This is a genomic window from Lentzea sp. JNUCC 0626 (assembly GCF_043632865.1).
Lineage (GTDB): Bacteria > Actinomycetota > Actinomycetes > Mycobacteriales > Pseudonocardiaceae > Lentzea.
The window spans coordinates 7875634-7930367 of sequence record NZ_CP171635.1; the positions used below are offsets into that span (position 1 = coordinate 7875634).

At 67.0% G+C, this 54734-nt stretch carries 58 protein-coding genes and 3 tRNA genes (1 of these 61 running past the window's edge); 40 read left to right on the forward strand and 21 right to left on the reverse strand.

Features of this window, described 5'->3' with window-relative positions; all coding sequences use genetic code 11:
- Nucleotides 1-47: 47 nt before the first annotated feature.
- On the reverse strand, nucleotides 48-356 hold the full coding sequence (locus JNUCC0626_RS36575) for a hypothetical protein (protein WP_394615279.1): 309 nt from the start codon (nucleotides 354-356) through the stop codon (nucleotides 48-50).
- Nucleotides 357-506: 150 nt separating this feature from the next.
- Between JNUCC0626_RS36575 and JNUCC0626_RS36580 the strand changes: the two genes are divergently transcribed.
- Nucleotides 507-857, forward strand: a complete 351-nt coding sequence (locus JNUCC0626_RS36580; RefSeq protein ID WP_394615280.1) for a helix-turn-helix domain-containing protein — start codon at nucleotides 507-509, stop codon at nucleotides 855-857.
- Between the two features lie 17 nt (nucleotides 858-874).
- On the opposite strand, the gene JNUCC0626_RS36585 is transcribed toward JNUCC0626_RS36580, so the two are convergent.
- Nucleotides 875-1075: a hypothetical protein gene (locus JNUCC0626_RS36585; protein WP_394615281.1), complete on the reverse strand. Its 201-nt coding sequence runs from the start codon at nucleotides 1073-1075 to the stop codon at nucleotides 875-877.
- 183 nt (nucleotides 1076-1258) lie between these two features.
- Here JNUCC0626_RS36585 and JNUCC0626_RS36590 point away from each other — a divergent pair, with 183 nt between their 5' ends.
- Nucleotides 1259-2044, forward strand: a complete 786-nt coding sequence (locus JNUCC0626_RS36590; RefSeq protein ID WP_394615282.1) for an aminotransferase class IV family protein — start codon at nucleotides 1259-1261, stop codon at nucleotides 2042-2044.
- Nucleotides 2045-2099: 55 nt separating this feature from the next.
- Nucleotides 2100-3035: an SUMF1/EgtB/PvdO family nonheme iron enzyme gene (locus JNUCC0626_RS36595; RefSeq protein ID WP_394615283.1), complete on the forward strand. Its 936-nt coding sequence runs from the start codon at nucleotides 2100-2102 to the stop codon at nucleotides 3033-3035.
- Here the strand turns inward: JNUCC0626_RS36595 and JNUCC0626_RS36600 are convergent, their stop codons facing one another.
- From JNUCC0626_RS36600 to JNUCC0626_RS36615, 4 genes are all read right to left on the reverse strand, one after another.
- A complete protein-coding gene (locus JNUCC0626_RS36600) occupies nucleotides 3036-3878 on the reverse strand; it encodes a helix-turn-helix domain-containing protein (RefSeq protein WP_394615284.1) in 843 nt (280 codons plus the stop codon). It abuts the gene before it with no gap.
- Nucleotides 3878-4504 carry a hypothetical protein gene (locus tag JNUCC0626_RS36605; protein WP_394615285.1) on the reverse strand — a complete coding sequence of 209 codons (627 nt, stop codon included), beginning with the start codon at nucleotides 4502-4504 and terminating at the stop codon, nucleotides 3878-3880. The genes JNUCC0626_RS36600 and JNUCC0626_RS36605 overlap by 1 nt, the downstream gene beginning before the upstream one ends.
- A gap of 5 nt (nucleotides 4505-4509) precedes the next feature.
- Complete coding sequence (locus JNUCC0626_RS36610; protein ID WP_394615286.1) at nucleotides 4510-4869, reverse strand: hypothetical protein; 360 nt, start codon at nucleotides 4867-4869, stop codon at nucleotides 4510-4512.
- A 107-nt stretch (nucleotides 4870-4976) separates the two neighbouring features.
- Nucleotides 4977-6209 (reverse strand): helix-turn-helix domain-containing protein, encoded by a 1233-nt coding sequence (locus JNUCC0626_RS36615; RefSeq protein ID WP_394615287.1) that lies wholly within the window; start codon nucleotides 6207-6209, stop codon nucleotides 4977-4979.
- Between the two features lie 226 nt (nucleotides 6210-6435).
- On the opposite strand from JNUCC0626_RS36615, the gene JNUCC0626_RS36620 reads away from it, so the two are divergent.
- On the forward strand, nucleotides 6436-8502 hold the full coding sequence (locus JNUCC0626_RS36620; protein WP_394615288.1) for a hypothetical protein: 2067 nt from the start codon (nucleotides 6436-6438) through the stop codon (nucleotides 8500-8502).
- A 333-nt stretch (nucleotides 8503-8835) separates the two neighbouring features.
- Here JNUCC0626_RS36620 and JNUCC0626_RS36625 read toward each other — a convergent pair whose 3' ends face one another.
- On the reverse strand, nucleotides 8836-9630 hold the full coding sequence (locus tag JNUCC0626_RS36625; protein ID WP_394615289.1) for a MerR family transcriptional regulator: 795 nt from the start codon (nucleotides 9628-9630) through the stop codon (nucleotides 8836-8838).
- A gap of 78 nt (nucleotides 9631-9708) precedes the next feature.
- Here JNUCC0626_RS36625 and JNUCC0626_RS36630 point away from each other — a divergent pair, with 78 nt between their 5' ends.
- The 3 genes from JNUCC0626_RS36630 to JNUCC0626_RS36640 all read left to right on the forward strand — a co-directional run bounded on the left by JNUCC0626_RS36630 (nucleotide 9709) and on the right by JNUCC0626_RS36640 (nucleotide 11623).
- Nucleotides 9709-10059 (forward strand): nuclear transport factor 2 family protein, encoded by a 351-nt coding sequence (locus JNUCC0626_RS36630; RefSeq protein ID WP_394615290.1) that lies wholly within the window; start codon nucleotides 9709-9711, stop codon nucleotides 10057-10059.
- A 26-nt stretch (nucleotides 10060-10085) separates the two neighbouring features.
- Complete coding sequence (locus JNUCC0626_RS36635) at nucleotides 10086-10871, forward strand: SDR family oxidoreductase (protein ID WP_394615291.1); 786 nt, start codon at nucleotides 10086-10088, stop codon at nucleotides 10869-10871.
- A 74-nt stretch (nucleotides 10872-10945) separates the two neighbouring features.
- Nucleotides 10946-11623, forward strand: coding sequence for a protein phosphatase 2C domain-containing protein (locus JNUCC0626_RS36640; RefSeq protein ID WP_394615292.1), 678 nt, complete (start codon nucleotides 10946-10948; stop codon nucleotides 11621-11623).
- 25 nt (nucleotides 11624-11648) lie between these two features.
- Here JNUCC0626_RS36640 and JNUCC0626_RS36645 read toward each other — a convergent pair whose 3' ends face one another.
- Nucleotides 11649-12002 carry a winged helix-turn-helix transcriptional regulator gene (locus JNUCC0626_RS36645; RefSeq protein ID WP_394615293.1) on the reverse strand — a complete coding sequence of 118 codons (354 nt, stop codon included), beginning with the start codon at nucleotides 12000-12002 and terminating at the stop codon, nucleotides 11649-11651.
- 82 nt (nucleotides 12003-12084) lie between these two features.
- Here JNUCC0626_RS36645 and JNUCC0626_RS36650 point away from each other — a divergent pair, with 82 nt between their 5' ends.
- The 3 genes from JNUCC0626_RS36650 (at nucleotide 12085) to JNUCC0626_RS36660 (ending at nucleotide 14141) form a co-directional block, all read left to right on the forward strand.
- Nucleotides 12085-12903, forward strand: a complete 819-nt coding sequence (locus tag JNUCC0626_RS36650) for an NAD(P)-dependent oxidoreductase (protein ID WP_394615294.1) — start codon at nucleotides 12085-12087, stop codon at nucleotides 12901-12903.
- Entirely contained in the window at nucleotides 12900-13634 is a 735-nt protein-coding gene (locus tag JNUCC0626_RS36655; protein ID WP_394615295.1) for an SDR family NAD(P)-dependent oxidoreductase, read from the forward strand. The genes JNUCC0626_RS36650 and JNUCC0626_RS36655 overlap by 4 nt, the downstream gene beginning before the upstream one ends.
- Before the next feature lie 81 nt (nucleotides 13635-13715).
- The gene (locus JNUCC0626_RS36660; RefSeq protein WP_394615296.1) at nucleotides 13716-14141 is read left to right on the forward strand and encodes a carboxymuconolactone decarboxylase family protein; all 426 of its coding nucleotides are present in this window, start codon (nucleotides 13716-13718) and stop codon (nucleotides 14139-14141) included.
- A 115-nt stretch (nucleotides 14142-14256) separates the two neighbouring features.
- On the opposite strand, the gene JNUCC0626_RS36665 is transcribed toward JNUCC0626_RS36660, so the two are convergent.
- Entirely contained in the window at nucleotides 14257-14493 is a 237-nt protein-coding gene (locus JNUCC0626_RS36665) for a hypothetical protein (RefSeq protein ID WP_394615297.1), read from the reverse strand.
- 114 nt (nucleotides 14494-14607) lie between these two features.
- A complete protein-coding gene (locus tag JNUCC0626_RS36670; RefSeq protein ID WP_394615298.1) occupies nucleotides 14608-15441 on the reverse strand; it encodes a GNAT family N-acetyltransferase in 834 nt (277 codons plus the stop codon).
- A gap of 15 nt (nucleotides 15442-15456) precedes the next feature.
- Between JNUCC0626_RS36670 and JNUCC0626_RS36675 the strand changes: the two genes are divergently transcribed.
- The 12 genes from JNUCC0626_RS36675 (at nucleotide 15457) to rplA (ending at nucleotide 23441) form a co-directional block, all read left to right on the forward strand.
- Nucleotides 15457-16209, forward strand: coding sequence for a PhzF family phenazine biosynthesis protein (locus tag JNUCC0626_RS36675; RefSeq protein WP_394615299.1), 753 nt, complete (start codon nucleotides 15457-15459; stop codon nucleotides 16207-16209).
- A 158-nt stretch (nucleotides 16210-16367) separates the two neighbouring features.
- Nucleotides 16368-18974: an EAL domain-containing protein gene (locus tag JNUCC0626_RS36680; protein ID WP_394615300.1), complete on the forward strand. Its 2607-nt coding sequence runs from the start codon at nucleotides 16368-16370 to the stop codon at nucleotides 18972-18974.
- Between the two features lie 73 nt (nucleotides 18975-19047).
- Nucleotides 19048-19123, forward strand: a tRNA-Thr gene (locus tag JNUCC0626_RS36685).
- Nucleotides 19124-19167: 44 nt separating this feature from the next.
- Nucleotides 19168-19240, forward strand: a tRNA-Met gene (locus JNUCC0626_RS36690).
- Between the two features lie 167 nt (nucleotides 19241-19407).
- Nucleotides 19408-19572, forward strand: coding sequence for a 50S ribosomal protein L33 (gene rpmG / locus JNUCC0626_RS36695; protein ID WP_015105301.1), 165 nt, complete (start codon nucleotides 19408-19410; stop codon nucleotides 19570-19572).
- 72 nt (nucleotides 19573-19644) lie between these two features.
- Nucleotides 19645-20094 carry a MaoC family dehydratase N-terminal domain-containing protein gene (locus JNUCC0626_RS36700; RefSeq protein ID WP_394615301.1) on the forward strand — a complete coding sequence of 150 codons (450 nt, stop codon included), beginning with the start codon at nucleotides 19645-19647 and terminating at the stop codon, nucleotides 20092-20094.
- Nucleotides 20091-20501 (forward strand): MaoC/PaaZ C-terminal domain-containing protein, encoded by a 411-nt coding sequence (locus tag JNUCC0626_RS36705; RefSeq protein ID WP_394615302.1) that lies wholly within the window; start codon nucleotides 20091-20093, stop codon nucleotides 20499-20501. Before JNUCC0626_RS36700 ends, JNUCC0626_RS36705 begins: the two co-directional genes overlap by 4 nt.
- Before the next feature lie 237 nt (nucleotides 20502-20738).
- Nucleotides 20739-20811 (forward strand) — tRNA-Trp (locus JNUCC0626_RS36710).
- A 36-nt stretch (nucleotides 20812-20847) separates the two neighbouring features.
- The gene (gene secE / locus JNUCC0626_RS36715) at nucleotides 20848-21261 is read left to right on the forward strand and encodes a preprotein translocase subunit SecE (RefSeq protein WP_394615303.1); all 414 of its coding nucleotides are present in this window, start codon (nucleotides 20848-20850) and stop codon (nucleotides 21259-21261) included.
- A gap of 40 nt (nucleotides 21262-21301) precedes the next feature.
- The gene (nusG, locus tag JNUCC0626_RS36720) at nucleotides 21302-22123 is read left to right on the forward strand and encodes a transcription termination/antitermination protein NusG (RefSeq protein WP_394615304.1); all 822 of its coding nucleotides are present in this window, start codon (nucleotides 21302-21304) and stop codon (nucleotides 22121-22123) included.
- An 86-nt stretch (nucleotides 22124-22209) separates the two neighbouring features.
- Nucleotides 22210-22644 carry a 50S ribosomal protein L11 gene (gene rplK / locus JNUCC0626_RS36725; protein ID WP_030478269.1) on the forward strand — a complete coding sequence of 145 codons (435 nt, stop codon included), beginning with the start codon at nucleotides 22210-22212 and terminating at the stop codon, nucleotides 22642-22644.
- A gap of 86 nt (nucleotides 22645-22730) precedes the next feature.
- Nucleotides 22731-23441: a 50S ribosomal protein L1 gene (gene rplA / locus JNUCC0626_RS36730; protein WP_394615305.1), complete on the forward strand. Its 711-nt coding sequence runs from the start codon at nucleotides 22731-22733 to the stop codon at nucleotides 23439-23441.
- A gap of 65 nt (nucleotides 23442-23506) precedes the next feature.
- On the opposite strand, the gene JNUCC0626_RS36735 is transcribed toward rplA, so the two are convergent.
- Entirely contained in the window at nucleotides 23507-24475 is a 969-nt protein-coding gene (locus JNUCC0626_RS36735; protein WP_394615306.1) for a helix-turn-helix domain-containing protein, read from the reverse strand.
- A gap of 84 nt (nucleotides 24476-24559) precedes the next feature.
- On the opposite strand from JNUCC0626_RS36735, the gene JNUCC0626_RS36740 reads away from it, so the two are divergent.
- Nucleotides 24560-25444 carry an NAD(P)-dependent oxidoreductase gene (locus JNUCC0626_RS36740; RefSeq protein WP_394615307.1) on the forward strand — a complete coding sequence of 295 codons (885 nt, stop codon included), beginning with the start codon at nucleotides 24560-24562 and terminating at the stop codon, nucleotides 25442-25444.
- Here the strand turns inward: JNUCC0626_RS36740 and JNUCC0626_RS36745 are convergent.
- Both JNUCC0626_RS36745 and JNUCC0626_RS36750 read right to left on the reverse strand, forming a co-directional pair.
- Nucleotides 25403-26173, reverse strand: a complete 771-nt coding sequence (locus JNUCC0626_RS36745) for a methyltransferase domain-containing protein (protein ID WP_394615308.1) — start codon at nucleotides 26171-26173, stop codon at nucleotides 25403-25405. The two genes, JNUCC0626_RS36740 and JNUCC0626_RS36745, sit on opposite strands and share 42 nt — an antisense overlap.
- Nucleotides 26174-26182: 9 nt before the next feature.
- A complete protein-coding gene (locus JNUCC0626_RS36750; protein ID WP_394615309.1) occupies nucleotides 26183-26905 on the reverse strand; it encodes a hypothetical protein in 723 nt (240 codons plus the stop codon).
- 251 nt (nucleotides 26906-27156) lie between these two features.
- On the opposite strand from JNUCC0626_RS36750, the gene rplJ reads away from it, so the two are divergent.
- The 15 genes from rplJ (at nucleotide 27157) to JNUCC0626_RS36825 (ending at nucleotide 47889) form a co-directional block, all read left to right on the forward strand.
- Nucleotides 27157-27711: a 50S ribosomal protein L10 gene (rplJ, locus tag JNUCC0626_RS36755; protein ID WP_394615310.1), complete on the forward strand. Its 555-nt coding sequence runs from the start codon at nucleotides 27157-27159 to the stop codon at nucleotides 27709-27711.
- 56 nt (nucleotides 27712-27767) lie between these two features.
- Entirely contained in the window at nucleotides 27768-28157 is a 390-nt protein-coding gene (rplL, locus tag JNUCC0626_RS36760; RefSeq protein ID WP_394615311.1) for a 50S ribosomal protein L7/L12, read from the forward strand.
- Between the two features lie 741 nt (nucleotides 28158-28898).
- Complete coding sequence (locus tag JNUCC0626_RS36765) at nucleotides 28899-29954, forward strand: ABC transporter ATP-binding protein (RefSeq protein WP_394622184.1); 1056 nt, start codon at nucleotides 28899-28901, stop codon at nucleotides 29952-29954.
- Entirely contained in the window at nucleotides 29951-30736 is a 786-nt protein-coding gene (locus JNUCC0626_RS36770; protein ID WP_229694202.1) for an MlaE family ABC transporter permease, read from the forward strand. The genes JNUCC0626_RS36765 and JNUCC0626_RS36770 overlap by 4 nt, the downstream gene beginning before the upstream one ends.
- Nucleotides 30736-31545 (forward strand): MlaE family ABC transporter permease, encoded by an 810-nt coding sequence (locus JNUCC0626_RS36775; RefSeq protein ID WP_090065886.1) that lies wholly within the window; start codon nucleotides 30736-30738, stop codon nucleotides 31543-31545. Before JNUCC0626_RS36770 ends, JNUCC0626_RS36775 begins: the two co-directional genes overlap by 1 nt.
- Entirely contained in the window at nucleotides 31542-32858 is a 1317-nt protein-coding gene (locus JNUCC0626_RS36780) for an MCE family protein (protein WP_394615312.1), read from the forward strand. Before JNUCC0626_RS36775 ends, JNUCC0626_RS36780 begins: the two co-directional genes overlap by 4 nt.
- The gene (locus JNUCC0626_RS36785) at nucleotides 32855-33886 is read left to right on the forward strand and encodes an MCE family protein (RefSeq protein ID WP_394615313.1); all 1032 of its coding nucleotides are present in this window, start codon (nucleotides 32855-32857) and stop codon (nucleotides 33884-33886) included. Before JNUCC0626_RS36780 ends, JNUCC0626_RS36785 begins: the two co-directional genes overlap by 4 nt.
- Complete coding sequence (locus JNUCC0626_RS36790; protein ID WP_394615314.1) at nucleotides 33883-34884, forward strand: MCE family protein; 1002 nt, start codon at nucleotides 33883-33885, stop codon at nucleotides 34882-34884. The genes JNUCC0626_RS36785 and JNUCC0626_RS36790 overlap by 4 nt, the downstream gene beginning before the upstream one ends.
- A complete protein-coding gene (locus JNUCC0626_RS36795) occupies nucleotides 34881-36047 on the forward strand; it encodes an MCE family protein (protein ID WP_394615315.1) in 1167 nt (388 codons plus the stop codon). Before JNUCC0626_RS36790 ends, JNUCC0626_RS36795 begins: the two co-directional genes overlap by 4 nt.
- Nucleotides 36044-37183, forward strand: coding sequence for an MCE family protein (locus JNUCC0626_RS36800; RefSeq protein ID WP_394615316.1), 1140 nt, complete (start codon nucleotides 36044-36046; stop codon nucleotides 37181-37183). The genes JNUCC0626_RS36795 and JNUCC0626_RS36800 overlap by 4 nt, the downstream gene beginning before the upstream one ends.
- Entirely contained in the window at nucleotides 37180-38412 is a 1233-nt protein-coding gene (locus tag JNUCC0626_RS36805) for an MCE family protein (protein ID WP_394615317.1), read from the forward strand. Before JNUCC0626_RS36800 ends, JNUCC0626_RS36805 begins: the two co-directional genes overlap by 4 nt.
- Complete coding sequence (locus JNUCC0626_RS36810; RefSeq protein WP_394615318.1) at nucleotides 38412-38912, forward strand: hypothetical protein; 501 nt, start codon at nucleotides 38412-38414, stop codon at nucleotides 38910-38912. Before JNUCC0626_RS36805 ends, JNUCC0626_RS36810 begins: the two co-directional genes overlap by 1 nt.
- A gap of 89 nt (nucleotides 38913-39001) precedes the next feature.
- Nucleotides 39002-39853 carry a hypothetical protein gene (locus tag JNUCC0626_RS36815; protein WP_394615319.1) on the forward strand — a complete coding sequence of 284 codons (852 nt, stop codon included), beginning with the start codon at nucleotides 39002-39004 and terminating at the stop codon, nucleotides 39851-39853.
- Nucleotides 39854-40404: 551 nt separating this feature from the next.
- Entirely contained in the window at nucleotides 40405-43890 is a 3486-nt protein-coding gene (locus JNUCC0626_RS36820; protein ID WP_394615320.1) for a DNA-directed RNA polymerase subunit beta, read from the forward strand.
- A 102-nt stretch (nucleotides 43891-43992) separates the two neighbouring features.
- A complete protein-coding gene (locus tag JNUCC0626_RS36825) occupies nucleotides 43993-47889 on the forward strand; it encodes a DNA-directed RNA polymerase subunit beta' (protein ID WP_394615321.1) in 3897 nt (1298 codons plus the stop codon).
- Between the two features lie 55 nt (nucleotides 47890-47944).
- Here the strand turns inward: JNUCC0626_RS36825 and JNUCC0626_RS36830 are convergent, their stop codons facing one another.
- Nucleotides 47945-49042, reverse strand: coding sequence for a DUF418 domain-containing protein (locus JNUCC0626_RS36830; RefSeq protein WP_394615322.1), 1098 nt, complete (start codon nucleotides 49040-49042; stop codon nucleotides 47945-47947).
- Between the two features lie 82 nt (nucleotides 49043-49124).
- On the opposite strand from JNUCC0626_RS36830, the gene JNUCC0626_RS36835 reads away from it, so the two are divergent.
- Nucleotides 49125-49700, forward strand: coding sequence for a TetR-like C-terminal domain-containing protein (locus tag JNUCC0626_RS36835; protein WP_394615323.1), 576 nt, complete (start codon nucleotides 49125-49127; stop codon nucleotides 49698-49700).
- Here the strand turns inward: JNUCC0626_RS36835 and JNUCC0626_RS36840 are convergent.
- Nucleotides 49697-49978, reverse strand: coding sequence for a DUF4287 domain-containing protein (locus JNUCC0626_RS36840; protein ID WP_394615324.1), 282 nt, complete (start codon nucleotides 49976-49978; stop codon nucleotides 49697-49699). The genes JNUCC0626_RS36835 and JNUCC0626_RS36840 overlap by 4 nt on opposite strands.
- A 105-nt stretch (nucleotides 49979-50083) precedes the next feature.
- Between JNUCC0626_RS36840 and JNUCC0626_RS36845 the strand changes: the two genes are divergently transcribed.
- The gene (locus tag JNUCC0626_RS36845; RefSeq protein ID WP_394615325.1) at nucleotides 50084-50491 is read left to right on the forward strand and encodes a hypothetical protein; all 408 of its coding nucleotides are present in this window, start codon (nucleotides 50084-50086) and stop codon (nucleotides 50489-50491) included.
- On the opposite strand, the gene JNUCC0626_RS36850 is transcribed toward JNUCC0626_RS36845, so the two are convergent.
- The 6 genes from JNUCC0626_RS36850 to JNUCC0626_RS36875 all read right to left on the reverse strand — a co-directional run.
- Nucleotides 50488-50925, reverse strand: coding sequence for a hypothetical protein (locus JNUCC0626_RS36850; RefSeq protein ID WP_394615326.1), 438 nt, complete (start codon nucleotides 50923-50925; stop codon nucleotides 50488-50490). The two genes, JNUCC0626_RS36845 and JNUCC0626_RS36850, sit on opposite strands and share 4 nt — an antisense overlap.
- Nucleotides 50922-51368, reverse strand: coding sequence for a hypothetical protein (locus JNUCC0626_RS36855; RefSeq protein WP_394615327.1), 447 nt, complete (start codon nucleotides 51366-51368; stop codon nucleotides 50922-50924). Before JNUCC0626_RS36855 ends, JNUCC0626_RS36850 begins: the two co-directional genes overlap by 4 nt.
- Nucleotides 51369-51459: 91 nt before the next feature.
- A complete protein-coding gene (locus tag JNUCC0626_RS36860) occupies nucleotides 51460-51768 on the reverse strand; it encodes a zf-TFIIB domain-containing protein (RefSeq protein ID WP_394615328.1) in 309 nt (102 codons plus the stop codon).
- Nucleotides 51769-51808: 40 nt separating this feature from the next.
- Entirely contained in the window at nucleotides 51809-52633 is an 825-nt protein-coding gene (locus JNUCC0626_RS36865) for a phosphotransferase family protein (protein ID WP_394615329.1), read from the reverse strand.
- 12 nt (nucleotides 52634-52645) lie between these two features.
- A complete protein-coding gene (locus tag JNUCC0626_RS36870) occupies nucleotides 52646-54166 on the reverse strand; it encodes a hypothetical protein (RefSeq protein WP_394615330.1) in 1521 nt (506 codons plus the stop codon).
- Nucleotides 54166-54734: the 3' portion of a hypothetical protein gene (locus tag JNUCC0626_RS36875; RefSeq protein ID WP_394615331.1), read on the reverse strand. The gene runs 112 nt beyond the window's last position; the window shows 569 of its 681 coding nt (coding positions 113-681); its start codon lies off the right edge, out of view; it ends in the stop codon at nucleotides 54166-54168. The genes JNUCC0626_RS36870 and JNUCC0626_RS36875 overlap by 1 nt, the downstream gene beginning before the upstream one ends.

Sequence of the window (54734 nt, forward strand, 5' to 3'; positions counted from 1 at the left end):
CCGGACCGGCGGTGACTTCTTGGCGGGAGTCCGCCGGTCCGGGGTAGCTAGGCGGCCTGGTTCCGCAGTTCGTCTCGGTGCGCTTCCCCGCTGTGGCCAGGCGTCGTGGCCACAGCAACGGGTCGAATCGACGTCGTCGCCTCCTGCACGGCCTGCGGCAGGGAGACGCCGTACTTCGGCGACATCCCCGCAGCGGCGCGCGCCAGCATCCGGGCGTTTCGCCTTGCGGCCGCAGAACCGTCCATCAACGCTGCGGTGGGCTCGAAGGGCGAGCCGATCTCGGCGGACAGCTCGTTGACGATGCTGGTGACAGCCTCAGCGGTGATGCCGTCGGGGTAGTTGCTGGTGGCGTTCATGGGGTTCCTCTCGAAGGCGATGCGCCGACGCTAGCGCTAGAACGAGCGCTAGAACAAGCGATCGCGAAGACGTGACGGGCTCGATGAGTGCGGCTTTGGGGTGTGCTGCGCTAGAATTTGCGCTGGTACTGGCGCTAGCTGGGGGTTTGAATGGCGAAGGACTGGCAGGCCGTTGCCGACGCGATGAACACCCGAATGGAGCAACTCGGGCTGTCGCAGAAGGAGCTGTCCGAGCGTTCGAAGGTCAGCCCGGCAACGCTTCGTCTCATGCAGCAGGGGGCCGCCGCGTCGCGGTCCGCGACCACGCTTGCGGCCGTGTCAACGGCGCTGGGATGGAAAGCCGATCACCTGGAGGACGTTGCAGCCGGACGTCCAGGAGGAGGTGGCGAAGCGCCGCGCGACCTGCACGAAGAAGTTCAGGCTCTTCGTGACGAGGTTGCCGAGCTGCGCACCGGCCTCGAAGGCCTGTCGGCGAAGGTGGATCGTCTGACGAAGGGGTGAGTCGCCGGCCTTCGCCATCAGGACAAGGCCTGGAAGAAGGCGACCAGCCCGTCCAGCACCGCTCCACCCCACGTCGCCAGCAGGCGAGCGATGACGGCCGCTCCCGCCGGGTCTCGAATGATCAGGGCGAGCACGGCCAGCGCAACCAGGACGACCACCGCTCGCCGACCGGTTCCTCCACCGGTCGGGAGCGGCATCATCGTTTGTTTCTTGGACATGTAGGTAATTCCGTTCTCGTTGGCGTTTCGTTGTGCTCCAAGCTTGATGCGATCTGCGCCACACGAGAACTGCCCGAGTAGTACCTCAACACTGAACTTCCACTGAACCGACGGCACTGAACTTTCACCGAACTTCGGCGCGCTCGTCTTTTGGTTTCGCCGAAGGGGTGGCAGCCTGGGTGCATGGACCTGAATGGCGCGCCCGCCACCCCCGACCAGCTGAAGGTGCTTGCCCTCACGAACTACGGGCACTTCACCTCAATGCTCGTGGAAAAGGGTGAGGTCCGGGGACTGTCGCTGCACATGGCGCGGCTGGCCCGCGACTGCCGGCAGCTCTTCGACCAGGACCTCGACACCGACCAGGTCCGCGGCTACGTGCGGAACGCGCTCGGTGAACACGCAGGTGACCGGGTGGTCGTGCGCGTCACGGTCTTCGATCCCGCCTTGGACCTGGGGACCATCGGGCACGACGCGAACCCTCACGTGCTCGTCACGCACCGCGCGGCCGGCAGCGGAGCGCCTGCGCCGTGGCGACTTCAGGCAGCGGCCTACCAGCGCGACATGCCGTCGGTGAAGCACGTCGGTCTGTGGGGGACCATGCAACGCCGTCGGGCTGCGCAGCGCGACGGTTATGACGACGTTCTCTTTCTCAATCCCGACGGCACCATTTCTGAGGTCGCCACTTCGAACATCGGGTTTGTTCGTGAAGGCCGCATTATTTGGCCGCGTTCTGCATACCTCGCAGGCATCACGATGACGCTGCTCCACCAGGAACTGGACGAGCAGATTGTGACGGAGCCGCTGACGCTTTCGGATCTTCCGAGCATGGACGCTGCCTTCGCGACCAACGCCGCAACGGGCGTTCGAGCGGTGTCTTCGATCGACTCCACCGAGTGGGCGTCGGAGTCTCATCCCGTTCTGAAGGAGCTGAGGGAGCTGTATGCAGACATTCCGGCAGAACCGGTATAGGCAGCGCTTTCGGCCCGCTAGGCTCCCTTGGAGGGTCTCCAAGGGGGAGTGTTCAATGCCGACCGTGCAGCGCTGGACCGGCGTGGAAGTCCGCGCCCTACGCGATGCAATGCGCATGAGCCTTCGAGAGTTCGCAGCTCACCTAGGTGTGAGCGAGCGAATGGTCTCGAAGTGGGAGGCCGGCCGCGAGAACATCCAGCCGCGCCCGGTGAACCAGGCGGCGCTGGACACATGCCTGAGCCGCAGCGACCCCGACACCCACGCGCGCTTCACGTTCCTGGTCGGCGACTCCGTGCTGAGCGCGACCCAGGACGTGCAGGTGGAGCCGATCGGGAGTGGCCAGGTCCACCACCCGACCGACGGCAGCGCCATGATCATGGTCGAGGGAAGCGTCTTCCTCAGCGGTCCCAGCAACACCCCGGCGTGGATTCCCGGCTACTACATCGACGTGTTCCCGGTGTCGAACCAGGATTACGCGCGGTTCGTTGCCGCGACTGGACATCAGGCACCGGATCACTGGCCGGACGGCCAGTGCCCTCCCGAGGTCCAGGACCACCCGGTGGTCTTCGTGACCTGGAACGACGCGAGCGCCTACGCGACCTGGGCAGGGAAGTCGCTGCCGACGAGCCAGCAGTGGGAGAAGGCTGCCCGAGGAACGCGCGGCACCGTCTACCCGTGGGGCGACCAGCCGACGCCGGCCAAGTGCAACGTGCGGGAGAACGGTGTCGGCCTGACCACGCCCCGCGACTGCTACCAGAGCGGCATCAGCCCGTACGGCGTCTACGACATGTGCGGGAACGTCTGGGAGTGGTGCGCGACCGACACGAAGCCCGGTCGCCACGAGCTCAAGGGCGGAGCCTGGACGAGCCCGTTCAACAGGTCCACCCCGTCGTCCTTCAACGACGCGAACGCCACCATGAAGGACGACGACACGGGCTTCAGGTGTGTCGTCCCCGCGGACGCGATGGACGAGCTGCTTCGCCGACGCTGACTAAAGCTCCGCTGCTGCCTCAGCGATGAGTTCCACCGACTCGCTGGGGCTGAGCGCGAGCTTCGTCAGCTCGGTGAACAGCTGCTTGAACTGCCGGGTGCGGCTCAGGTCTTCGACGTACTCGCCGCTGACGGCCGTTTCGAGATACACAACGTCGTTGTGTTGGCGGTGTGGGAACTCCAGCAACGTGAACGGGCAGCCCATCGCCGGGTACGCGCCAACAGCGGCCGGCACCACCTGAACGCTAACCGCGGGATGCTCGCTGATCTCCATGAGGTGCAGCAGCTGCGCCTTCATCATCCGCTGTCCGCCGATCACCGGCCGCAGCACGCTTTCCGGGAAGACCGCTTCGACCGTGGGCGGGTACTTGTCGTTCAGACGCGTTGCCCATGCTTCTCGAACCATCGCCACCCGTGCGACGCGCACCGGGTCGCCGATCTGTAGGACGGCGTTCGTATAGCCAGGGAGCTGGAAGACCGCGGGGACGAGATCGGTCGTGAACGGGCGCAACACCGTCGCTTCGAACACGAGGTTCGCGAAGTCGGCCGCCGGGTCGAAGTTCAGGCCGTTGCCGCTTTTCTGCGTACGCACCCTCTCCGCGTGCTGGGCCTGCACAACCACGGCCTGCCACTCCGGGGTCGGGACTTTGTAGGTGTAGCCGAGCGCCATGATGTCGACGGGCGCCGAGGACTGCACCGCGTTCTCCATCATGGACAGCTTGGCGCTGCTGAAGCCCACGCTGCGGCCGGCCTCGGAGAGGCTCACATCGCGGGCGTCGCGCCAACCGGCCAGTTGCCGCCCAATGGCCCGTTCGAGCGCTGTGGCGTGGAAGTCCTTCCCCATCACGAGTTGAGCAGTTCGTCGAACGGAACGAAGCTGCACTCTCGCAGCTCACGAACCAGGTTCACGGCAACCATCCAGTGGACCATCGGGTCGCAGTACATGATTTCGGTGCCCAAGACTGCGGTAGGCGCGAACAAACCTGGCCGATAGAGCGTGCCGCGGACGCCCACGATCTCGAACGACCGAACCCGGACGGCGACAGCACTGCGCTGAAGTGCCGGGCACCGCCGCAGCGAGATCGCGACGCATCCGACGCATACAGGTGGCTCAACTGCGGCCATGCCCTCAGGCCAACGCTTCCAGTCTTCGCGGTGATCCTGAAACAGCCACAGAACACCGTCCGCCGTCCGATCGGCCGGCCCCGCACACACCTGACACAACAGCTCGGCCATAGCCCGCCGTTGCCGTGCCGGGTGCACCTTGCCGAACCGAGGCTTGCCCTTCCCCGGACGCTCCACGACTTTCTGCCACAAGACACCGTGGCCGTCCCGGTCGCCAGGAAGCTCCTGGGCATATCCGACACCGCGGTTGCCAGGGAGCATGACCACGCTGCAATTGAGGTCCGGCTCAGCGTCGTTGGAGGTGATGTACGGCGCGATGATTCGACCAACTTGGACGAGACTCATTCCGGTCACAGCGCCCGAAACTTCGGTGCTTTGCCGATGGACAGCTTCGGCGCGAGTCGCGTGCCGGGTTCTGGGAGCTCCAACAGCTTGAAGACGACATCCTGGAGCGCGCCGCTCCGTTCCCACACGATCTCGGAGGGTTCGTTGGGGATGACGAGAATGCGAAGCCCAAGAGCGTCGTCCTCGTCACGAACTCGGATGCAGTCTCTCCAACCGTCCGGCCACACCCTCGCAGCGTCGAGCACCGCAGCGGGATCGCCAGGATCATCGATCGGCAGGAACTTCCAGCCCGCTTCGCGGATGAGGACCAGATATTGGAGGCTGGGAAAGAGCTTCACTGCCTCGGCGTCGGTGAGCGGGCTCATGCCCCACCCACCGATGTGCCGCGAACATTGATGATCGACCACATGCTTGGAACGTAGATCCGCTCCAACATGCCAAGGGGTACAACGTGTACCCCCACCTGATCAGGTCAAGCTGCGATGCCGACTCGTTCGCACAGGTCCAGGACGTCCTGGCGCAGCCCGGTCGGCGGGTTGCTGCGCAGGTTGATCAGCATCTCCCGCGCGAACCCGTTGTACTTGATCGTCTCGGACGCCGTCCGCTCCGAGTGGTGCAGCAGCGCCCACGCCGCGTGCTTCTCGCCGCGCTGGTCGTGCGCACGGGCCACCTCGATCAGGTGCCGGGCACGCCGCGGGATAGAAGCGATGCTCTCCGCGTCGAACTGGTCCGCGGCGCGCAACGCCTCGGCCGGCCGCCGCAGTTCTACACCGAGCGTCGTGGCGTGCGCGGACATGACGGGTCGGCTGAACGACGACTGGGTGTGTCGGTAGCCAACTGGCAGCTCCTGTGCGATGCGGTCCGCGAGTTCCCAGGCCTCCCATGCTTCTCCGTGTCGGCCCCGACGAGCGTGCACGTAGGCGACCTCAGCCTTCAGCGCACCCCACATGCCCTTCCAGTCGTCGCCGCTGTCTAGGTAGGGCTCGATCTCGCGTGCGCCGAACGCCGCGACGTCCAACGCCTCGTCCCAGCGTCCAACGTCACGCAGTGCCTGGACCTTCGCCCACGTGCCTCCGGCGATAGCGAGCGGATCGTCAGCCTCCAGGGCCTCGTTCAACGCTCTGTCGGCGACGAGCCACACGAGTTCCGCGGCTGGTTGGTAGGCGCAGTAGAAGTCGGCGAGTCGGTACACGCCGGCCAGTACCCGACGGGCGTCACGGCGTTCCTCGCCGCGGATCACGCGCACGGCGCGCTGCGCGTCCCGGATGAGATCCGGGAGCAGTAGCCCGAGTTGGGTGCGGTGGTCGGGGCTTGCGTGCCGGACCTGCCAGGCCTGGTCCAGGCGGACCGCGAGGTGCGCGACGTTTGGCGGTCGGGCGTCGCTGGTCAGGTGGTAGTCGGTCAGCGCGGCCTGGACCGCGGCTAGCGCTACATGCTTCTCACCAGCGAATACGGAGACCGGCACGGCGTGGCCGTTGCCGGTGATCTCGGCCAGGTCCTGCACACCGAGGGCGTAGGCGATGCGGAGGAGCATCGGTAGACGTGGTGCTTGTAGCCGGCCGTTCTCGACGGCCTTCACCCACTCTGCGCTCCTGTCGACCAGGCCGCCGAGAACGGGGCGCGACATGCCGGCACGGTCTCGTGCCCACCTGATGCGCTGCCCGATCGTCGTGTGCGCGGGGTCGGGAAAACCCGAGGTCACCATAGGTCCACCTCATCGCCAGATGTGTCCTTGCCGATTCCCCGTCGGCCAACCCGGGGTGCCGATCCGGCAAGGTTGTCAGGTTTCAGCGTAGCTACGAGTGTGGGGCTTCAGTAGGGACAGCGAGCCACTCAAAGAAGGTCAACGTTCATGTGTCCCTCGTGCTGCCGGGTGCGCCGTCATCGATGTCAGGTGTTACATCCTGTCGCTCCCGATCGACAGTGTTTACGTGAGCGACTCGGAGCAACCACCAGTTCTTGACGATCTAGGCGAGCTAGAGCAGAAGATGGTCGACGCAGCCCGCCGAGGAGAATGGGTGGGGCCCGCAGCACGGATAAGTGTGAGCGAACTCGAGGAAACCGACGATCCGAACTTTCAGGTGCGGGCGGAGGTAGTACGCGAACTGCTGTGTGGTTACCGAGGAAAGCTGGATCCCCGTGGTGTTCTAGTGGCGGGAGTGCGAATTGTTGGTCGGCTAGATCTAAATCATATAACAGCCGTCGCGGGTCTTGCTCTTGTTGATAGTGCTTTGCCTGACGGGATGACTGGATATAACGGACGCTTGCGGAGAATTGACCTGAGTGGCAGCTTTATCGCGGGCATCCACGCTGACAGCGTACGGATAGACGGCAACCTGATTATGCGTGGTACGACGGTGCATGGAAAGAGTGCGAGTGGGGCATTGCAGATGCGCGGAGCGCATGTTGCAGGCGATATTGACCTCGACCGTGCCGCCGTTACTAATGATGACGGGCCTGCTCTGGTAGTTGAGCGTGCCAGAATTGATCAAAGTCTTTTTCTGCGCGATGCCTATTTGAGCGGGGCGGGTGATCTAGGCGCCTTTCGGATTCTCTCTGCGCACGTCGCTGGTGACCTCGAACTTGATCGGTCTGAGCTCGTCAATAGTAGTGGACCTTGCTTCGCGGCGGACGGACTGCGGGTAGACAACCGGCTGCTTTTGGAGGATGTTACCGCTGCGGGTCGAAGTAAGCGGGGGGCCGTGCGGCTTCTCGGCGCTAAGATAGGTCGACTAAGCCTTAATGGGGCCAACGTAGACAACAGTGAAGGTCCTGCTCTCGTGGCCGAGCGCATCCAGGTAAACGGTGGACTTTTTCTTCTGGCTGCCAAAATGGCGGGAGTTAGTGAAATTGGTGCTGTCGTGCTGACGGCCGCGAATATTGATGTTCAGCTAGTCGCGGCGCACGTTGCGATCCGCAACAGTGCGGGCCCTGCCCTTAGTGCAGACGCCATGGTTGTGAAGGGAGGCATGTTCCTGCGCGATGCTGTCCTGACCGGAGTGGGCGGTCAGGGGGTATTTCGACTGCTCACTGCGCATATCGCTGGCAGCTTCGAGCTTGATCGCATTTCTTTAACAAATCTCACGGGGCCTGCCTTGAGTGCGGACGGTCTCAGAGCTGATAGGAGCATGTATCTGCGCGGTGGGGAAGTGCGCGGGGAGGGAAGTTCTGGGGCAATCCGACTGCTCGACGCCAAGATTGACGGACAGGTTAATCTAAAAGATTCGGAGTTTAGTAACAAGTCGGGACCGGTGCTCGTGCTGAGTTCAACCACTATCAGTGGGGCTCTGTTTTTCCCGGCCTCATTGCAGTGCGTGCAGTCTTCCTCGGATGTTCGGTCTAAGGGCTGTCCGGCCGACGCATCGAAGATTGTTGTCCATGGTCTCACCTATGCTCGATTGGCGGATGTTTCATGGCGGCAATGGCTTCACTTGCTGGCGCACCATACTCTCTATTACCTCCCCCAGCCTTATCAACAGCTCGCTGCTGTAGAGCGAGCCGCTGGCCATGACACCAATGCCAGGCAGGTGCTCATCACGCAGCAGGAAGATCTGCGGCATCGCAGTCCTGAAGCTCTCGGCGGACGCCTAGCAAAGTGGCGACACGGTCTTTGGGGATGGCTTGGACGTTATGGCTACCGCGCTCACCGCCTTGTCACCGCTCTTGCTATAGTGCTCGCAGTCTCAGGAAGTTTGGGTTACGCCGCAGGGCAAGTTTCGACCCGGTCTGGCCACCATGCCGCTGAGCGTGTGGTGCCTGCATCGGTGCAATCCACGAGTAGTGGAATTCCCTGTTCCACCGCCGAATTAATTGGCCTCGGCATCGATCGCGGCCTGCCCGTGGGAGCCACAGGCCTGCGTGCACGTTGTGATCTCGACACTGCGACCCGTAGGGGGCAGGCCTTCACCTTTGTGTTGTGGCTGCTTCAAGCACTCGTCTGGGCTCTGGCAACTCTCGCTGTAGCTGCGTACACGGGGTTGGTCCGCAAGCCCACGTGATCATCAAGGGCGTGCTGCGGCCGTTGGCTAAGCCAAATGACGCACTGGGTGCCTCTTCCTGATTTGAGCCACCCGAAGCCAGACCGCCAGCATCGTCCGGCGAAGCCTCCATCAGCCACTGCCCTTGCCGAACTGGTGCCGAAGTTGTGCCTGTGGGCTCCGTAGTGCCAGTTCAAGCGTGGTGGCCGCGGCGCTCTGTAAATCCGTCGCGAAAGCTACAGAGGTTCGAATCCTCTACCCGCCACATAGTCAGAAAGGTCCCTGTGACCAGCGCGAGCTGAGCCACAGGGACCTTTCTGTTGTGTCCGGTCGATTCCGGCGTTTTCCGCGGCTTCAGCTGACGCGGAAGACCGGCCAGCCGATCTCGGTGCGCCACGCGGCGGGATCGCTCGAATCGCGGGGCCCGGCGAGGTAGACCTCGCGCACCGGCCCGGCAACCGACATCGCGTTCTCCACCACCCAGGTCCCGAGTGCGCCGTACGTGACCTCGACGCTGTCGTGCTCGCCGACGTGGGTCGTGACGGCCAGCTCTACGGCCGGGAGAACCACGGGGTGCACGCGTCCGGTGCGAGGTGGCGCGGCGGTCGGCAGGTAGACGAGCGCGCGACCTCGCTCCTCCTCGAAGAGGGCGTTGTCGTAGTTGCCACCCAGAGGGCCGGTCGCGGCGGCGCCGACGGCCGCCTCCAGTTCGGCCACCGCGCCCGCGAACCACGCCTCGACGTCGCCGTGCTCGACCACGGCCTCCACCGCTGCGACTGTCCGGGCGGGTTCTGCGCGCAACTCGACGTCTATCGGTGCGGGGTCGGGTCGGAGCAGGCGCCGCAGGGACACCACTGCGGCCCTGGTGCGGTCGAGCACGTCCTCCAGGCGTTGCAGGTGGTCTGCGACGAGGGTCGCCCGGACGTCGGGGTCGGGGGTTCGCAGGATGCGCTGCACGTCGCTCAGGGGGACGTCGAGTTCGCGGAGGCGGTGGATGACCTGTGCGGTGGGGATCTGGTCGACGCTGTAGTAGCGGTAGCCGGTGAACTCGTCCACCACGGCGGGTTCCAGCAGGGCCGCCTCGTGATAGCGACGAAGGGTTCGCACGCTCAGGTGGGTCAGCCGCGAGAACTCCCCGATGGTCAGCACCTGTTCATTGTGGAGTCTCCCCCTGGGGGAGAGTCCAAGGCTTGACCCTCCCGCGCCGTGAGGTCACACGGTGGGCTCATGACACAGCACACCGAATTGCTCCCGGCCACCGTGCGTGAGTTCTTCGCCGCCCACGTCGTTCGCGACGTCGACACCGCCTCGTCGTTCCTCACCGAGGACGTGGTGGTCGTCGACCAGGACGAGACCTTCCGCGGCCGCGAGGAGGTCCACGCGTTCCTGCAGGACGCCGCGTCCGAGTTCGAGTACACGACCGAACAGATCGGCGCTCGCCGCGTCGACGACGCCCACTGGGTGGTGACGGTGCGGCTCGAGGGCACCTTTCCGGGCGGCGTCGTCGAACTCGACTACCGGTTCGCGCTGCGGGACGACCTCGTCGCCGAACTCGTCATCGCCAACCACGCGGCCTGACCGAATCTTCAAGGGAGAGAACAGAGATGTCTGGTTCGGATCGCGATCGTCTCGACGGTCGCCGGGCGTTGGTCACCGGCGGTTCGAAGGGCTCGGGCAAGGCCGTCGCCGAGAGGCTGCGGGAGATGGGTGCTGACGTGTACGTGACGGCGCGGACGATGCCCGACGGGTACGAGCACCCCGACCGGTTCATCGCCGCGGACACGACGACGGTCGAAGGCACCGACCGGGTGGCCGCTCGCATCGCCGAGGCGGGCGCGCTCGACATCCTGGTGCACGTCGTCGGCGGTTCGTCGACGCCGGCCGGTGGGTTCGCGGTCATCACCGACGACCAGTGGCTCACCGAGCTGAACCTCAACTTCCTGGGAGCGGTGCGGCTCGATCGGGCTCTGCTCCCGGCGATGATCGGGTCCGGGTCGGGCGTGGTGCTGCACTTCACCTCGATCCAGCGAGAACTGCCCCAGCACGACGCGACCCTGGCGTACGCGGCGGCGAAGGCCGCTCTGCGCACGTACAGCAAGGGATTGGCCAACGAGCTCGCGCCGCGCGGCGTGCGGGTCAACGCGATCAGCCCCGGCGGGATCGAGACCGAGGCCTACGAACGATTCGTCGACCGGATCGCCGAGGGCAACGGACTCACCCGCGAAGCGGCGAAGCAGACCATCTACGACTCCCTCGGCGGAGTACCCCTGGGGCGATTCGCGCGCACCGAGGAAATCGCCGACCTGGTCGGGTTTCTGGTCTCGGACCGCGCCTCGGCGATCGTGGGCGCCGAGTACGTGATCGACGGCGGGACCGTTCCGACCGTCTGAGTCGCCGATGCGGGGCTCCCGGCCTTGATAGCGTTCGCGCGCAGCCTTGCGAGGCCGGACCGAGGGGGATCTCAGTGCGTACGCAGATGGCCACGGAGGCCGGGAGAACGACGGCGCCGAGCGAGGACCGGGCGTTGGTCGGGCCGAACCTCCTGGCGGTGCTCGACGGCGTCACGGCGAAGCCCGAGAACGGGTGCGCGCACGGCGTCGGGTGGTTCGCCGACCAGCTGGCCGCGGAGATCCTTCGGGTCGCTCACCTCGACCCCGCAGAGGCGCTCAAGAAGGCCGTCGACCAGGCCGCCGAGCTGCACGCGGGCACGTGCGACCTCGATCATCCCGACTCGCCGTCGGTGGCGATCGCGGTGGTGCAGATCAAGGACGACGTGCTGCGGTACCTGGTGCTCGGGGACGCCACGGTGGTGGTGGACACCAAGCAGGAGTTGCGCGTCGTGAGTGACACGAAGACGCAGCGGACGGCCGGGGCGAAGACCGAGGACGTCGAGCACGCGCTGACCGGTGAGGTGGCGCTTCAGGACGTGCGGCGGGTGGCGATCCTGTCGGACGGGGCGGCGCGGGCGGTCGACCTGTTCAACCTCTTCGACTGGCGGCAGGCGTTGGACCTGATGGCTGCCAACGGGCCGGATGACCTCATTCGCCGGATGCGCGCCGTGGAGAAGGAAGACGCCAAGGCCGTGGACTGGCCGCGGCAGAAGATCTCGGACGACGCCACCGTGGTCTACCTCGACCGGTGACAACGGACGTCAGCGCGCCTGCTGCTCAATGCCTAGGAGCCGGTTCCACACCTCGGCGGCGGGCGATGGCGCGCATGTTGTCCTCGCCCCAGTCGCCCAACGGCAGCAGCGCCTCGTTCAGGCGCACTCCCAAAGCCGTGAGCGAGTACTCGACGCGGGGCGGGACCTCGTGGAACACCTCGCGGTGCACGATCTCGTCCGCCTCCATCTCGCGCAGCACCTGGATCAGCATCTTCTCGCTGATGCCGGAGACGGAGCGGCGCAGTTCGCCGGTGCGCATCGGGCCGTGGTGCAGCGCCCAGAGGATGAGGGCCTTCCAGCGGCCGCCGATCACGTCGATCGCGGCGTCCAGTCCGCAGGCGTACTGCCGTGGCTTCATGCTGGATCCTTACCAAAAGGTGGGTACCTGACAAAATAGTAGGTACTTGTCGGAATGACAGCATCAAACCAGCATCGAACGCATGGGGATCAAGAAGACCGTGAGCGTGCTCGGCCTCGGCCGGATGGGCAGCGCGCTCGCCAGGGCCCTCGTCGAAGAGGGCTACGAAGTCACGGTCTGGAACCGCACGCCCAAGACCGTCGAGAACACCAGAACCGTTGCAACGCCTGAAGAAGCGTTCAAGAGCGACGTCGTCGTCACCTGTCTGTCCACTTACGACGTTCAGCAACCGTTGCTCACCGACGAGATCAAGGTCCTCGTCAACCTGACGTCCGGCACGCCGGAGCAGGCCAGGCAGACCGCGCAGTGGGCTGAAGACAACGGAGTCGAGTACGTCGACGGCGTGATCATGGCTGTACCGCAGCAGATCGGCACCGACACCGCGAGGATCCTGTTCAGCGGCAACGAGAACCACCACGTGCTCGACGCGTTCGGCGAACCGGTGTACGTGGGGGAGGACGCGGGACTCGCCGCGCTCTACGACCTCGCACTGCTCGGCATCATGTGGGCGACCTTCGGCGGCTACGTCCAGGCGGTCGCGCTGATGGGCTCCGCGGGCATCAAGCCCGGGCAGTTCACGCCGATGGCGATGGACTGGCTGAGCGAGATGACCACGCACCTGCCCGAGATGGGCGCGGCCACCGAGTCGCGGAACTACGAGACCGACGTGTCCGCGCTGGACATCAACGTGTCGGGGCTGCGCCTGCTGGTCGAGGCGAACGAGCAGCAAGGCCTCGACGCCACCGTCCCGCAGGCCCTGCACAGCGTGTTCGAACGCGCCCAGCGCCTCGGCCACGGCAACCACAGCATCGCGAGCATCATCGAGGGGATCCGCAAGTGAAGTATCTGGGGAAGAAGGTCGTCGTCACCGGCGGCACGCACGGCATGGGGCGCGCGACGGTCGACAAGCTGGTCGCCGGGGGCGCCGAGGTGCTGCTCACCGGCCGCAGCACCGAGAAGGCCGAGGGCGTCAAAGCGCACGTCGTCAAGTCGGACGCGGCGAACCTCCACGACGTCGAGAAGCTCGAAACCGAAGTGCGGGAACGACTCGGCCGGATCGACCTGCTCTTCGTCAACGTCGGCTACTCGACGCTGACGCCGTTCCCGCACGCCACCGAGAACGACTACGACCGCACGTTCGACATCAACACCAAGGGCGCGTTCTTCACCGCCCAACGCCTGGCCCCGCTGATCAACGACGGCGGCGCGATCGTTTTCACGACCAGCGTCGCCACCGAACAGGGTGCCGAAGGACTGACCCTCTACGCCGCTGCCAAGGCGGCCGTGCGGTCGTTCGCCAGGGGGTTCGCCGCCGAACTCGCGCCGCGCGCCATCAGGGTCAACGTCGTCAGTCCCGGCTTCATCGACACCCCGTCGATGGGTGTGGTCGGCGCGTCGCCGGAGACGTTGCAGGAGTTCAAGGAGATCGGCGACCGCATGACGCCGTTGAAGCGTCACGGCACGATGGACGAGGTCGCGGACGCCGTGCTGTTCCTCGGCTTCGACGCCACCTTCACGACCGGCTCCGAACTCGCCGTCGACGGCGGGCTGGGCCAGGGCGTCCACGTGTAAAAAATCTTCGAACGACCTGTCACATCTTCCGGACCTGCCGGGTCGAGCAGGTACCAGACGGAAGAGACAGGGAGAACGAAGATGAGGATCGCCAACCCGATGATGTCGGTGCCCGGTGCGATGAAGGCGCTGCTGGGGCTGTCCGAGGCCGCGGAGAGGACCGGGCTGGACAAGACCTTCCTGGAGCTGGTCTACCTCCGCGTCAGCCTGATCAACAGCTGCGGGGTGTGCATCGACTTCCACGGCAAGCTGCTGCGCAAGGCGGGCGAGACCGACGAGCGGATCCTCGCCGTGGCCGGCTGGCGGGACGTGCCGTACTACACCGACGCGGAGAAGGCGGCGTTCGCGCTCGCCGAGGAGATGACGCACGTGCACGTCAGCGACGGCGTGTGGGCCGAGGCGGCGAAGCACTGGAGCGAGGAGCAGCTGGCGGGGCTCACGATCGCGATCTCCGCGATCAACGTCTGGAACCGGCTGAACGTCGCCACGGGTCAGAAGGTCGCGTGAGCGAAGAAGGTTGAAGCCGGCGCGCAAGAGCTTCCTCTCTCTTGCGTGCCGGCCTCAGCGCGGAGCATACCCCATGTCGAACAGATGTTCGATCATTGGGCGATCAACGCGCCGTTCAGCAGGCGGCGAGTGCCGCGCGGCCGTCGTCGGTCAGTTCCGCACCGACGCGCAGGCCGAAGCTCGTGGGCTGCGAGGGGCGCAGCAGGCCGGCGTGCACGAGGTCGTGCGTCGCCGTCCGGTCGCAACACGGCAGGCCGTCGACGTACAGATCGGGCTCCGCACCGCCGGTCACCTCGGCGCGGCCCGCGGCGACCGCCCGCAGCATCGCTCTCGCTCTGGCACTGAGTTCCATGTCGACCCCCCAGGTGTGGCGTCCGAATCCGCTTACCCCTTTGTCGAAATAGAGGCCGGATTCGTTCCACAAGTACGGGTTCGTTTGGGTTCTTCGCTTGTGTGAACGGGTAGATCATGTCCCACTAGGCCGTTCGGGTTGCGCCGACACGCCGGACGACGCGCGCAACGCGGGCCGGCGAACCCACGTCGTCCACCGCGGGCGGTACCCGTTCGAATTCCAGAACGGCGTCGAGCGCGGGTTCGGCAGGGCGTGGTGGAGCAGCGTCGACGCCACCCCGGACGAGTCCAGGACGTCGTGCGCGTGGGCGAGCAACGCGCCGCCTGCGCCCGTGCCGCGCGCATCAGGCCGCACGCCGAGATGACCGAGGTACGCGAACGGCCGCGCCGAGGCGAAGCGGTCCATCCACCCCGCGTCCTGCGGCATGTCGACGTAAAGCATGCCGACGGGCGTGTCGCCCGAAACCGCCAGCCACATCGCCTCGTGGTCGCGGTCGAGCACCTCGGCCAGCGCGGCACGCAGGTGTTCGGCCGTGTTCGGGCGTTCGGTGACCATGCCGAACGCCGCGTCGTACCGAACGGTGTGCATGTTGATTTCCAGCGCGACGTCGAGATCGGCACGCACGGCCGGACGCACGACCACGGCGGACGGCCGCGCGGGAGCAGTCCGACCGGCCAGACGTTCGGCGATGACGGTCAACGGCGCGAACCCGCGGTGGATCAACGGCAGCGTGCTCGCCGTCTCGTGGCTCGGCACCGTCACCATCGCCGCGGTCTCGAGGTCGTCCAGGCCGGTCAGCCTGGTCTCCCACTCGTCGAGCAGCGACGGCAGGTCACAGCCATCGTGCCAGGTCAGCGCGTGCAGGCGCAGTGGTCCCCAGGTCGCGAGCAGGGAGTCCGGATCTGTTTCGCGGTAGGAAAAAGTCTCGGCCACGGCCCATCTGAGCATGGCAGGGTCGGTGTTGTGGAGATCTACGTCGTCGACGCTTTCACCGACCGGCCGTTCGCGGGCAACCCCGCCGGAGTCGTGCTCCTGACCGAACCGCGCGAGGACGCCTGGATGCAGCAGGTCGCGGCCGAGATGAAGCACGCCGAGACGGCCTTCGTCACGCCCGACAACCACCTGCGCTGGTTCACGCCGGAGGCCGAGGTGGACCTCTGCGGGCACGCCACCCTCGCGACCGCGCACGTGCTGGGCGGCGAACAGGCGTTCACCACGCGTAGTGGGGTGCTCACATGCACAAATGACGATGGATGGGTCCGCATGGACTTCCCCGCGGACCCTCCAGAGTTGATTGACCCGCCAATCGGTCTAGCGGAAGCGCTGCCACATGCGACGATCAAGTCCGTGTCGCGCGGGCGCTTCGACTTCCTGATCGAGTTGGAGAGCGCCGCGGAGGTCCGTTCTCTGCGACCTGATGTCCAAGGACTGGCACAAATTCAGTCACGCGGAGTGATTGTGACGGCCGTCGGCGACGGAGATGCGGACATCGTCAGCCGCTGCTTTTATCCGGCCGTCGGCGTGCCGGAGGACCCCGTCACCGGATCGGCCCACTGCACCCTTGCGTCCTATTGGGTGCCCCGGCTGAACCGGGCTGACCTGCTGGCGGAGCAGGCGTCACCCCGTGGCGGGTTCGTGCGCGCGACCCTTGCACAAGATCGCGTACTGCTCTCGGGGAGGGCTGTGACGGTGCTCCGGGGACACCTCTCCGGGTAGCCACGTCTGGGTGAATCGACGTCACCAAACGTGCTCGACCTGCCATTTCGTCCCCCGAGCGGGGTACATTGGTGCCCCTGGAGGGGTCCTGATCGCCAAGTGCGGGACCCCTCAGTCACGCCTAGAGGTCCCCCCACCCAGGCCGACGAGGAGGCTGGATGTCCGACCGAGCGTCGGCCCCCGTGTCGGACTCGGCCGCCTGGTCGGCCAAGTCGACCAACCGCGCGTTCAGCGCGTTCGCCGTCACCCTCCTGGTGGCCGGCATCGTCTGCGCGGGCATGGTCGCGGCCTGGTTGCCGGAGCGGGAGACCACCTCCCTGTTCTGGATCGGCCCGCTGCTCGTCGTCGGCTTCCTGCTGGCGGAACAGCTCGCGATCAACGTCGACGTCCGCAGCGGCGTCGCCTGGACGATCTCCTTCACCGAGATCCCGCTGGTGCTGGGCTTGCTGGTGGCGCCGTTCGAGATCGTGCTCGCCGCGCACGTGGTCGCGGGCGTCGGCACGTTGCTCGGCCGCCGGATCCTGGACCGCGCCGTCTACAACGCGGGCCTCATGTTCATGGAGATCTCCGTGGCCTTCGCGGCCGCGACCGCCGTGAACAACATGCTCGGCAAGGGCGGGCCGTTCTGGGCGGGCGCGTTCGTCGGCACCATCACCGTGCCGCTGCTCGCGAGCGTGCTGGGCCTCATCGCGTTGCGCCTCATGGGCAAGTCGATGCGCGTCGGCAACAGCGTGCGTCTCGTGCTCCAGACGCTGGTCGTGGCGCTGCTGAACACCTCGGCCGGCCTCGTCGGCTACCAGATCGTCACCACCACCGAGTGGGGCGGCGTCCTCATCGTCCTGGTGCTCGCGGGCATCGTGGCCACCTACCTCGCCTACTCCGGACTGCTGCGCGAACAGCGCGACCTGGAGGCGTTGAGCGAGGTCAGCCTCCGCGTCGCGCGTTCGGGCCAGCACGGCACCGGCCCGCGCCAGCCCGACGACGACCTCACCACCGGCGTCGAAGAGGACGAGTGGCAGCTCATCGCGGAACGCATCCGCGAGCAGCTCAACGCGAACAGGGTCGTGCTGCGCCTGCGCACCGACCCGCAGGAAGCCATGATCACCCTCGTCGCCGGCGAACCGCTGCCCGACGAGATGGCCGCGACGGACCCCCGTGCCGTGCGCGAGGACCCGGTTCTCCAACTGCCCGGCACGCACGTCCGCTACTACCGCGTGGCCGATGCGACCGAGGACGTCACCGAGGCCCTGCTGCGCCGCGACGCGCAGGAGGCGCTGGTCGTCCCGTTGCGCGGCGCGACCCAACTGCTCGGCGCCGTCGAGGCCCACGACCGGCTCTCGCGCTGGCGCGGGTTCGGCAAGGCCGACATCCAGCTGTTGCGCACGTTGGCCTCGCACCTCGCGACGGCCGTCGACAACCGCCGCCTGCTCGCCCGCCTGCGCCACGACGCCTACCACGACCCGCTGACCGGCCTGCTGAACCGCGCGGGCTTCCGCGAGGCGTGCGCGGAGCCGTTGCGCGAGTCCCAGCGGGGTGTGGTGCTGCGCATCGACCTCGACATCCTGTCTACCGTCTCCGACGCGCTGGGCCAGGCCTGGGGCAACCGGATGGTCGTCGCCGCCGGACGTCGCCTGCGTGACGCACTCGGTGCGGACGTGCCGCTCGCACGGCTCGAGGGCGGTGCATTCGCCGCATACCTCGACGACGAGCGTGCGGCCACTGCGCACGAAACCGCCGAACGTCTGCGTGCGGGACTTTCCGTGCCATACCCCGTCGATCGCCTGACGGTCGAGGCCTCCGCAGTCGTCGGTTACGCCTCGAAGGCCGACTCCGAGACCGAGGACCCGGACCCCGACGTGTTGCTGCAACGGGCCGACGTGGCCGTGCGCGCGACGTCCGAGGGCACGCCGGTGAAGGCCTACGCGCCGTCGATGGGCCACCTGTTCCTGCGCCGCTTCCAGCTCGTCACGCAGTTCCGCCAGGCCGTCGAGACCGGCCAGATCTCGGTGCACTACCAGCCGAAGGTCGCGCTGCCGTCCCGTCAGGTCGTGGGCGCGGAAGCGTTGGTGCGCTGGACACATCCCGAGTTCGGCCGCGTCGACCCGGACGAGTTCGTGCCGGCCGTCGAGGCCACCGGACTCGTGGACGTGCTGACGGACTTCGTGATGGACCGCGCTCTCGAACGGGTGCGCCGCTGGCTCGACCGCGGGCTGCGGATGTCCATCGCGGTCAACCTGTCCGTGCGGACCTTGGGCGACGAGGACTTCCCGAACCGCGTCGAGGCCGCGCTGGAACGCCACGACGTGCCTTCGGGCCTGCTGACCTTCGAACTCACCGAGTCGGGCGTCATGGCCGACCCCGAACGCGCTCTGCCGGTGCTGCGGCGCCTGCACGCGATCGGCGTCGTGCTGGCGGTCGACGACTTCGGCACCGGCTACTCGTCACTCGCGTACCTGCGCCAGCTGCCGGTGGACGAGGTGAAGATCGACAAGTCGTTCGTGCTCGGGATGGGCACGGACCTCGGCGACATGGCCGTGGTCCGGTCGATCGTGGAGCTCGGGCACTCGCTCGGTCTCGTCGTGGTCGCCGAAGGCGTCGAGGACGACGCCGCCCGTGACCAGTTGGTCGGGATGGGCTGCGACGTGGCCCAGGGCTACCTGATCTCCCGGCCGCTGTCCGAGGACCGCTTCGAGGCGTGGCTGCGCGCCCGAACGGTGCAGGTCAGGGGTGCTCGCGATGAGACGGTGCTCACCTTGGTCCACTAAGGGACCCCCGGATTTCGTTCTTGGTTGCCCTGTGTTGTAGAGTTCTCCTTGCTCGGCAAGAACGAAAGAGCAAGCCCCTTTAGCTCAGTCGGCAGAGCGTCTCCATGGTAAGGAGAAGGTCTACGGTTCGATTCCGTAAAGGGGCTCCACTACTGGCCGCAGTGCTGAGCGCTGCGGCTTGTAGTTGTGTTAAAGCGGTGTAGCTCAGTTGGTAGAGCAAGCGGCTCATAATCGCTGTGTCGCCGGTTCAAGTCCGGCCACCGCTACGTGAGTGGGTGGGGTCTGTCCGCGAAGAGCGCGGACCTTCCTCACTCCGCCATAATTTTGGGGGCCAAGCCCCCACACCCCCGGGCAGCGACGTTGCCCGCCCCGCCAGACGGTAAGCCCGGACTGGGTTCACGGGGTCTCGTGTGCTCTCAGGAAGGCAAGGACCGTGGCTGCAACCGACGTACGCCCCAAGATCACCCTCGCGTGCGAGGAGTGCAAGCACCGGAACTACATCACCAGGAAGAACCGGCGCAACGACCCGGACCGCCTGGAGATCAAGAAGTTCTGCCCGAACTGCAAGACGCACCGCGCGCACAAGGAAACCCGCTGAGCGCGTAGCGAAGCTTTCGACCGAGGCCCGTCCCACACGTGGGGCGGGCCTCGTCGCATATAGGCTCTTCAGGTGCCTCTTGACCCCGCTTTCACCGGACGCAGTTATCCGCCGTCGCAGCCGTACGACGTGAGCCGCGAGAAGATCCGCGAATTCGCCGAGGCGATCGGCGCGACCAGCCAGGCCTACTTCGACGCCGACGCGGCGAAGGCGTTGGGGCACAGGGACGTCATCGCGCCGCCGACGTTCGCGATCGTCGTGTCGATGAAGACGAACGAGACGGTCATGTTCGACCCGGAGCTGAAGCTCGACTACAGCCGCGTCGTGCACGGCGACCAGAACTTCATCCACCACCGCCCCATCACCGCGGGCGACCAGCTCGTGTGCGTGGCGCACATCGACGCCATCAACTCCCGCATGGGCAACGACATGGTCAACGTGCGGACGGAGATCAGCACGGTCGACGGCGAGCTCGTCGCCACCGCCAAGTCGATGCTCGTCGTGAGGGGAGAAGACGCGTGACGAACGCTGCCGTGGGTACCGAGCTGCCGGCGTTGTCCGTGCGTCTCAAGCGCGCCGACCTCGTCCGCTACGCGGGCGCCTCGCTGGACTTCAACCCCATCCACTGGAACGAGAAGACGGCCAAGGACGTCGGCCTCCCGGACGTCATCGCGCACGGCATGCTGACGATGGCCGTGGCGTCCCGGATCGTCGCCGAGTGGATCGGCGACCCCGGTGCGATCGTCGAGTACGGCTGCCGCTTCGGCCGGCCCGTCGTGGTGCCGAACGACGACGAAGGTGCCCTGGTCGAGGTCACCGCGAAGGTCACCAAGGACTTCGAGGACGGAACTGTGAAGGTCAACATCAACGCCGCTTTTGACGGCAAGTCGGTGTTGACAGGTGCTTTCGCCCGCGTGCGGGTCGGCTGATCTTGTGATCAAGAACACCACCGGACAACCCGGTCCGGTGGTGTTTGCGGTGCTCAAGCGAGATTTGGGCCTGGATCGTGCTTCAGTTGCACGACCCTGATTCGTGTTCTCGGCCTGCGTGTGGGTAGGCTGTGCGACAGGCCGCTCGGCAAGTGCTTGAGCGGTCTGGTTGGAATGGACGGGACAGGCTCCCGTACACTTCCTGCTTGGCCAGGGGATCCCCACTCGGGATCTCAAAGGGGTGTAGCTCAACTGGCAGAGCAGCGGTCTCCAAAACCGCAGGTTGCAGGTTCAAGTCCTGTCGCCCCTGCTGTCAAAGCGCGTCATGGGTGGAGTGGAGGACGGCATGAGCGAGGGCCGCGAGCAGGACCAGCCGGAGGAGCGCGACAGCGCGAACCGGCCGTCCAACGCTGCGGCGCGACGTGAACGTCGTGCCTCCTCTCGCCCAGCCGCCCGCAAGGACGGCAGCAGCGCTGAGTCGAAGAAGAGCGTCGCCAAGTCCGACGAGTCGGACGAGGACGCGAAGAAGGGTCGCCCGACCAAGACCCGTGAAGGACAGGAAAAGCGTCCCTCGCTGATCGGGCGGGGTTTCCGCTACATCCGTGAGGTCGTCAGCGAACTCCGCAAGGTGATCTGGCCGACGCGCAAGCAGTTGGTCACCTACACCGGCGTCGTGCTGGTGTTCGTGGTCTTCATGGTTGCGCTCGTGTGGGCTCTCGACCTCGGCTTCGGCGCGGCTGTTTTCGAGTTGTTCGGCTGAGCCGGACAGCTGCCGCTGCAACCAGGAAGCGAGATCCACAGTGAGCTCCGACCACGGCGTTGACGCCCAGGAGAAGACCGACCTCATCGACGACGAGGTGTCCGAGGACACCGCCGCCGACGAGACGGTCGAGTCGGAGGCTGTGGACTCCGAGGACGACGCTGTCGACGCCGACGCTGCGGACGAGAACGACGACGAGTCCGAAGAGGACGCCGACGTTCTCGCGATCGACGAGACGCCGATCGACGAAGAGCCCGAGGACCCCGCCGAAGAGCTGCGCCAGGCCCTGCGCCGCGCGCCCGGCGACTGGTACGTCGTGCACTCGTACGCCGGTTACGAGAACAAGGTCAAGGCGAACCTCGAGACTCGTATTCACACGCTCGACATGGAGGACTACATCTTCCAGGTCGAGGTGCCGACCGAAGAGGTCACCGAGATCAAGAACGGCCAGCGCAAGCTGGTGCAGCGCAAGGTGCTGCCCGGCTACATCCTGGTCCGCATGGAGCTCACCGACGCGTCCTGGAGCGCCGTCCGCAACACGCCGGGCGTGACCGGGTTCGTCGGAGCCACCTCCAAGCCCTCGCCCCTCACGATCGACGAGGTGCTGAAGTTCCTGCTGCCGCAGCAGGAGCAGAAGCCGGCCGAGGGCAAGAAGGCCGCCTCCACCAGCGCGCCGAAGCCGACCATCGAGGTCGACTTCGAGGTCGGCGAGTCGGTCACGGTCATGGACGGCCCGTTCGCCACGCTGCCCGCAACGATCAGCGAGGTCAACGCGGACGGCCAGAAGCTGAAGGTCCTGGTGTCGATCTTCGGCCGGGAGACGCCGGTCGAGCTGTCGTTCAGCCAGGTCTCCAAGATCTGAGCGGTCTCCCTCACCGGATGACCGATCGGCCACGCGGCGGCTGGCAGAGCCACGCGCGGACACTGCAATAACAGGAAGTACGGACAATGCCTCCCAAGAAGAAGAAGCTGTCAGCGATCATCAAGCTGCAGATCAAGGCTGGTGCCGCCAACCCGGCGCCTCCCGTTGGTCCCGCGCTGGGTCAGCACGGCGTCAACATCATGGAGTTCTGCAAGGCCTACAACGCCGCGACCGAGTCGCAGCGCGGTCAGGTCGTGCCGGTCGAGATCTCCGTGTACGAAGACCGCTCGTTCGACTTCAAGCTGAAGACCCCTCCGGCCGCGCGACTCATCCTCGCCGCCGCTGGTGTCGACAAGGGCAGCGGCGAGCCGCACCGCGTCAAGGTCGCCAAGGTGACCATGGAGCAGGTTCGCAGCATCGCCCAGGTCAAGATGGTCGACCTGAACGCGAACGACATCGACCAGGCCGCGAAGATCATCGCCGGTACCGCCCGTTCCATGGGCATCACGGTCGAAGGCTGATCGCAGCACCCCCTTTGGAAAGCGTGGGAGAGCCGAGCGCGGCTCACGAACCACGAACTGATCTCTGAACTAAAGGACAGTCGGAAATGAAGCGCAGCAAGGCCTACAAGGCCGCCGCCGAGCTGGTGGACCGTGAGCGGCTGTACTCGCCGCTGGAGGCCGCCAAGCTCGCCAAGGAAACGTCCAAGGTGAAGCTGGACGCCACCGTCGAGGTCGCGATTCGCCTCGGCGTCGACCCTCGCAAGGCCGACCAGATGGTCCGCGGCACCGTGAATCTGCCGCACGGTACGGGCAAGACCGCCCGCGTGATCGTCTTCGCAACCGGTGACAAGGCCGCTGAGGCCGAGGCCGCCGGTGCGGACGCTGTCGGCACCGACGAGCTGATCGAGCGCATCCAGGGTGGGTGGCTCGACTTCGACGCCGCGATCGCGACCCCCGACCAGATGGCGAAGGTCGGTCGCATCGCCCGCATCCTCGGCCCGCGTGGCCTGATGCCGAACCCGAAGACGGGCACCGTGACCCCCGAGGTCTCGAAGGCCGTCAACGACATCAAGGGCGGAAAGATCAACTTCCGCGTGGACAAGCAGGCCAACCTGCACTTCGTCATCGGCAAGGTGTCGTTCGACCACGAGAAGCTGGTCGAGAACTACGCCGCCGCGCTGGACGAGGTGCTCCGCGCCAAGCCGTCCGCCGCCAAGGGCCGGTACGTCAAGAAGGTCACCGTCTCCACGACGATGGGCCCCGGCATCCCGGTCGACCCGAACCGCACCCGCAACATGCTGGTCGACGAGGCCTGAGCCTCCGCGGTTCGTTAGCTAGCTGAGAAAGGCCCCCGGTTTCGCGCCGGGGGCCTTTCTGCTGTTCAGGACCGGTTCCTGCGGTAGTCGGTCGGAGACTTGCCGACCTGCTTGAGGAAGTGGTGGCGGAGGTTGTTGGCCGTACCGATGCCGCTGAGCGCCGCGATCTTCTCCATCGGCAGGTCGGTCGACTCCAGCAGCACCTGCGCCCTGGTGATGCGTTCGTTGAGCAGCCACTGCAGCGGCGTCGTGCCCGTGGTGGCGTGGAGCTTGCGGTAGAAGGTGCGCGGGCTCATCGCGGCCTGGCGGGCCAGGATCTCGATCGTCAGCGGTTCGTCGAGGCGGGCACGGGCCCAGTCGAGCACCGGGGTGAGGCCCTGTTCGTCGGTGGCCGGGACCGAGAGGTCGACGTACTGGCCCAGGTGGCCGGGGCGGTGGCCGGGGACGATCATCCGGCGCGCCAGCTGGTTCGCGACCTGGGCGCCCAGGTCGCGGCGGACCAGGTGCAGGCAGAGGTCGAGGCCCGCGCTCATGCCGGCGCTGGTGAGGACGTCGCCCTCGTCGACGTAGAGCTGCGATGCGTCGACCTGGATCTTCGGGTAGCGCTCCGCCAGCAACGCCGTGTGCATCCAGTGCGCGGTGGCCCGTTTTCCGTCCAGCAGACCGGCTTCGGCCAACGCGTAGGCGCCCACGCACGCCGACACGATCCGGGCGCCGTTGCGGTGGGCTTCGCGCAGGGCTTCGATCAGGTCGGGTGGGACCGGGGCGTTCTCCTCGAAGACCTCGTCCGGCACCCACGACACGATGACGGTGTCCGCGCGTGTGACGTCGTTCAGCGTGTGGGTGCTGTTCAGCGTGAAGCTCGGCGTGGTCTCGCGGGTGCGGTTTCCGGTGCCGCACAACCACAACTCGTACCAGGGGTCGGCGAGGTCCGGCTGCGGCGTGCCGAAGACCGCCGCCGGGATGCCCAGCTCGTACAGGTCCGCGACGCCGAAGTCGCCGGGGACGATCAGGGCCACCGAACCAGCGCTCATGCCTCCCAGCCTATGGCAGGAATTTGGTGACAGGGGTCATTCCGGTCACTGGTCGGAACGATCACTCGCGGCGAGGCTGGAGGCATGACAGCTGAAGCGATCACCTTGCTGGGACTGGGAAATCTGGGACGTGCGCTGGCGGAGACGTTCGTGCGCGGCGGCCATCCGGTGACGGTCTGGAACCGTTCCGCGGCGAAGGCGTCCGGGCTCGCGGCGACCGTGGCGGGGAGTGCGTCGGAAGCGGTGGCGGCCAGTGAACTCGTGGTTGTCGCCGTGCTCGATCATGATGCGGCACAACAGGTTCTGCGTGACGTGGACGTGCGTGGCAAGGCGTTGGTCAACCTCACCTCAGGCACTCCGGACGACGCTCGCGACTTGGCCGCGTGGGCCGATGAGCGAGGTGCCGAGTACCTGCACGGCGCCGTCTACGCGGTGCCGCAGACGATCGGCACCGACGCGTCGTCGATCATCTACAGCGGATCGGCCGCGGTCGCCGAGCGGAAGTCGTTGGCGCTGCTGGGAAAGGTGACGTACCTCGGTGCGGACGCGGGCCGTGCGTCCGGGTACGACGTGGCGATCCTGGCCGGGATGTACGGGCTGCTCGGTGGGTTCCTGCACGCGGCGGCCCTGGCGCGGGCGAACGGAATCGGGGTTTCCGATCTCACGCCGCTGCTCGCGTCCTGGCTGACCGACCTCCAGCCGGCGCTGACGACGTTCGCCGCCGAGATCGATGCCTCGAGCTACGACAACGCGGAGTCGAGCCTCGCGATGAACCAGTCGGGGCTGGCCACGCTGATCAGGGCCGCACGGACGCAGGGCGTGCCGTTCGCGGGGCTCGACGCGGTCAAGGCGTTGGTGGATCAGCAGGTCGACTCCGGGCGCGGGCAGGAGAGCCTGGCCCGCGCCGTGGAGTCGTTCGGCGTTGTGTCACAAGGGCTTGCGGGCGGCCAGCAGGAAGACCGTCACTGACGCCAGGAAGTCGCCCTCGCGGAGTTCGGCGACCCAGCGCTCACCGTCCGCGCGCTCGATCGCACCGGCGCGGATCGCCCGTTCGGTGTTGCGGCTCAGGGCGAGCGTGTAGTCGGCCCTGGCGAAGTCGCGGATGACGGTCGTGGCCGCGGTGACGTTCTCGACCTCGAACCCCGCGTCTCTGGCGAGCCGGGGGAGTTCGCGGCCGATGGTCGAGTTGCGGACCATGTTCGCGCAGACGAACCGGTTGAACTGCCTGTTCATCTCCAGGTCGCCGTCGACCAGCAGGGCGTCCCAGTCGGGTTCCGCGATGCGCAGCAGGCCGCCGGGCTTCAGGGCCCGGTGGAGTTCGGTGAGGACCTGTGCCGGGTTCTCGACGTGCTGGAGCGCGCGGTCCATGCGGGCGCGGTCGGCGGTGGCGTCGTTCACCGGCAACGCGTGCGCGTCGCCCTGGCGGACGTCGACCTGCGGGTAGAAGTTCAGGAAGCTGCCGGCCGCGGCCACCATCCGCGGGTCCAGGTCGACGCCGATGACCCGGCCGGACGTCGTGACCGCGTCGGCCATCACGGGTAAGTCGGTACCGGGGCCGCAGCCGACGTCGAGAACGGTGTGGCCGGGCTTCAGGTCGAGCGAGACGAGCATCTGGTGCTTGTAGTCACGACCCAGCGAGGCGGCGTCGGCCATGTACTCGACCTTGTCGGGGCTGGGCACCCCCAGTGCGTTTGGCATGCACCCCAATCAACCACAGGTGCTGGGGCTCCAGTCGGTGATCACCCAGCCGTTCTTGATCTTCTCGACGACGAACGTGCCGAGCCGCGGCCCGCCGTCGATGCTCAGCAGGCACGAGTCGACCGTGATCTTGTCGGTCGTCGGGGTCTTCATCATCTCCGGCGGGAAGCTGATCTGCTCGTACTTCGCGACGCTGGTGACCTCGGCGTTCAGCTTCGTGAAGGCTTCCTTGCAGTCCGCGGCGCCGTACGCCTGCGCGAACTTGGCCCTGGTGGGCTCGTACACCATCAGCGGGCAACCGAGATCGGGGTTCTTCTGCCCGATGTGGTTGTAGAACAGGCCGACCGTGCCCTGCTGACCGGTGGGCGAACGAGGACCCTGCGCCACACCGGTGACGCCGCCGCTGCCTTGGGCGATGTCGCCGGGGTCGTCGACGCCGAAGTAGTGGTTGTAGGCCCACATCGCGGTGCCGACGACGGTCAGGAAGAACAGGGCGCGCCAGAAGATGCTGCTGCCCAGCACGACGAGCCACCAGCGCTTGCCCTGCTGCTTCGGCGCTTGGGGCGCCTGACCCGTCGCCTCCTGGTAGCGCTGGAACTCCTGGAACCGCTGGAACTCCTGGAACTGCCGCAGCTGCTCCGGGTCCACCTGCGGGGCGGGCGGTTGCTGCGGCAGTGGTTGCGGCGGCTGTGGCTGGCGGGGCGCGAGGTCCTTGCCGGGCTCGTCGGTCACAGGTCACATCATGCCGATTTGGAGCGGCCGTACACAGTCGAGTAGTCTTTTCGTGGTTCTACCGAAGACCGCAGGTTGTCTCCGCGAGGAGAACGAAGGCCCCGTTGCAACACGGGCGGCCCGCGCAGGGAGGACGAGGCTTCAGAGTTTCTCTGTGTGACGCCCCGTGCTGCTTGTGCGCGAGGGCGTTTTTGTTGTTTCGGGACCTTCTCCTGACTGGCGGTCTAACCCAGCCCAGAGAGGAGGCGATCATGGCGAAGCCCACGAAGGTTACGGCGGTCGCTGAGCTTGCGGATCAGTTCCGCACCAGCTCGGCAGCGGTTGTCACTGAGTACCGTGGCCTCTCCATGGCGCAGCTCACCACGCTGCGTCGCGCTCTCGGCGCGGGCACCAAGTACACCGTCGCGAAGAACACTCTCGTCAAGCTCGCTGCCGCGGACGCCGGCGTGGAGGGCCTCGAGGCTCTTCTGTCCGGTCCGACCGCCATCGCGTTCGTCGAGGGCGAGCCCGTGGACGCCGCCAAGGCGATCCGCGACTTCGCGAAGGACAACAAGGCCCTGATCATCAAGGGCGGCTACATGGATGGCCGCCCGCTCTCGGTCGACGAGGTCACCGCCATCGCGGACCTCGAAAGCCGTGAGGTGCTGCTCGCGAAGCTCGCGGGCGCGATGAAGGGCAACCTGGCCAAGGCTGCGGGTCTGTTCAACGCCCCGGCTTCCCAGGTCGCTCGCCTGGCTGCTGCCCTGCAGGAGAAGAAGGCCGCCGCGGCTCCCGCCGCCGAGGCCGACGCTCCCGCCGAAAGCTGATCACCCAAAGACACGCCCGACGCTTTCGCGCGGGAGATTAGAAAGGACCGCCGATCATGGCGAAGCTCAGCACCGAAGAGCTGCTCGACGCGTTCAAGGAGATGACCCTCCTCGAGCTGTCCGAGTTCGTGAAGCAGTTCGAAGAGACCTTCGAGGTCACCGCCGCGGCTCCGGTCGCCGCTGTCGTTGCCGGCCCCGCCGGTGGTGGCGCTGCTGCCGAGGTCGAGGAGCAGACGGACTTCAACGTCGTCCTCGAGTCGGCCGGCGACAAGAAGATCCAGGTCATCAAGGTCGTCCGCGAGGTCGTCTCGGGCCTGGGCCTGAAGGAGGCCAAGGAGCTGGTCGAGTCCGCTCCGAAGGCGATCCTGGAGGGCGTGGCGAAGGACGTCGCCGACGCCGCCAAGGAGAAGCTCGAGGCTGCCGGCGCCAAGATCACCCTCAAGTGATCTGGGCCCCTTTGGGGGCTGGCGTTTGATTTGCCTTGACGGGCGTGCACCTTTCAACGGGGGTGCACGCCCGTTTTGCTGTGTTTGGGGTTCGGTTGCGTTCGTGACCTCACGTTTCAGCGGGGTTGGTTGCGTTTTGTTGGTTGGGTTGCGGTTGCGAGGGTGGTCCATCAGGCAGTGACGAAAGAAGTGGGTTGCGATTGGGGCTTGACCTTGAGCCTCTAGCTGGATGCATTCGCGGCCTCAAAGGCCGGGGAGTAGTACGCCCCGGCCGGACCGGACAGGTTGGCATCCAGCCCCTCAAGGTCAAGCCCCAATCGCCATGAACGGCGGGACCGCTTCCCAGAGCTGATCAGCCCGTTCGGGCTCGCTTCGCTTCGCCACGCCAGGTTTCGTAGGTGGGCGGCTTACATCGGTGGCTGGCGGTTGGCACCTCGCGCCGAAGCCAAGACGGTGGTCACCTTGCGTTCGCGACTGCGGTTGGGCTTAGAGCTCGGCTGCTTGGCGCTCTACCTGCCCGCCGCGTGGGCGGTGTGCCTCAACTCACAGTTCGGTCGAAATTCCCGGTTGTCAGGCAGTGGTCTACGGGGGCTTGCCCGTTTTGCGAGGTCACCCTGCGTGCTGTTATCTGAACGCAACCGGCATTAGGCCAACTGGTGAGTAACCTGCCGCGAACGAACTCGTTGCCCAGGTGTGACGCCGATCGCTGCGGCGTTCCTGGGCGTGTGTGCGGAGGTGCGGATGGGCGTCGAGGTGGTCGTCGAGGGTCTGACCAAGTCCTTCGGCAAGCAGACCATCTGGCAGGACGTCACGCTCACGATCCCGCCTGGTGAGGTCAGCGTGATGCTCGGGCCGTCCGGTACCGGCAAGAGCGTGTTCCTGAAGTCGTTGGTCGGGTTGTTGAAGCCTGAGCGCGGGAAGATCGTCATCAACGGGACGGATCTCGTGCAGTGCTCCGAGCACCGGTTGTACGAGATTCGGAAGATGTTCGGCGTGCTGTTTCAGGACGGCGCGTTGTTCGGGTCGATGAACCTGTACGACAACATCGCGTTTCCGTTGCGGGAGCACACCCGCAAGACGGAGGCCGAGGTTCGGCGCATCGTGCTCGAGAAGATGGAGATGGTCGGCCTGGTCGGGGCCGAGAAGAAGTTGCCCGGTGAGATTTCCGGGGGTATGCGCAAGCGGGCTGGGCTTGCCCGCGCGCTGGTGCTGGATCCCGAGATCATTCTTTGCGATGAGCCGGACTCCGGGTTGGACCCGGTGCGGACGGCGTACCTGAGTCAGTTGTTGATCGATCTCAACGCTCAGATCGACGCGACCATTCTGATCGTCACGCACAACATCAACATCGCGCGGACCGTGCCGGACAACCTCGGCATGTTGTTCCGGCGCGAGTTGGTCATGTTCGGGCCTCGTGAGGTGTTGTTGACCAGCGACGAGCCTGTGGTCGAGCAGTTCTTGAACGGGCGGCGGCTCGGGCCCATCGGCATGTCCGAGGAGAAGGACACGGCGACGATGGCTGCCGAGCAGGCCCACGCGGACGCCGGGCACTCGGACGGGTCGCCCGAAGGTGATGTTCGCGGGATCGTGCCGCAGTTGGAGCCGACGCCCGGGTTGCCGTATCGCGATGCGGTGCGGCGGCGGAAAGACCGGGTCATGACGATCATCCACCAGCTGCCCTACGAGGCTCAGCAGGGGATCATCGCCAGCCTCACGGCTGAGGAGCAGGTTCGGTACGGCGTGCACGCTGGTGCGCAGACGCCTAGTCCGTGGCCTCGGCAGGGTGGTGTTCTGTGACCACGCAGGCCTCGTTCCCCGGTGCCGGTGCGCTGCGGGAGACCGGCAAGCTGTGCCAGCTCGGGATCGACGTCGTGCGGACCACGTTCCGTCGGCCGTTCCAGTTGCGGGAGTTCATCCAGCAGAGCTGGTTCATCGTCAGCGTGACGGTGTTGCCCACGGCTCTCGTCAGCATTCCGTTCGGCGCGGTCATCGCGTTGCAGCTCGGGAGTCTGACGCGGCAGATCGGCGCGCAGTCGTTCACGGGTGCGGCCAGCGTGCTCGCGATCATCCAGCAGGCCAGTCCGATCGTGACGGCGTTGCTGATCGCGGGTGCGGGTGGCAGCGCGATCTGTGCGGATCTGGGCAGTAGGAAGATCCGCGAAGAGATCGACGCCATGGAAGTGCTCGGGGTGAGTCCGATCCATCGGCTCGTGGTGCCTCGGGTGCTGGCGGCGATGCTCGTGTCGGTGCTGCTCAACGGCATGGTGAGCGTCGTCGGCGTGATGGGCGGCTACTTCTTCAACGTCGTCATGCAGGACGGCACGCCCGGTGCCTACCTCGCCAGCTTCAGCGCGCTCGCCCAGCTGCCGGACCTGTGGATCAGCGAGCTCAAGGCCCTGATCTTCGGGTTCATCGCGGGCATCGTCGCCGCGTACCGGGGGCTCAACCCCGCAGGCGGACCCAAGGGCGTGGGTGACGCGGTGAACCAGGCCGTGGTCATCACGTTCCTGTTGTTGTTCTTCGTCAACTTCGTCCTCACCACGATCTACCTGCAGGTCGTGCCCGCGAAGGGGAGCTGATGGCGAACAAGGTGCTGTCCACCCTGGACGGATTCGGCGACCAGCTGTCGTTCTACATCAAGGCGTTGGCCTGGACGCCCCGCGCGCTCAAGCGGTACTCCAAGGAGACGTTGCGGCTGCTGGCCGAGGTCAGCTTCGGCAGCGGAGCGCTCGCGGTCATCGGCGGCACGATCGGCGTGATGGTCGGGCTCAGCGTCTTCACCGGAACCGTGGTTGGTCTCCAAGGCTTCACAGCGCTCAACCAGATCGGCACGAGTGCGTTCGCCGGGTTCGTGTCCGCCTACTTCAACACCCGCGAGATCGCGCCACTCGTGGCAGGCCTCGCGCTCTCAGCGACCGTCGGATCTGGCTTCACGGCCCAGCTCGGTGCGATGCGGATCTCCGAGGAGATCGACGCGCTGGAGGTCATGGGCATCCCCAGCCTGCCGTTCCTGGTGACCACGCGGATCATCGCCGGGTTCGTCGCGATCATCCCGCTGTACGTCATCGGCCTGCTGACCAGTTATCTCGCGGCGAGAACGATCACCGTCGAGTTCTACGGGCAGTCGGCGGGCACATATGACCACTACTTCAACCTGTTCCTACCTCCGATCGACGTGCTGTGGTCGTTCGGCAAGGTGCTGGTCTTCGCGGTCGTGATCATCATGACCCACTGCTACTACGGCTACCGCGCGTCCGGCGGTCCGGCCGGCGTGGGGGTCGCGGTCGGGCGCGCGGTGCGGACCGCGATCGTCACGACGGCGCTGCTCGACTTCTTCCTGAGCCTCGCGATCTGGGGTGCCACTACGACCGTGAGGATCGCCGGATGAAGAAACGCGTGCTGGGCATCGCCTTTCTTCTCGCGATCGCCATGTTCCTGTCGCTCACGGTGGCGCTCTACAAGGACGCCTTCAGCGACTACGTGAAGGTCACGCTCAAGACCGACCACATCGGCAACCAGCTGCAGACCGCGAGCGACGTCAAGGTTCGCGGGCTGATCGTCGGCTCGGTGAAGGCCGTCCGCACCAGCGGGGACGGTGCCGAGCTCGAACTCGCGCTGCTGCCGGACAAGGTCGAGCAGATCCCGGCCAACGTCAGCGCGCGCCTGCTGCCCAAGACGTTGTTCGGCGAGCGGTACGTGAACCTCGTGCTGCCGCAGCAGAAGCAGGCCGCGATCACGAACGGTTCGGTCATCGAGCAGGACCGCACCAGCAGCGCGATCGAGCTGGAACGCGTGCTGGACAACCTGATGCCGGTCCTGCAGGCCGTCCAGCCGGAGAAGCTCGCCACCACGCTCACGGCGTTGTCCCAGGCGCTCGACGGCCGGGGCAAGCCGCTCGGCGAGACCTTGGTGTCGCTCGACCAGTACCTCGGCGAGCTCAACCCGCAGCTGCCCGCGTTGAAGGAGAACATCTCCAAGCTCGCGGACGTCGCGAACGTCTACTCCGACGCCGCGCCGGACCTGTTGCAGGCGCTCAACGACATGACCACGACGACGAAGACCGTGGTCGACCAGCGCGACAACCTGCTCGCGCTCTACGGGACGATGACCACGACGTCGCAGGACCTCACCAGCTTCGTCACGGTCAACAAGAACAACATCATCGGGCTCGCCGACACCAGCCGTCCGACGCTGGAGCTGCTCGCGAAGTACGCGCCCGAGTACCCGTGCCTGCTCAAGGGTCTCGCGGAGTTCGAACCGGTGATCAGCAAGGCGTTCGGCGCCGGCACCGACAAGCCCGGTCTGCACATCACGCTGGAGATCACCCAGAACCGCGGCAAGTACAAGCCGAACCTCGACGAGCCGGAGTACAAGGACAAGCGCGGTCCGCGCTGCTACGACCTCATCCCGCGGCCGGACCCGTTCCCGCAGTACCCGCCGGAGGGTCCGGTGCAGGACGGGTCGAGCTCGCCGCCGCCCGCCCGCGTCGCGAACGACGGCATCCTGCCGCCCGCCACCGCCGGCAACGTGACGGTTCCCCAGTCCGCCAACGCGGCCAACCTCGCCAACTCCCCTGAGGAGGCCCGGTTGATCGCGGCGCTGTTCGGGCCGCGCGTCGGCGTGGAGCCGCAGGACATGCCCGGCTGGTCGAGCCTGCTGCTCGGGCCGCTCGTGCGCGGGACGGAGGTGACCGTCAAGTGAAGGGACTGCTCGCCCCGCTGCTCAAGCTGATCGCCTTCGCGGTGGTCACGATCCTCGCGACCTCGCTGCTCGCGGTCACCATCGCCAACGTCAACCTGTCCAGCGCCACCGACTACAAGGCGCAGTTCACCGACGTCACGGCGCTGAACGAGGGCGACGACATCCGCATCGCCGGCGTCCGCGTCGGCCAGGTCGACGGGATCAAGGTCGTCGACCGCAAGACCGCCGAGGTCGAGTTCTCGATCGACGGCGACCGCAAGCTGCCCGAGGCCGTCACGGCGACGATCAAGTACCGCAACCTGGTGGGACAGCGGTACATCGCGCTGGAGTCCGGCACCGGTGACACCAAGGCGGTGCTGCCCGAGGGCGGCACGATCCCGTTGGAGCGCACCAAGGCCGCGCTCGACCTCACGGTCCTGTTCAACGGCTTCAAGCCGCTCTTCCAGGCCCTGAACCCGGACGACGTGAACAAGCTGTCGTTCGAGATCATCCAGGTGCTCCAGGGCGAGGGCAGCACGATCGACAGCCTGCTCCAGCACACGGCCTCGCTGACCAGCACGTTGGCGAGCAAGGACAAGGTGATCGGCGAGGTCGTCGACAACCTCAACACCGCGCTGGAGACCGTGAACTCGCGCGACGAGGACTTCGACAACCTCGTGATCACGTTGCAGTCGCTCGTCTCCGGCCTCGCGCAGGACCGCCAGCCGATCGGTGACGCGATCACCGCGCTGGGCGACCTGACGAACGCCACCTCCGGCCTGTTGGAGCAGGGCCGCGAGCCGTTGAAGAACGACATCGCGCAGCTCGGCATCGTCTCGAAGACGCTGGGCGACAACGAGGTCCTGGTCGACCAGATGCTCCAGCGGTTGCCCAACAAGCTGGAGACGATCACCCGGACCGCGACCTACGGCTCGTGGTTCAACTTCTACCTGTGCGAGGCCAGCGGCAAGGTCGCCGTGCCGCCGATCATCAACGACCCGATCCCGATCACGGCGTTGCCGGTGACCCAGCAGAGGTGCCGCCGATGAAGACCTCGAACCCCATCAGGACAGGCGCGATCAGCCTGACGTTGATCGCGTTGCTGTTGCTGGCCGCGTTCTACTCCGACGACCTGCCGATCGTCGGCGGCGGTACGAGCTACGCCGCGGACTTCAGCGAGGCCGCGGGGTTGGTGCCGGGCAACGAGGTCCGCGTCGCCGGCGTGAAGGTCGGCAAGGTCACCAAGGTCAAGCTCAACGGCGACCGCGTGCGGGTCACGTTCAAGGTCAAGGACGCCTGGGTGGGCGACCGGACGACCGCGATGATCCGCATCAAGACGTTGCTGGGCCAGAAGTTCGTGGCGCTCGACCCGCAGGGCTCGCAGCCGCTCTCGCCCGGCGACCCGATCCCGAAGGAACGCACGCTCGCGCCGTACGACGTGAACGAGGCGTTCAACGGGCTCGCGACGACCGTCGGCCAGATCGACACCAAGCAGCTCGCGGACAGCTTCACGGTCCTCTCGGACACCTTCAAGAACTCGCCGGAGCACGTCCGGGGCGCTCTCGACGGCCTGTCGGCGTTGTCCAAGACGATCTCCTCGCGCGACGAGCAGCTGGCGAAGCTGCTGGACAACACGCGGCAGCTGTCGAAGACCCTGGCCGACCGCAACGCCGAGTTCGAGAAGCTGCTGTCGGACGGCAACCTGCTGCTCGGCGAGCTGCGCAAGCGCCGCGAGGCGATCAGCGCGCTGCTGACCGGCACGCGCGACCTGTCCCGTGAGCTCAGCGGGTTGGTGACGGACAACCAGAACCAGCTCAAGCCCGCGTTGGAGCAGCTCGGCCGGGTCACCACGATCCTCGAGCGCAACCAGGCGAACCTCGACCGCAGCCTCGCGCTGATGGCCCCGTTCTACCGGGTGTTCGCGAACACCCTGGGCAACGGCCGGTGGTTCGACACCTACATCTGCGGCCTGCTGCCGCCTTCGGTGAACCTCGGCGTCGTCGGGTTCAACGAGGAAGGCTGCCTGCCTCCGGGGGTGCAGCGATGACTGATGTGGCGCAGTCCAAGGTCGGCCGTTTCATCGCGATCGCGTGCGTGCTGGCGCTGGTCGTGACGGCCGGGCTCTGGTGGGTCTTCGCGGCCATGAACGGGCACAAGGTGACCGCGCACTTCGCCGCGGCCGTCGGCGTCTACCCCGGCGGTGACGTGCGGGTGCTGGGCGTGAAGGTCGGCACGATCGACGAGGTCACGCCCGAGGGCAAGACCGTGAAGGTCGTGTTCACCGTCGACCGCGACGTGCGGGTGCCGGAGAACGCCCAGGCCGTCGTGGTCTCGCCGAGCGTCGTCTCCGACCGGTACGTGCAGCTCGCGCCCGCCTACACCGGCGGTCCCGTGATGGCCGACAACGCCGTGATCCCGCGCGAACGCACCGCGACGCCCGTGGAGCTGGACGAGCTGTACTCGTCGTTGGACAAGCTCACGACGGCTCTCGGACCCAACGGTGCGAACGCCGACGGGGCGTTGGCGGACCTGCTGAACTCCGCGGCCGCGAACCTCGAAGGCAACGGCCAGGCGCTCAACGACACGCTGAAGAACCTCGGCCAGGCCACGCGGACGCTGTCGGGGTCCAAAGAGGACCTGTTCGCGACCGTCGACAACCTGCAGAAGTTCACCGCGATGCTGGCCGCGAACGACAGCCAGGTGCGCGACTTCAACAAGCAGCTCGCGGACGTGTCGAAGATGCTCGCCGACGAACGCGGGGATCTCGGGGCGGCGTTGTCCGAGCTGGCGACGGCGTTGGGGCTGGTGCAGGGGTTCATCAAGGACAACCGCGAGGTGCTGAAGTCCAATGTGGACAAGCTCGCCTCGATCACGCAGGTGCTGGTGAACCAGCGGGCGGCTCTGGCCGAAACGCTGGACGTCGCGCCGCTCGCGCTGGGCAACCTGCAGAACTCCTACAACGCGGCGTCCGGGACGTTGGACACGCGCGCGAACATCAACGAGCTGAACCAGCCGCCGATCGTGCTGGTCTGCAAGCTGATCCAGCAGGCGACGCCGAACAACGTGCCGCCGGTGCTGACGAACACCTGCAAGCAGCTGGAACCGTTGCTGTCCGGGGCGATTCCGCTGAAGTCGCCGGCCGAGGTGCTGGGCGATCTCAACGCGGGCAAGCTGCCGTTGCCCCTGCCGCTCGCGGGGGTGCCCCAGTGAGGAAGCTGGCTCTGGGTCTTGCCGCGGTGCTGCTGGTCTCCGGTTGTGGCTCCGGTGGGTTCGACGGCGTCTACAACATGCCGTTGCCGGGTGGTGCCGACGTCGGTGATCATCCGTACCGGGTGAAGGCGCAGTTCAAGGATGTTCTCGACCTGGTGCCGCAGGCCGGGGTGAAGGTCAACGACGTGCCGGTCGGCCGGGTCGAGAAGATCGACCTCGGCGCCGACGGCTGGACCGCCGAGGTGACCATGCTGGTCAACGGCGACGTGCAGCTGCCCTCCAACGCGTTCGCCAAGCTGCGCCAGTCGGCGTTGCTGGGCGAGAAGTTCGTGGAGCTCGGGAAGCCGAAGGACGCTGCCGGTCGGCTCGCGGACAACGCGGTGATCCCGTTGGACAAGACCAACCGCAACCCCGAGGTCGAAGAGGTCTTCGGGGCGTTGTCGATGCTGCTCAACGGTGGTGGTGTGGCTCAGCTGCAGAACATCACCAAGGAGCTCAACGCGGCGATGGAGGGCAACGAGGCGGAGATCAAGTCGTTGCTGGGCAACCTCAACACGTTCGTCGGGGAGCTCGACAAGCACAAGGCGGAGATCGTCCGCGCGCTGGACTCGCTGAACCGGCTGGCCGGGACGTTGGCGGGGCAGCGGGAGAAGATCGCGGTCGCGCTGACGGATCTGGAGCCAGGGCTCAAGGTGCTGGCCGAGCAGCGGACGCAGCTCGTGACGTTGTTGCAGTCGCTGACCAAGCTCTCCGACGTCGCGACGGACACCGTGAACCGCAGCCGGGACGACATCGTGGCGGACCTGAAGGCGTTGCAGCCGACGCTGACGAAGCTCGCCGAGTCGGGGCAGAACCTGCCGAAGTCGCTGGAGCTGCTGCTGACCTACCCGTTCCCGGACGAGGCGGTCGACGGCATCCGCGGCGACTACACCAACGCGTTCATCGACCTCGACCTGAACCTCGGGACGGTGCTCGACAACCTGTCGCGGTCGCGGCAGTCGCCGATCGACTCGCTGATCCCGTCGCAGGGGACGCCGTTGCCGATGCCGAACATCCCGCTGCCGAACCTCGGGCAGGGGACCGGATCGGGCCTGGGTGACCTGCTCGGTGGCTTGCTGGGAGGTGGTCGCCGGTGATCCTGCGGTCGACGAAGCTCAAGATCGGCGCGTTCGTGCTGGTCGCGTTGCTGGGCGTGTCCTACGTCAGCGGTACTTATGTGGGGCTGTTCAAGTCGGCGTCGACGGTCGTGACGATGCAGCTCGCCGATTCGGGCGGCATCTTCACCAACGCCGAGGTGACGTACCGCGGCGTGACGATCGGGCGGGTGGGGCAGCTGCGGCTGATGGGCGACGGCATCGAGGTCGACCTGGAGCTGGACGCGGACGCGCCTCGGGTGCCGTCGTCTCTGGAAGCCGTGGTGGCGAACCGGTCGGCGGTGGGTGAGCAGTACGTCGATCTGCGGCCCAAGGCCGACGGTGGTCCGTACCTGGAAGCCGGGTCGGTGATTCCGCGGTCGGCTACCAAGACCCCGCCTCCCGTCGACGGGCTGCTGTCCAATTTGGACGCCTTTGCTTCGTCGGTGCCGACGGACTCGTTGCGGACCGTGGTGGACGAGCTGCACACGGCGTTCTCCGGGACCGGTGGCGATCTGCAGGTGTTGATCGACAACACGGCGGCGTTCACGGCGGCCGCCAAGGAGCACCTGCCGCAGACGACGCAGTTGTTGCAGGACGGGCGGATCGTGCTGGCCACGCAGGCCGCGTCCGGTGGGGCGATCCGGTCGTTCAGCGGGGACCTCCGGTTGCTCGCCGAGCAGCTCAAGGCCTCCGACGGCGACCTGCGGCGGTTGATCGTCGCGGTGCCGCCGGCGTCGGAGCAGGTGTCGGCATTGCTGAAGGAGAGCGGGCCGAACCTCGGGGTGGTGTTCGCGAACCTGCTGACGACCTCGAACATCCTCGTGACCAGGCGTGACGGTTTGGAACAGATCGCCGTGACGTACCCCATCGCCGTCGGTGGTGGTTTCTCCGTGGCGCCTGGTGATGGTTCCGCGCACTTCGGGCTGGCTCTGAACGTGTTCGACCCGATGCCGTGCACCGTGGGCTATGAGGGGACGACCATCCGGCCGGGCGGCGACACGTCGGCCGCGCCGTTGAACACGCAGGCCTACTGCGCTCTGGCGCGCGGGTCGGCGACGTCGGTGCGAGGCTCGCAGAACGCGCCGTACGGCGGCACGCCGACCACCCCGGTCGGCAACGCGACGACGCAGCCGGGTCAGGAACCCACCGGCCAGGCGACTGCGCCGGAGGTGCCGTTGCTGACGTCGCTCGGCCAGTTGCTCGGTCTGCCTTCGGAGGGACAGAAGTAGTGCGGGTCTTCACAGGTGTCGCCGTGGTCTTCGCGGTGGTGATGTTCGTGTTCGCCGTGTTCAGCGGTTTCGTCTGGTATTCGGCGCGCGGCTCGTCCGAGTCGTCGTTCGCCGCCGAACGCGACGACGCCCTGCGCTCCGGCCAGGTCGGCATCACGAACTTCCTGACCCTCGACTACAAGAAGGTGGACGAGGACCTCCAGCGTTGGCTGAACTCGTCCACCGGCGACCTGCGCGCGGAGATCGACAAGGACAAGGACTCGCGCAAGAAGCAGCTGGTCGACGCCAAGTCCGTGACCACCTCGAAGGTGCTCGACGCGGCCGTCACCGAACTCGACGACCGCGCGGGCACGGCCTCCATGATCGCCGTGGTCGAGAGCACCGTGACCCCGGACGGCGGCCAGCAGGTCACCAAGATCAACCGGTACCTGACCAAGCTCACCCGCACGGACGACGGCTGGAAGCTGAGCCAGCTGGGCCCGCTGCGGGCAGGCGTCTGACCCCGGCCAGAGCTGATAGGAATCGAGCGCACGTGCCCCCACCCCGCCGCCGCCCAGTCCCGAGCACTCCGGCAGGAGGCCGCCCGAAGGTGGCCGGCCTGAACCGCCGCCCACCGGCCGCCGACCCGGCCGCTGAGCCCGTCGTCGAGCCCGGCGCCGAGCCTGCTGCGGAGGCGGTCGAGGTCGTCGAGCCGGTGGAGACCGTCGCGGAGCCGGCCGAAGTCGAGGCGCCGGACTCGCCCGAGCCGGCCGACGCGCCGGAGCCGGCGTCCGAAGAGGCAGAGCTGAAGGCGCCGGAGGCCACCGACTGGACGCCCTCGCCCTCACCCAAGTCGAAGAAGAAGCCCGCCCCCGCCGCGAAGGCCGAGGTCGTTTCGAAGGCCGAGGCCGCCGAGCCCAAGACGCCCGCGAAGCTCAACTGGCCGCTCCCGGTCGCCCTGGTCGTGGTCGGCCTCCTGCTCGGCGGCCTGGCGACGTTCTTCCTGGTCAAGTCCCGCTCGGTCAGCTACGACGAGGCCCTGGTCGACTCGGCCGCCACCTCCGAGGTCAACGGCCAGATCCGCGAGGCCGTGGAGAAGTCCTTCTCCTACAACTTCGCCGACGTCGAGTCGACCGAGAAGGCGGCCAAGGAGCTGCTCACCGGCAAGGCCCTCTGCCAGTACAACGCCGTCTTCGGCCCGGTGAAGGAGGTGGCCCCGCAGCAGAAGCTGGTCGTCACGGTCCGGGTCGTCTCCTCGGCGGTCTCGTCCCTGAAGGACGGCCACGCCACTGTCCTGGTCTTCGCCGACCAGGTCACCACGCGCACCACCGACAACCAGACGGGCGGCGGCACCGCCATGCTCCGCGTGAGCGCGGTGGACGACAGCGGCCGGTGGAAGATCGACAACATGGAGATGTTCGGCGCCACGGCGGACCAGAACCGCCAGCTTCAGGGCTGCTGACTCCGCACCGCCACCGCCCGGCCCGCGCCGCACCTCGGCGCGGGCCGGGCGTCGTTCGTTTGGACCGGCCCGGTGTTCACCTGCCGGTCACCGTCCCCTAAGATCAACTCCGCTGTGAGGACGTCACAGGAGCCCCAGAAGCACCTGAATCGCGTCCTCCGCCAGCCCCGACACGCGTGATCTCAGTCACACAAATCTTAGTGGCGCTCTGTAAGTTCACTTGAAGCCGCCAACTTCCAACCAAAACGGCCGCACACGTGTTTGTGCAGGTCAAATGGGTGAAGCTGAGAAAATTGCGCTCCATCCAGAGGGTGGATCGGCCCGCAACATCTTGACTGCGCGCTCATGCAGGGTCACTCTGTCGGTGAGCAAGAGGAGGGTCCTTCCAGGTGCCTCTCGACAGTCGCCGTGCGCGTGGCTAGACTGCCCCTTTGCGCTGCCCATTTTCCGCTTGCCCTTCGCCGAGAGCGTGGATTATGCGGGCATCGCCGCACCCTTGACAGCCGTGCTAGTTCGCTCTAGCCAGCTACCTGTCCCTGGAAGGACGCATCTTGGCGATCTCTCGCGCGACCAAGGCCACTGCTGCGACCAACTCCACGTCGGGGATCCCTGGAGCGCCGAAGCGGGTCTCGTTCGCGAAGATTCACGAGCCGCTTTCGACGCCCAACCTGCTTGACCTGCAGATCCAGTCCTTTGAATGGCTCACCGGTGACGAGGCGTGGTTCCAGCGCCGCGTCGACGCCGGTGACGAGACCCCGACGGGCGGCCTCGAAGAGGTCCTCAACGAGATCTCGCCGATCGAAGACTTCTCCGGCTCCATGTCACTGTCCTTCTCCGACCCGCGCTTCGACGAGGTCAAGGCCTCTACCGAAGAGTGCAAGGACAAGGACATGACGTACGCGGCACCGTTGTTCGTCACGGCGGAGTTCACCAACCACACCACTGGCGAGATCAAGAGCCAGACGGTGTTCATGGGTGACTTCCCGATGATGACGAACAAGGGCACGTTCATCATCAACGGCACTGAGCGCGTGGTGGTCTCTCAGCTCGTGCGTTCGCCCGGTGTGTACTACGACACCGCGGTCGACAAGACGACCGACAAGGACGTCTTCAGCGTCAAGATCATCCCGTCCCGGGGTGCTTGGCTGGAGTTCGACGTCGACAAGCGCGACACCGTCGGTGTCCGCATCGACCGGAAGCGTCGCCAGCCGGTGACGGTGCTGTTGAAGGCTCTGGGCTGGAGCACGGAGCAGATTCGCGAGCGGTTCGCGTTCAGCGAGACGTTGCTGACCACGCTCGAGAAGGACCACACCGCGGGTACCGACGAGGCGTTGCTCGACATCTACCGCAAGCTGCGTCCGGGCGAGCCCCCGACGAAGGAGTCGGCGCAGGCCCTGCTGGAGAACCTGTTCTTCAAGGACAAGCGCTACGACCTGGCGAAGGTTGGCCGTTACAAGGTCAACAAGAAGCTGGGCCTGGACACCGAGATCAACACGGGTGTCCTGACCGAGGACGACATCGTCACGACGATCGAGTACCTCGTTCGCCTGCACGCGGGCGAGACGATGATGGACGCTGCCGCCGGCGGCGACGTGCCCGTCGAGGTCGACGACATCGACCACTTCGGCAACCGTCGTCTGCGCACGGTCGGCGAGCTGATCCAGAACCAGATCCGCGTCGGTCTGTCCCGCATGGAGCGCGTCGTTCGCGAGCGCATGACCACGCAGGACGTCGAGGCCATCACGCCGCAGACCCTGATCAACATCCGTCCCGTCGTGGCGGCGATCAAGGAGTTCTTCGGCACCTCGCAGCTCTCGCAGTTCATGGACCAGACCAACCCGCTCGCGGGTCTGACCCACAAGCGCCGCCTGTCGGCGCTGGGTCCGGGCGGTCTGTCCCGTGAGCGCGCCGGCATGGAGGTCCGCGACGTCCACCCGTCGCACTACGGCCGCATGTGCCCGATCGAGACGCCGGAAGGCCCGAACATCGGTCTGATCGGTTCGCTGTCGAGCTACGCGCGGGTCAACCCGTTCGGCTTCATCGAGACGCCGTACCGCAAGGTCACCGACGGCCGGGTCACCGACCAGATCGACTACCTGACCGCGGACGAGGAAGACCGCTTCGTCAAGGCGCAGGCGAACTCGCCGACCGACGACGAGGGCAACTTCACCGACGACCGCGTCCTGGTCCGCAAGAAGGGCGGCGAGGTCGAGTTCATCGACCCGACCGACGTCGACTACATGGACGTCTCGCCGCGCCAGATGGTGTCGGCCGCGACGGCCATGATCCCGTTCCTCGAGCACGACGACGCGAACCGCGCCCTGATGGGTGCGAACATGCAGCGCCAGGCCGTGCCGCTGCTCCGCTCCGAGTCGCCGCTCGTCGGCACCGGCATGGAGCTGCGCGCCGCGGTGGACGCCGGTGACGTCGTCGTCGCGAAGAAGACGGGTGTCGTCGAGGAGGTCTCCGCCGACTACATCACCGTCATGGCCGACGACGGTGCGCGCAACACCTACGCGCTGCACAAGTTCCGTCGCTCGAACCAGGGCACCTGCATCAACCAGAAGCCCATCGTGAACGAGGGCGACCGGGTGATGGAGGGCCAGGTCCTGGCCGACGGGCCGTGCACCGAGAACGGTGAGATGGCGCTCGGCAAGAACCTGCTCGTGGCGATCATGCCGTGGGAAGGCCACAACTACGAGGACGCGATCATCCTGTCGCAGCGCCTCGTGCAGGACGACGTTCTCACCTCGATCCACATCGAGGAGCACGAGATCGACGCCCGCGACACGAAGCTCGGCGCCGAGGAGATCACCCGGGACATCCCGAACGTCTCCGAGGAGGTCTTGGCCGACCTCGACGAGCGCGGCATCATCCGCATCGGTGCCGAGGTGCAGCCGGGCGACATCCTCGTCGGCAAGGTCACGCCCAAGGGCGAGACCGAGCTGACGCCCGAGGAGCGCCTGCTCCGCGCGATCTTCGGTGAGAAGGCGCGCGAGGTCCGCGACACCTCGCTCAAGGTGCCGCACGGTGAGTACGGCAAGGTCATCGGCATCCGCGTCTTCAGCCGTGAGGACGACGACGAGCTGCCTCCGGGCGTCAACGAGCTCGTCCGCGTCTACGTGGCCCAGAAGCGCAAGATCCAGGACGGTGACAAGCTCGCCGGCCGCCACGGCAACAAGGGCGTCATCGGCAAGATCCTCCCCGCGGAGGACATGCCGTTCCTCGAGGACGGCACGCCGGTCGACATCATCCTGAACACCCACGGTGTGCCGCGTCGTATGAACATCGGCCAGGTGCTGGAGACCCACCTCGGGTGGATCGCCAAGCAGGGCTGGAGCGTCAACGGCGACCCGGACTGGGCGAAGAACCTGCCGGAAGAGCTGTACGACGTCGACCCCGGCACCAAGACCGCCACCCCGGTGTTCGACGGTGCGAAGGAAGAAGAGATCACGGGCCTGCTCGGCTCGACCATCCCGAACCGCGACGGTGAGCGGATGGTCAAGCAGAACGGCAAGGCGCAGCTCTTCGACGGTCGCTCCGGCGAGCCGTACCCGTTCCCGGTGTCGGTCGGCTACATGTACATCCTGAAGCTGCTGCACCTGGTGGACGACAAGATCCACGCGCGTTCGACCGGCCCGTACTCGATGATCACGCAGCAGCCGCTGGGTGGTAAGGCGCAGTTCGGTGGTCAGCGCTTCGGTGAGATGGAGTGCTGGGCGATGCAGGCGTACGGCGCCGCATACACCCTGCAGGAGCTGCTCACCATCAAGTCCGACGACGTGCTCGGCCGCGTGAAGGTCTACGAGGCCATCGTCAAGGGCGAGAACATCCCGGAACCCGGTATCCCGGAGTCCTTCAAGGTGCTGCTCAAGGAGCTGCAGTCGCTCTGCCTCAACGTCGAGGTGCTGTCTTCGGACGGTGCCGCGATCGAGATGCGCGACGGCGACGACGAGGACCTGGAGCGTGCGGCCGCGAACCTCGGCATCAACCTGTCGAGGTCCGAGTCGCCCTCCGTGGACGACGTCGTCAACTAGTCACCTCGCCGGTCGGGGGAGGGCGATGCCTCCCGCGTCGCCCTCCTCCGGCCCTCCGACCAGCTCCTTTGCCACCGATCTAAAAAGGGGAAGAGAGTAGACGTGCTCGACGTCAACTTCTTCGATGAGCTCCGCATCGGTCTCGCGACCGCGGACGACATCCGCCAGTGGTCTTTTGGCGAGGTCAAGAAGCCCGAGACCATCAACTACCGCACGCTCAAGCCCGAGAAGGACGGCTTGTTCTGCGAGAAGATCTTCGGTCCCACCAGGGACTGGGAGTGCTACTGCGGCAAGTACAAGCGCGTGCGCTTCAAGGGCATCATCTGTGAGCGCTGCGGCGTCGAGGTGACCCGTGCGAAGGTGCGTCGTGAGCGCATGGGCCACATCGAGCTCGCCGCTCCGGTCACGCACATCTGGTACTTCAAGGGCGTTCCGAGCCGGTTGGGCTACCTGCTCGACCTGGCCCCCAAGGACCTCGAGAAGATCATCTACTTCGCCGCCTACGTCATCGTGGGCGTGAACGCCGAGCTGCGCCACAACGACCTGCCGACGCTCGAGAGCGAGATGCAGGTCGAGCGCAAGCGCGTCGAGAACCGTCGCGACGCCGACGTGGAGGCCCGCGCCCAGAAGCTCGAGGCCGACCTGGCCGAGCTCGAGGCCGAGGGTGCCAAGTCCGACGTGCGCCGCAAGGTCAAGGAGGGTGGCGAACGTGAGATGCGCCAGCTCCGCGACCGCGCCCAGCGCGAGCTGGACCGCCTCGACGAGATCTGGTCCACGTTCACCAAGCTCGAGCGCGCTCAGCTGATCGCGGACGAGCTGCTCTACCGCGAGCTGTACGACCGCTACGGCGACTACTTCACCGGTGCCATGGGCGCGGAGGCCATCCAGAAGCTCCTGGGTGACTACGACGTCGACGCCGAGTCCGAGATCCTGCGCGAGACGATCCGCAGCGGCAAGGGCCAGAAGAAGCTCCGTGCGCTCAAGCGCCTCAAGGTCGTTGCCGCCTTCCAGGCGACCCGCAACAACCCGCAGGGCATGGTCCTGGACTGCGTCCCGGTCATCCCGCCGGACCTGCGCCCGATGGTGCAGCTCGACGGTGGCCGTTTCGCGACGTCCGACCTGAACGACCTGTACCGCCGCGTGATCAACCGCAACAACCGCCTCAAGCGACTGATCGACCTCGGCGCGCCCGAGATCATCGTCAACAACGAGAAGCGGATGCTGCAGGAGGCCGTCGACGCGCTGTTCGACAACGGCCGCCGCGGCCGCCCGGTCACCGGTCCCGGTAACCGCCCGCTGAAGTCGCTGTCCGACCTGCTGAAGGGCAAGCAGGGCCGGTTCCGCCAGAACCTGCTCGGCAAGCGCGTCGACTACTCCGGCCGTTCGGTCATCGTGGTCGGCCCGCAGCTCAAGCTGCACCAGTGCGGTCTGCCCAAGCAGATGGCCCTGGAGCTCTTCAAGCCGTTCGTGATGAAGCGGCTCGTGGACCTCAACCACGCGCAGAACATCAAGTCCGCCAAGCGGATGGTCGAGCGTGCGCGCCCGGCCGTGTGGGACGTGCTGGAAGAGGTCATCACCGAGCACCCGGTGCTGCTGAACCGCGCACCTACGCTGCACCGCCTCGGCATCCAGGCCTTCGAGCCCCAGCTGGTCGAGGGCAAGGCCATCCAGCTGCACCCGCTGGTCTGTGAAGCGTTCAACGCCGACTTCGACGGTGACCAGATGGCAGTCCACCTGCCGCTGTCCGCCGAGGCGCAGGCCGAGGCCCGCGTCCTGATGCTGTCGTCGAACAACATCCTGTCCCCGGCGTCCGGCAAGCCGCTGGCCATGCCGCGTCTGGACATGGTGACGGGTCTGTACCACCTGACCCGCCACAAGAAGGACGACATCGGCGAGGGCCACTTCTACTCGTCGCCGGCCGAGGCGCTCATGGCGTTCGACCGCAAGGTCCTGGGCCTGCAGGCGATGGTGAAGATCCGCGTCTCCGACAAGAACCCGCCCAAGGGCCAGGAGCCCGAAGGCTGGGAGCCCGGTCAGCCGTGGCTCGCGGAGACCACGCTGGGTCGCGTGCTGTTCAACGAGATCCTGCCGCAGGACTACGCCTTCATCAACGAGGTCATGCCCAAGAAGCGGCAGGCCGTGATCATCAACGACCTGGCCGAGCGCTACCCGATGGTCACCGTCGCCCGGACGCTGGACAAGCTGAAGGACGCCGGTTTCCACTGGGCTACCCGCTCCGGTGTCACGGTCGCGATCTCGGACGTCCTCGTCCCGGCGGCGAAGCAGGACATCCTCGAGGAGCACGAGCGCCTCGCGGACGCCGTCGAGAAGCGCTACCAGCGCGGTCAGCTCTCCCACGAGGAGCGCAACTCCGAGCTGGTCAAGGTGTGGACGAAGGCCACCGAGCAGGTCCACGAGATCATGGAAGACAACTTCCCCGAGGACAACTCGATCCGCGTCATCGTGCAGTCCGGCGCCGCCGGCAACATGACGCAGGTCCGTTCGCTCGCGGGTATGCGTGGTCTGGTGACCAACCCGAAGGGTGAGTACATCCCGCGCCCGATCAAGAACTCGTTCCGCGAGGGCTTGTCGGTGCTCGAGTACTTCATCGCGACGCACGGTGCCCGCAAGGGTCTGGCCGACACCGCGCTGCGTACCGCCGACTCGGGTTACCTGACCCGTCGTCTGGTGGACGTCTCGCAGGACGTCATCATCCGCGAGGTCGACTGCGGCACCACCCGTGGTGTGCAGATGACCGTCGGCGAGCAGCTGGGCGACAAGGTCGGCCTGCACGAGTTCGCGCAGACGTCGGTCTACGCCCGCACGGTCGCGGACGACATCACGGACGCCCAGGGCAACCTGGTCCTGAACCGCGGCGACGACCTCGGCGACCCGGCGCTCGCGTCGCTGGTCGAGGCCGGCGTGGTCCGGGTCAAGGTCCGCTCCGTGCTGACCTGTGAGTCCCCGGTCGGTGTGTGTGCGTCCTGCTACGGCCGCTCGATGGCCACCGGCCAGCTGGTCGACGTCGGCGAGGCCGTCGGCATCGTCGCCGCCCAGTCGATCGGTGAGCCCGGCACGCAGCTGACGATGCGTACGTTCCACCAGGGTGGTGTGGCCGGTGACGACATCACGACCGGTCTGCCCCGTGTCCAGGAGCTCTTCGAGGCCCGCGTCCCGAAGGGCAAGGCGCCGATCGCCGACGTCGATGGCCGCGTGCGCATCGAGGACGGCGACCGCTTCTGGAAGATCACGCTGATCCCGGACGACGGTTCCGAGGAGATCGTGTTCGAGAAGCTGTCCAAGCGTCAGCGTCTCGCCAACACGGCCACCGGCCCGCTGCAGGACGGCGACCACGTGTCCGTCGGCCAGCAGCTGCTGGAAGGTACTCCTGACCCGCACGAGGTTCTGCGCGTCATGGGCCCGCGCGAGGCGCAGCTGCACCTCGTGCAGGAAGTCCAGAAGGTGTACCGCGCCCAGGGTGTGGCCATCCACGACAAGCACATCGAGGTCATCGTCCGGCAGATGCTCCGCCGGGTCACGATCATCGACTCGGGTGCGACGGAGTTCCTCCCGGGCTCGCTGGTCGAGCGCGCGGACTTCGAGTCGGGCAACCGCGCCGTCGTCGCCGAAGGTGGCGAGCCAGCGGCCGGACGTCCGGTGCTGATGGGTATCACGAAGGCCTCGCTGGCGACCGACTCGTGGCTGTCCGCCGCGTCGTTCCAGGAGACCACTCGTGTGCTGACCGACGCCGCCATCAACGGGCGTTCGGACAAGCTCATCGGTCTGAAGGAGAACGTCATCATCGGTAAGTTGATCCCGGCTGGTACGGGCATCAACCGCTACCGCAACATCCAGGTCCAGCCGACCGAGGAAGCGCGCGCCGCTGCGTACGCGATCCCCTCGTACGACGACGGGTACTACACCCCCGACGTCTTCGGCACGGGCACTGGCGCTGCGGTGCCGCTGGACGACTACGACTTCGGTCGCGACTACCGCTAGTCGGTTGTCTTGGAACGGCCCCCGGAGCCTCCCGCTCCGGGGGCCGTTCCCGTTTTCAGCGGTAGGTCAGCTTGCGCAGCAGGGTCTCGGCGGGGCCGTTGAGGTCGTTGCGGCGCAACACTTCCGCCGTGGCGACGGTCGCGAGCCAGGTGAGCACGGCGATGCCGGACGCCGCCGCGGTGCCGAGCCGGCTGCCGAGCCCGCCCGCGTAGGGCACGAACACCGCCACGAACACCGCGGACTGCAGCAGGTAGCAGGTCAGCGACCGCTCTCCGCAGGCAGCGAGGGCCCTGACCACCGGGCCCTGGGTGAGGCGAACGGCCAGCACTCCCATGAGGGCCGCGTAGCCGAGACCGCCGGCCACGCCGCTCAGGCCGTGCAGCACGTAGAGGGCGACCTCCGGCGCGCCGTTCCAGACTCCGGTGTCGACGAGAGCCAACGGGAATCCGCCCATGACGGCCGTGCCGATGCCACCAAACGCGATGGCGCGCAAGGCTTTCTGGTGCTCGTGCGGCTCGATGAGCATCTTCCTGCGGGCTGCGAGAACGCCGAGCAGGAACGGCACGATCAGATCGACGAGCAGGAACGGCGTGAGCACGCCCCACGACATGAGCCGGTCGATCATCGCGGTCACCGGATCCGTCGCCGAGGCCAGTCCCGCCGCGCCGCCGAACTCCGCGATCTGCAGGCCCGCCAGCGCGGTCGCCGCGCCGTGCACCACCAGCCACAGCCCAGCGAACACCAGCAACGACCGGTCCTTCCAGCGCACCGCGCCGGCGAAGAGCAGCCCGAGCAGTCCGTACGCGGCGAGGATGTCGCCGAAGAACAGCAACAGCGCGTGGGCGCACCCGAACACCAACAGCCAGACGCTCCGCCGCCGCAGCACGCGCCGTGCGTCATCGCCTTGCCGTGCGGCGATCTGCACGAACCCGTAGCCGAACAACGCGGCGAACATCGGCATGGCCCGCCCGTCGACCAGCGTGATCTGCACCCCCGTGACCACCATGTCGAGCGTGCTGCCGTCGAGCGCGTACGACCGGAAGCCCGTCGTCTGCGGTAACAGGTACATGTGCGCGTGTGCCAGTGCGATCAACAGCAGCATCACGCCGCGTGCGAGATCCGGCGCAAGCGCGCGCTGGGTGAGTGTGTGCATCCGTGACCCCCATTAGATACGCATCCGTAGCTTATGAGGCTGATAAGATACGGCACCGTAGCTCTAATGGGAAGGTGGGGTCGTGGCGACCGAACGTCGGCGAGGCGAGGTGCTGATCCGCGCCATCCACGAGGCCGTGGTGGCCGAGGTGGTGGAAGCGGGCCTCGGGCAGCTGACGATGGAGGGCATCGCCCGCCGCGCGGCGACCGCGAAAACCGTCCTGTACCGGCGCTGGTCGACGCCGTTCGAGTTGCTCATCGACGCCCTGGCGGAGGCGTACCCGGAGGAGGTGCCGACCCCGGCGGCGGACGACCTCCGGGCGGACCTGATCGCGGCGCTGACGTTGCTCACGGACTGGATGGCCACTCCGGCGGCCCATGCGGTGATGGCGATCACGTCCGAGCGCGACCGTTACCCGGAGCTGGCGGAAACGTTGTGGGACAAGGTGTTCGACCCTCGTGGCGGCACCTTCACCACGACCGTGCTGCGCTGGTATGCAGCCCAGGGCCGGCTCGACCCGGCCCGGCTGACGCCGATCACCACCCAGATCGGCGAGGCGCTCGTCTTCAAGCTGGCCATCGACAACAACCGCCCGGTGTCGGCCGACGAGGTGGCCGCGATCGTGGACGAGGCGCTGCTGCCCGCGCTGGGGCTCTAGCGGTTCGCGATGCCGTCGAGGCGCAGGGTCGTGGACTCGTCCCGGTGGGTGCCGGTGGTGCCGACGTGCTTCTCGCTGATCTGCGGACCGTTCTTGAGCACGTGGAACAGCGCCATGCCGTGGCCGCGCCCCAGGTCGTAGTCGGTCTTCAGCCACTCCAGGAACACGCCGGCCTTGGTGCTGCCGTCGTACCCGCGTTCGGTGGCGGCGGCCAGCAGGTCGGCCGGGGTCTTGCCGGTCTTCTTCTCGGCGCCGTCGAGGTAGGCCTGGAAGGACATCGCGGTCTCCGTTCGTCTGGTGACACGAGCGTAGACAACGTTTCTCGCCTTGACAAGAAAATTTGTCGGTGAAACTCGGTTGTGGCCGGCTGGTTCCATGAGGGCATGCGTGACCTGCGGTGGAGTGACGTCAGCGAGTGGTTCGACCCGGACGACGGCGCGTTGCACGACGGGTGTGTCGTCGGGGTGGTGCCTGATGCGTGGCGGGCGGTTGCCGACTTCGTGACGGGCAGCGCCTGGTCCGCCCGGAAGGGGGAGGGGTCGCTGCTCGTGTCACCCGCGGAGGGGTTCTTCGTGAACTTCTTCGAGGTCCCCGACGAGGTCGTCTTCGACGTTCACGTCGGGGAGTTGCAGGGGCAGGAACGGCTGGACCTGCTGTCGGCGTTCCTGCGGGAGGTGGGGCAGGCCTGGGGGAAGCCGGTCGCGCTGACGTTCGAGGGGCTCGATCCGGCCAAGGAGCCTTATCTGCACTACGACCCCGTCGCCGACGGGTTCGTGCTGGACCGGCGCTAGCGGCGGCGCGCCCGCGCCAACGCGCGAGCCCGGATCACCAGGTCGTCCACCAGGTGCTCGTCGACCAGCGGCGGAACGCCGGACTCGTCGGTGCAGCAACGAGGTTTGGTCCGCTTCTCCGACATGCGCGGCCGCACACCGGCCATCTCGTACAACGCCTCGTAGAGATCCAGCCCGGGATCGTCATCGTGTGGCCCCACCAGCAACACCCACACGGCGTCAGGCGAGGGAAAGGCGACAACGACACGATCGGCGCCGCGCAGGTGCTTCACGCACAGCCGGGGCAACGGCTCAGGACCTGTCACGCGGTACCCGAGGGCGGAACAACCCGAGTGGGCCAGTTCGTCCAGGAAGCGTTCGTAGGCCACGCGGGCCCGTCCGCGCAGACCGTTCGCCTGCGCGTGGGCGGTGGGGGTTTCGACTACCTCGATCAAATCGGGCGGACCACGCGTCCCTTGCCGCTGCGCATCTCGTCGAGGGAGGTGGCGAGGTCGGAGCGGTCCAGCAGGGACTGGTCGCTCAGGCGGCGGTGGACCTCGTCGAGGAGCGCGCGGGTCTTGCCGGCGCGGCGGAGGTCGGAGACCAGGTGGAGGACCTCGTGCAGGCGCACGGTGTCGAGGAGCATCCTGGGTTGTTGGCTGTGGATGGCCAGCACGCCTTCGCGGGCCCAGGCCTTCACGGTCTTCTCGGTGAGGTCGAGGAGTTCGCCTGCCACCACGGGGCGTACCGGTGGGGCCTGGCGGAGGGTTTTCGCCACCACGCCGTCGAGGCGCGCGCGGCGTTCGTCGTCTTCGGACAGGGATGACGCGACGGCTTCTAGCTCTTCGATCGTGTCGAAGAGGTCGCGGATCTGGGCGGCCTCGGTCGCGACAGACATGGCTACTCCTCCCGTTGACTACCGATTATCCACCTGTTTTTCGGTAGTCGTCAACGGCCCCGGAGCAGGGATCCGGGGCCGTCGCGTCACATCAGGAGGAGAAGAACAGACCGCCGAGACCGCGGTGCTTGCGGTGGCCGTAGCCGTAGCCCGCGTGACCACCGTGGTGGTGGTGGATCTGCTGCGGCTGGGCACCCCAGGCGGGCTGCGCCGGAGCCGGGTAGGCGGCGGGCGGCGGGGCGGCCGCGGGCGGCGGCGCCTGCATCTGGGCCTCGAGGCGCGTGATGGACTCGAGCTCGCCGTAGTCGAGGAAGACCCCGCGGCAGCCGTCGCACTGCTCGATGTGAACGCCCATGCGGTCGAACGTGCGCATGTTCGCATGACACTTGGGACACTGCATCGTGGTGAGCCTCCTGCGGTGGGACCGGACAAATACGATATTAGCCGCGGTCACTGCTCTCGTGCGTCGCGACGATCCGACGACAGGCTTCAACCAGCGGTTCCACTGCCTGCAACCCGGACATGAGAGCCCGTGCTGCCATCTGCACAACGTACGCCTGAGCCGGGATGTTGAGTGCTTCCCATTCCGATGTCGGCAGAGCCACACCGCCCGTTTCACGGTAGGCACCCATGAACCGCGCCCAAAGATCATCGGGCAGCACCCCGGCGGCGAACAAAGCCGCAGGTCGGGCCAGGTCCCAGACCGGGTCGCCGACCCCGACGTCGTCCACGTCGATCAGTCGCCACGAACCCCGGTGAACGAGCTGTCCGAGATGCCAATCGCCGTGGATCAACGCACGGCCGTTCATGTCCAACGGCGGCAAGACTTCATACGCGCGCAGCACGACATCGGCGTGTGGCAAGTCCGGTGGCAATGCCCGAATTGCGCGCACAATCCGTTCCGGCGTACCGGCCACCGGACCCCGCACCGGCAACGAGTGCAGCTTCGCCAGCAGTGCCGCGCTCTCCTCCCACGGCGCCGCGTCCGGATCGGCCTGGCTCACCGGCGTCCCGTACGGCCACACCGTGATGGGCCGGTCGTCCACGAACTGCACGGGCGCGAGCGGCGGCACGAACAGCTCGGGGTGTGCCGCCGCGATCTCCAGCCGTTGCCGCAACGCCACCAGGTCGGTGTCGGCGGGCAGCGCCTTGGCCACCACGTCGCCGACGCGCACCACGACGACGTCGCCGCGGTCACCGCCGAGCACCTCCGGGTCGGCTGAAGAGCCGGTCAGCGAGGCCATCGCCGCGATCAGGTCGTCCACGCGCACAGTGAATCAGGCGCGCATGTGGTCGCCGTACATCGCCAGGTAGCCGGAGACGTACGTGACCGCCTCCAGCGGCGTGTCGAACTCGGCGTACATCTGCTTTTCGCCCTGGCTCAGCCAGTACACGGCGAACCGGTCGCCGGCGCGGACGAGGCACAGCGCCTTCTCGCGGTCCTGACCGACCGACACGCGGTCGTCGCTGATCTGGAACCGGCTGAGCGACGCGACGAACCAGTCCATCGCACCGCCCCACTCGCCGTCGAAGCCGGGCAGCGGCTCCGGGGCGTCGGTCGCGACGGCCAGCGCACGGCTCCGCGTGATCGACGGCAGGCGTTGCGGCAGCTGGTAGCCCCGGCTGCGGATGTGCGCGAGGAAGTTCTGCGCGGGAGCCAGTTCGTGCCGCTCCAGGTAGTACGCCACCTCCGCCGGCCAGACCCACTGGCCGTCGGTCTGGAACACCATCGGCACCTGCTCCGGTCGCCCGGCCGCAAGCAGGTCCGGCGCGAGGCCCCTGCCGGTCAGCACCACGTGACCGGCGTTGAGGTAGCTCCTCACCAGGCTCATCTCCTGCATGCTCAGCGGAGCCCGGTAGTTGATCGGCGTGCCGTCCGCGCGGAAGCCGTCGAACACCCGCGCCAGCCGCATGTCCGCGGGCGGCTTCGGGTCCCCGGCGACGGGCTCTCGCGGAAGCCGGTTCCTGCGCAGTTCGGCCAGCAACCCCACGTACCACTCGGGCATGAGGTCGCGGTGTCGCGGGAAGTGCACGGTCTCGGCCTCGAAGTCGTAGCGCGCGAACTCCTCCTCGGAGTCGCGCACCGAGCGCCAGTCGGGTTCGGCGTCGAAGTCGAACGCGAGCTGCGGCAGCTCACCGCGCCGCAGCACGTAGTCCGCGCGGAACCAGGCGCCGTGCGGGTAGCCGGAGGTCGTGATGCGCAGCCGGACGAACCACTGGTCGACCATCAGCGGCGGCAGCCAGTGGTACTCCTGCCCGTCCTCGGCGACGACGGTCGCGGAGAGGTCCTGACGGGAGGCGAGCGCGTCGCAGCGCAGCCGGATCTCGCGCCACTGCGGGGGAGCGGCGGCGAGCAGGGACTTGGTGATCTCGTCGGTGATCTCGTCGGGCGGCATGACGGGGAGCGTCCGCTGCAGGAGCAGGTCCACCGGGTGCTCGTTGCGGACGTGGGCGCCGTCGTTCACCCGGCGGCGGTAGACGCGGTCGAACTCGGCGATCGGCCTCGCGAGCTTCCACACCGGCCGGGTGCGCGGGAGCTGCTGGGTGACGACGAACTCGTCGTCGCGCACCTCGAGCAACTTGTAGTGGGCGCCTCGCGACTGCGCCATCACGTGGTGCCGGAACTCCGACTCGACCTGGCTCGGCAGCACCGACACCGTGCCGTGCTCGGGCCCCGCGTCGAACTCCAGGCGGGTGACCTGGCGCTGCTCGTCCACCGTGCGCCGGCCTTCGAGCAGCAGGCCGTTCCAGACGAGGGCGCTGCCGGACGGCATGACTCCGGAGATCATCGACTTCATCACTGCGCTCCGATGGTTCCCGTGGTCGTGAACTCTGCGGGCACCGGCGCCAGCTTCGTCGTTCGTTCGATCGCGTCGAGAGCGGCCTCGTCGGCGGCCTCGCTCAGCAGTTGCGCGGAGACCCGCAGGGCCGGTCCGCCGTCGCGGTTGAAGCACAGCGTCAGCTCGGCCCCGCGGCCGAGGATCTCGATCACGTCGGCGCCGGCGACCCCGACGACGTGCTTGCAGTCCTCCGGAATCCACATGCCCGCCGACCAGACGTCGAGCTCGGTCGTGTCACCGGCCCTGGTGAGCAGCAGCTCGTCGCCGCCGCGGGGGTCGCCCTTGACGTTCAGCACCTGCTTGTACAGGGCGTGCACGAGGTCGATCACCGGCACGAACCCGTTGGCGAGCCGCCACACCAGCATGTCGAGCTTGCAGGTGATCTTGTGGCCGATCGTGTCGGGGTGCGGCACGATCTCGCGATTGCGTTCTTCGGAGCCGGTGAAGTTGCCGTCCGCGTCGACGCCGCGCCAGCCGAAGGCGTTCATGGAGCTCAGCGGCCCGTCGGCGGGCTGGTTGGGGTCGT

Excerpts from the sequence above, each read along its gene's own strand:
- JNUCC0626_RS36615 (WP_394615287.1), bottom strand. The coding sequence starts at position 6,209 with ATGGTGACCTCGGGTTTTCCCGACCCCGCGCACACGACGATCGGGCAG.
- JNUCC0626_RS36650 (WP_394615294.1), top strand. The coding sequence starts at position 12,085 with ATGGGGATCAAGAAGACCGTGAGCGTGCTCGGCCTCGGCCGGATGGGC.
- JNUCC0626_RS36680 (WP_394615300.1), top strand. The coding sequence starts at position 16,368 with ATGTCCGACCGAGCGTCGGCCCCCGTGTCGGACTCGGCCGCCTGGTCG.
- rplA (WP_394615305.1), top strand. The coding sequence starts at position 22,731 with ATGAAGCGCAGCAAGGCCTACAAGGCCGCCGCCGAGCTGGTGGACCGT.
- JNUCC0626_RS36670 (WP_394615298.1), bottom strand. The coding sequence starts at position 15,441 with ATGCTCAGATGGGCCGTGGCCGAGACTTTTTCCTACCGCGAAACAGAT.
- JNUCC0626_RS36665 (WP_394615297.1), bottom strand. The coding sequence starts at position 14,493 with ATGGAACTCAGTGCCAGAGCGAGAGCGATGCTGCGGGCGGTCGCCGCG.
- JNUCC0626_RS36745 (WP_394615308.1), bottom strand. The coding sequence starts at position 26,173 with ATGCCAAACGCACTGGGGGTGCCCAGCCCCGACAAGGTCGAGTACATG.
- JNUCC0626_RS36635 (WP_394615291.1), top strand. The coding sequence starts at position 10,086 with ATGTCTGGTTCGGATCGCGATCGTCTCGACGGTCGCCGGGCGTTGGTC.
- JNUCC0626_RS36600 (WP_394615284.1), bottom strand. The coding sequence starts at position 3,878 with ATGGGGAAGGACTTCCACGCCACAGCGCTCGAACGGGCCATTGGGCGG.
- JNUCC0626_RS36845 (WP_394615325.1), top strand. The coding sequence starts at position 50,084 with ATGCGTGACCTGCGGTGGAGTGACGTCAGCGAGTGGTTCGACCCGGAC.
- JNUCC0626_RS36740 (WP_394615307.1), top strand. The coding sequence starts at position 24,560 with ATGACAGCTGAAGCGATCACCTTGCTGGGACTGGGAAATCTGGGACGT.
- rplJ (WP_394615310.1), top strand. The coding sequence starts at position 27,157 with ATGGCGAAGCCCACGAAGGTTACGGCGGTCGCTGAGCTTGCGGATCAG.
- JNUCC0626_RS36590 (WP_394615282.1), top strand. The coding sequence starts at position 1,259 with ATGGACCTGAATGGCGCGCCCGCCACCCCCGACCAGCTGAAGGTGCTT.
- JNUCC0626_RS36735 (WP_394615306.1), bottom strand. The coding sequence starts at position 24,475 with ATGAGCGCTGGTTCGGTGGCCCTGATCGTCCCCGGCGACTTCGGCGTC.
- JNUCC0626_RS36645 (WP_394615293.1), bottom strand. The coding sequence starts at position 12,002 with ATGAAGCCACGGCAGTACGCCTGCGGACTGGACGCCGCGATCGACGTG.
- JNUCC0626_RS36605 (WP_394615285.1), bottom strand. The coding sequence starts at position 4,504 with ATGAGTCTCGTCCAAGTTGGTCGAATCATCGCGCCGTACATCACCTCC.
- JNUCC0626_RS36840 (WP_394615324.1), bottom strand. The coding sequence starts at position 49,978 with ATGTCCTTCCAGGCCTACCTCGACGGCGCCGAGAAGAAGACCGGCAAG.
- JNUCC0626_RS36595 (WP_394615283.1), top strand. The coding sequence starts at position 2,100 with ATGCCGACCGTGCAGCGCTGGACCGGCGTGGAAGTCCGCGCCCTACGC.
- JNUCC0626_RS36585 (WP_394615281.1), bottom strand. The coding sequence starts at position 1,075 with ATGTCCAAGAAACAAACGATGATGCCGCTCCCGACCGGTGGAGGAACC.
- JNUCC0626_RS36780 (WP_394615312.1), top strand. The coding sequence starts at position 31,542 with ATGAAGAAACGCGTGCTGGGCATCGCCTTTCTTCTCGCGATCGCCATG.
- JNUCC0626_RS36610 (WP_394615286.1), bottom strand. The coding sequence starts at position 4,869 with ATGAGCCCGCTCACCGACGCCGAGGCAGTGAAGCTCTTTCCCAGCCTC.
- JNUCC0626_RS36830 (WP_394615322.1), bottom strand. The coding sequence starts at position 49,042 with ATGCACACACTCACCCAGCGCGCGCTTGCGCCGGATCTCGCACGCGGC.
- JNUCC0626_RS36860 (WP_394615328.1), bottom strand. The coding sequence starts at position 51,768 with ATGCAGTGTCCCAAGTGTCATGCGAACATGCGCACGTTCGACCGCATG.
- secE (WP_394615303.1), top strand. The coding sequence starts at position 20,848 with ATGAGCGAGGGCCGCGAGCAGGACCAGCCGGAGGAGCGCGACAGCGCG.
- JNUCC0626_RS36855 (WP_394615327.1), bottom strand. The coding sequence starts at position 51,368 with ATGTCTGTCGCGACCGAGGCCGCCCAGATCCGCGACCTCTTCGACACG.
- JNUCC0626_RS36765 (WP_394622184.1), top strand. The coding sequence starts at position 28,899 with ATGGGCGTCGAGGTGGTCGTCGAGGGTCTGACCAAGTCCTTCGGCAAG.
- rplK (WP_030478269.1), top strand. The coding sequence starts at position 22,210 with ATGCCTCCCAAGAAGAAGAAGCTGTCAGCGATCATCAAGCTGCAGATC.
- JNUCC0626_RS36660 (WP_394615296.1), top strand. The coding sequence starts at position 13,716 with ATGAGGATCGCCAACCCGATGATGTCGGTGCCCGGTGCGATGAAGGCG.
- JNUCC0626_RS36630 (WP_394615290.1), top strand. The coding sequence starts at position 9,709 with ATGACACAGCACACCGAATTGCTCCCGGCCACCGTGCGTGAGTTCTTC.
- JNUCC0626_RS36575 (WP_394615279.1), bottom strand. The coding sequence starts at position 356 with ATGAACGCCACCAGCAACTACCCCGACGGCATCACCGCTGAGGCTGTC.
- JNUCC0626_RS36870 (WP_394615330.1), bottom strand. The coding sequence starts at position 54,166 with ATGAAGTCGATGATCTCCGGAGTCATGCCGTCCGGCAGCGCCCTCGTC.
- rplL (WP_394615311.1), top strand. The coding sequence starts at position 27,768 with ATGGCGAAGCTCAGCACCGAAGAGCTGCTCGACGCGTTCAAGGAGATG.
- JNUCC0626_RS36795 (WP_394615315.1), top strand. The coding sequence starts at position 34,881 with ATGACTGATGTGGCGCAGTCCAAGGTCGGCCGTTTCATCGCGATCGCG.
- JNUCC0626_RS36790 (WP_394615314.1), top strand. The coding sequence starts at position 33,883 with ATGAAGACCTCGAACCCCATCAGGACAGGCGCGATCAGCCTGACGTTG.
- JNUCC0626_RS36580 (WP_394615280.1), top strand. The coding sequence starts at position 507 with ATGGCGAAGGACTGGCAGGCCGTTGCCGACGCGATGAACACCCGAATG.
- JNUCC0626_RS36775 (WP_090065886.1), top strand. The coding sequence starts at position 30,736 with ATGGCGAACAAGGTGCTGTCCACCCTGGACGGATTCGGCGACCAGCTG.